Consider the following 56,447-nt stretch of genomic DNA (forward strand, 5'->3'; position numbering starts at 1 on the left):
CCCATCGAACTCAGCGGCGAAAACATGCGCACGATCGGCGAATTCACCGTGAGCGAGGGTGAGCGCGTCCCCTTCTCGCTCGTTTATTCGCAATCGCACTTGCGCCTGCCGCGCGCGCTCGATCCCCATACGCAGTTCGCGCGCACCGAAAATTTCTGGCTGGAATGGTCCGGGCGCAGCAATCTCGATGGCCGCTGGGGTCCGGCCATCCGCCGCTCGCTGATCACGCTCAAGGCGCTGGCCTACGAACCGACTGGCGGGATTGTCGCGGCGCCGACCACGTCGTTGCCGGAGCAACTGGGCGGCACGCGCAACTGGGATTATCGATACTGCTGGCTACGCGACGCCACCATCACCCTCCTCGCGATGATGCGCAGCGGGTACTACGACGAAGCCCGCGCCTGGCGCGCATGGCTGGGCCGCGTGATGGCCGGATCGCCGGATCAGGTGCAGATCATGTACGGCATTGCGGGCGAGCGGCGCTTGCCTGAGTGGGAGGTCGACTGGCTGCCGGGTTATGAGAACTCGAAGCCGGTGCGCATTGGCAACGGCGCGGTCAACCAATTGCAACTCGATGTCTACGGCGAAGTCATGAACGCGCTGCATCTCGCGCGCGTGGGCGGCCTGCAAGCCGATGACACCGTCTGGTCAATCCAGCGCGCAATGCTCAATCATCTCGACACGGTTTGGCAGGAACCCGACGAAGGAATTTGGGAGACGCGCGGCGGGCGTCAGCAATTCACCTTTTCGAAGGTCATGGCGTGGGTGGCTTACGACCGCGCGATCAAATCGGCGGAACAGTTCGGCCTGGAAGGTCCGCTCGACCATTGGCGCAACCTGCGCGCCACCATTCACGCGGACGTGTGCGAGAAAAGCTGGAATCCGTCGATGAACTCGTTCGTGCAGACATACGGCGGCGATGCTCTCGATGCCAGCTTGCTATTGATTCCGCTGCTCGGTTTCCTCCCGCCGGAAGATCCTCGCGTGATTGGCACGCTCCACGCCATCGAGCGCGATCTCACCCACGACGGGCTGGTCAAGCGCTATCACACCACGGAAGTGGAGGATGGCCTGCCGCCCGGGGAAGGCACGTTTCTGGCGTGTAGTTTCTGGCTGGTCGACAACCTGGCGCTGCAGTGCCGCCACGATGAAGCGTACGCAATGTTCGAGCGATTGCTTGGTCTCGCCAATGACGTTGGCCTTCTGGCCGAGGAATACGACACGGTCGCGAAACGTCAGGTGGGTAACTTCCCACAGGCGTTTTCGCATGTTGCGCTCGTGCATACCGGCATGAACCTGATGCGTCATGAGCAAGGTATGGCGAAGGCGACGGGCCAACCTGCGTCGCGTCCGGACAAACCCTCGGACGCAGCACTCGAGAAAGAAAGTGAATCGTAATGTTATTCGAATGATTGACGAAATTTGACGACTTCGACGCAAAATTCCTGCTGAATAGCAGTAAAGAGCACGTATGTTGCATTGCACAAAAGCCTGTTCTTAGCTATTATCCAAGAGGCTTTCCGACCGGTCGTTCGGCAAATGAAAAGGTTTATTGGGGTCCCATTGCGGTCTGTTTCGACGGCTTAGCCGCACGTGTTTCGTGTGCTGTTTCAAGTTCAGCCCAGAAGAGGCGCAACGCCGGCTTACCCCGATCCCTGCCCCGTTTCCCCCACGATCCCTCGTTGAGCAAACAAGCAATAAACGAAGCAACCCACGAAGCATTGAATAACTGCCAGCGCCAGCAATACGGTGCAATCGACGAACTGCACGCCGGGCCGGAACCAGCGAAAACCTGACCGGCATGACGCTACCGCCGATAGAGGCCAACCGCCGGACATGCGCCCGAACACGGGCATAACCGGTTTTTTACAGGTCAGACATGCTCTATCAATTGCACGAATTTCAGCGGGCCATGTTGAGTCCCCTCACGGCATGGGCGGAAGCGGCATCGAAGTCGTTCACTAATCCTTCCAGCCCGCTCGCGTACGTGCCCGGTTCCACGCGCCTCGCAGCCGGCTACGAATTGTTGTATCGCCTGGGCAAGGACTACGAAAAGCCAGAGTTCGAATTGCATCAGATCGAGAAGAACGGTCATGCCATTCCTATCGTCGAGCAGATCGTGATGGAAAAGCCCTTCTGCCGGCTGATCCGTTTCAAGCGTTTCTCGGACGACAGCGCGACCGTCACCGAACTCAAGACCGAGCCCATCGTGTTGGTTTGCGCTCCGTTGTCAGGTCACCACTCCACGCTGTTGCGCGACACCGTGAAGACCCTGCTGCAGGATCATAAGGTCTACCTGACCGACTGGCTCGATGCCCGCATGGTGCCACTCGAAGACGGCGCGTTCCATCTCGACGACTACGTGGAATACATCCAGGAATTCATCCGCCACATTGGCGCGAAAGATCTGCATGTGATTTCGGTATGTCAGCCGACCGTGCCGGTGCTCGCCGCGATCTCGCTGATGGCCAGCCGCGGCGAAGACACGCCGCGCACCATGACCATGATGGGAGGCCCGATTGACGCGCGTCGCAGCCCCACGTCGGTCAACTCGCTGGCGAGCGAACATTCATACGAATGGTTTGAGAACAACGTGATCTACACGGTGCCGGCGAACTATCCGGGTGTGGGCCGCAAGGTGTATCCGGGCTTTCTGCAGCATGCCGGTTTTGTCGCGATGAACCCGGAGCGGCACGTGACGGCGCATTGGGATTTCTATCAGAACCTGATGCGTGGTGACGACGAAGATGCGGAGCAACATCGCCGTTTCTACGATGAATACAACGCCGTGCTCGACATGGACGCCGACTACTATCTCGACACCATTCGTATTGTGTTCCAGGAGTATCGACTCGCTGAAGGCACGTGGGATGTCAATGGCGAGCTGGTACGTCCGGAGGACATCAAGAACACGGCATTGCTGACCATCGAAGGTGAACTCGACGACATTTCCGGCAGCGGCCAGACCCGTGCGGCACATGATTTGTGCACCGGCATTCCGGCGAAGAACAAACGCCATTACATGGCAGAGAAAGCCGGCCATTACGGTATTTTCTCTGGACGCCGCTGGCGCACGATGGTGTATCCGCAACTGCGCGAATTTATTCTCGCGCACGACAAGGCGCCGAAAAAGGAAGCTGTCCCGGCTTGATCGACGTCCGATGCAGATAGCAGTCTGAAATTAATTGGCATGTCAAAACACGCTGCGTTTTACGCGGCGTGTTTTGTTTTGCGGCCTCTCTTCGGTGAGAAGGCGGCAATGAGGCTGATGTGTCAGCGTCGCAGCAAATACGCGAGCAACAACTCCGTGTTCATCTTGATGATTTCATCGCGTTCGGCGTCGCGGCTGAAGTCGAGTCCGAACGTGGCTTCGAGCGTGAATCGATTCGATACGATGTAATAGCCCAGACCCGACAAGGTCACGTAAAAGCGCAGAGGGTCGACGTTATTGCGGAATAGTCCCGCGTGCTGACCGCGTTCGAGAATCTTCGCAAGCGTGGCGACCACCGGTGATATCAATTCTCGAATCCGGGTAGAGCCCTTTATATAGCGGGCTTCGTGCAGATTTTCGTTATTGATGAGCCGCAAGAGTTCGGGATGCTCACGATAATAATTCCAGATGAAATGCGCCAGTTGCGTGATGGCTTCGACGGGTGCGATTCCATCCAGATCCAGCGTCTTTTCAGCGTCGGTGAGTGCGGCGAATGCATGTTCGAGCACGGCCGTGAACAACTGCTCCTTGCTGCCGAAATAGTAGTAGAGCATTCGCTCGTTGGTTTCGGCACGGCGTGCAATCTGGTCGACACGCGCGCCGAACAAGCCACCGGCCGCGAATTCCTCTGCGGCGGCGAGCAGGATGCGACGGCGTGTACCCTCGGGATCTCTTTTGATTTTTGGCTGGTTCATGGTGGCTTTGTGATCGACAAACCGCGTTATCGGGATATCGTCACGCTTCCCGTGTCCACAAGAAGCATGCGATGGATCGGCTACGCCAACGTGAGTGGGGAATACCGTCCTGCAGTCAATCGAAAGCAATTTGATTATGTGCACATCGTTGGCATGTTGGCAATTGGGAATGATTGGGAACCGCTTGAAATTCAGCGATAATGCGGCTTCCCATGCAACGGCCGGAAACCCTCGACCGTGACGTCAAGGATGAACGCGGACCTGAGCCGTCGACGAGCCGTCGTCATATCCAGCGCGCCTTTTTACCGAAGCTCGCCGATTGCGGATTGGTCAGGTCGAGCGAATGGCCAAACATCTGTTTCGCCGGATCCACAGGCCCGGTGAAAGCCGTAAAGCATGCCCGTTCGCACCGCCCTCCCCACGCTGTAGCAAGCCGTTAATGTGACCGTAGTGACTGCAACCTCTTCCAAGACCCTCGCCGACCAGATCGAAGACCGGCTGCCCCAGACGCAATGCACTAAATGCGGTTATCCCGCGTGCCGCCCGTATGCTGAAGCGATTGCCGCTGGCGAAGCAAAATACAACCAGTGCCCGCCGGGCGGCGAGGAAGGCGTGGCCCGCCTCGCGAGCCTGCTCGGCCTGCCCGTCATTGCGTTGAATCTGGATAACGGCATTGAACGGCCAAGGCCGCTTGCGATCATCGATGAAAATCTTTGCATCGGATGCACGCTATGCCTCCAGGCATGTCCAGTAGATGCAATCATCGGCGCTGCCAAGCAGATGCACACGATCATCCCCGAGCTCTGCACGGGTTGCGACTTGTGCGTACCGCCCTGCCCGGTCGATTGCATCGCCATGGTCCCGGTCACGGGTGAGAAGACCGGCTGGGACGCATGGAGCCAGCAGGAAGCCGACGCGGCACGCGAGCGGCACAATCAGCGGCTCGCACGCCTCGCCCGTGAACGCGACGCGGCCGAAGCGCGCAAGGCGGCACGCATGGCCGGGGCAGCGGGTATCGCACCGCATAGCGAGCCGAACGTTGAGTTACACGGTCAATCCGATGTCCAGCAGGATGCATCGCCTGATTCAACAAAGGCGCAATCCACCGCCACTGCCGACGATGACGCGCAGGCGAAAAAGCGCGCCATCATCCAGGCGGCGATGGACCGTGCGCGCCAGAAGAAAGAAGAAATGGCCAGGCTCGGCGCGGGACCGAAAAATACCGATGCGGTCAGCCCGGAGGTTCAGGCGCAGATCGATGCAGCGGAAGCCCGGCGTCGCCGGCTCGGTATGATTCGCGCAGACGACGACAAAAGCTCGACACCCGCCATCGACGCTGACAATTCTGGCAGCCCAAGCAGCGACAATAAAACCTGAACGCGATGAACCCCACAAAACGCCGTGCGATCTTTGAAACGCTGCAAAGCCTGAATCCGCATCCGACCACCGAACTTGAGCACGAGTCGCCGTTCGAATTGCTGATCTCGGTGATGCTGTCGGCGCAGGCCACCGACGTCTCCGTGAACAAGGCAATGCGACGCATGTATCCGGTCGCCAACACGCCGGCCAAGGTGCTGGCGCTCGGCGAAGAAGGCGTGACGGAGTACATCAAGACCATCGGCTTGTATCGGACGAAGGCGAAGAACGTGATCGCCACGTGCAAGATACTGATCGAGCAATACGGCGGCGAGGTGCCGGATAATCGCGAGGCGCTCGAAGCACTGCCGGGTGTCGGACGCAAGACGGCCAACGTGATCCTGAACACGGCGTTCGGCCATCCGACTATCGCGGTTGATACGCATATCTTCCGGGTATCGAATCGGACCGGGCTCGCGCCGGGCAAAGACGTGAAAGCGGTCGAAGCGGCGCTTGAGAAATTCGTCCCCGATGAATTCAAGCAGGACGCCCACCACTGGCTTATCCTGCACGGTCGTTATGTATGCCGGGCACGCGTGCCGGAATGCTGGCATTGCGCGATCGAGCCGCTGTGCGAATACCGGCCGAAGACGCCGGCGCCTGTCGAGTAAGCAAAGTTAGCGGATTAAGCGCGGCGGCCCGAAGCGGGCGAAAGGTGGTGATGCAGATTAAAATGACCCTCTGAAAACGATACCCGCAAGCAGCCCCACAACCATGTTCAACCCCAGCCGCGACGAAGTTCGCCAATTTTTCACCGACACCTGGCGCAAGCAGCGCGAAGGTGGCGTCCTGACACCGCTTGAGAGCATTGCCGCGGACTGGATCGGTGAACATCCTGAATATCAGCAAGAACTCGCCGATCCCGACGTGGCCCACGCCGACTACTCTCCGGATCAGGGCAAGAGCAACCCGTTCCTGCATTTATCGATGCACCTTGCGATCACCGAGCAACTGTCGATCGATCAGCCGCCCGGCATCCGGCGCGCGCATGAGCGGCTCGTCAGCCGGATGGGCTCGACGCACGACGCTCAGCACGCAATCATGGAATGCCTCGGGCAGATCATCTGGGAATCACAGCGCAACAACACGCCGCCGGACACCGACGCGTATCTTGCGCTGATCGAACAGCGCGCGTCGCGAGACTGACTGAGACTGAAGAATCGAGCGCTGGACCAAAAACGAAAACACCCCGCGGGTCACTGACCGGCGGGGTGTTTTTTTGCGTCCGATAAAACAACAACAGCGAACAACAACAGCGCGCGTGCGACGCTTACTTCTTCACGACCAGATCGCCATCCAGCGATTCGATATACGCCGAGATGTCTTTCAGATCGCTTTGCGACAAGCTCTGAACCTGCGCCGACATGATCGGGTTGTTACGCCCGAAATTCGGATTGCCGTTGCCCATCTGGTACTGGCGCAGCGCCCAGTAGAGATAGTCGGCGTGCTGACCTGCGAGCTTCGGATACTCCGCGCTCACCGGCTTGTTCAGGTTCGGGCCGTGGCAGGCCGCGCAATTGTGGGCCTCGGTGAGCACCTTGCCATTGCTTGCATCGGCTGCATGCGCCGGCTGCATGGCAAGAGCGCCGAGCGCGCCGATCAGCGCGGCTGCCGTGCATGTTGTCTTCAACACTGTGTCGAGTGCCTTCATGAATTCTCCTGTCCGCGATTAGTGATTACCGGGTGACGGGCGCCCTGGATCTGACATTTCAGATAGGGACGCAACGCGGATCACTTGTCGGGATTGTTCTTTGAAGAGGGGGTTTGCGCGGCGTAATACGCAGCGATGTCGGCTATATCCTGATCGGAGAGCGTGGTTGCTATGCCATGCATCGTTTCAAAATGGCGATCGCCCTTCTTGTAGGCATGCAGCGCGTTCTCAATGTAGCGGGCGCTCTGGCCGCCGAGCATGGGGACCCGGTACACCTCGGGATACGCGGTGCGATAACCGGGAATGCCGTGGCACCCGATACACATCGCAACTTTGCCCTGGGCTGCTTTCGCGTTGCCCACGACATCGGCGGATGCCTGTGTCGCGAAGCCGGCAAGCCCCGACAGCGCTGCGATCACGGCACATTTGCCGACGAATTTATTCATAGCTTCTAACCTGGCATGAGGGGAAATCCGGCACCTTGGACGCCTGGCGTTCCGGGACTTTCTCGGGACTGGTCAAACGGTCGCGCGCGGCAATGATGGCATTGAATGGCCGCATTCAATCGCGCCTTGAAGCGCATTTCCACGAATTTCCGCGCATTTCCGTTTTTCCAGCCACGCGGGCCAAAAAAATCGCGCTAATTGTACCGCGCGACCTACCCTGCGTCCACCGGCCGCAGCGGGGTCGTCCCCGTCGCGCAAGCCCGTGGGGATTGGGGTCCGGGGAGACTGCGACAATCTGTCCGATGGACATTTGCTTCTCGCTCGGAAGTCACGCGGCGTTTGAGACCCGTTTCAGGCGCCGGCTGCGCCCGGCCGGACGTCCCGGGCGCGGCGCCCCCAAAACCCTTCTGACTTATACTGCAATTTTTCCTTCTCCGAGGGACGCGTCATGCGTTTTGAAGGTTCATCGCAATACGTCGCCACCGACGATCTCAAGCTCGCCGTCAACGCCGCCATCACCCTGCAGCGCCCGCTTTTGATCAAGGGCGAGCCCGGCACCGGCAAGACGATGCTGGCCGAGGAAGTCGCCGCCGCGCTCGGCATGCCGCTCCTTCAATGGCACATCAAGTCGACCACCAAAGCCCAGCAAGGCCTTTACGAGTACGACGCGGTGTCGCGCCTGCGCGATTCCCAGCTTGGCGACGAACGCGTGAAGGACATCCGCAATTACATCGTCAAGGGTGTGCTGTGGCAGGCATTCGATGCCGACGAACCCGGCGTGCTGCTGATCGATGAAATCGATAAAGCGGACATCGAATTCCCGAACGACCTGCTGCGCGAACTCGACCGGATGGAATTCTATGTATACGAGACTCACGAGCTGGTGAAAGCGAAACACCGGCCGCTGGTGATCATTACGTCGAACAACGAAAAAGAGCTGCCCGACGCGTTCCTGCGCCGCTGCTTTTTCCACTACATCAAGTTCCCCGAACCGACGACGATGAAAGAGATCGTCGAGGTGCATTTCCCCGGCATCAAGCAGGAACTGCTCGCCGCCGCGATGCAAAGTTTCTTCGAGTTGCGCAATGTATCCGGGTTGAAGAAGAAACCGTCGACATCGGAATTGCTCGACTGGCTGAAGCTGCTGCTGGCTGAAGACATTGGCCCGGAAGCGCTGCGCTCGACCGACCAGAAACAGATCATCCCGCCGTTGCATGGCGCATTGCTCAAGAACGAACAGGACCTGAGCCTGTTCGAGCGCCTGTTGTTCATGAACCGCAACAATCGTTGAAGGGCTGCGCGCATGAGCCGCTGGATCGATCCGGTTACGCTGGAAGGCAAGTTCGTGAGACTCGTGCCGCTTGAGCGCGAGCATCAGGACGCGCTTGCCAGCGCCACGGCGGACGGCGAGTTGTGGAAGCTCTGGTACACGAGCGTCCCCTCGCCCGGCACAATCACCACGTGGATGGACGCGGCGCTCGCCCAGCGCGATTCGGACGGCGCGCAACCATTCACCGTGATCGACGCGAGGACAGGCGACGTAGTGGGCAGCACGCGGTATATGAACGTTGAGGCGGCGCATCGGCGGCTTGAGATTGGCAGCACGTGGTACGCAAAACGCGTGCAGCGCACGGCGATCAACACCGAAGTCAAGCTGCTCCTGCTCTCGCACGCGTTCGATACGCTGAAGACGATTGCCGTCGAGTTCCGGACGCATTTCATGAACCGTCAGTCGCGCACGGCAATTGCGCGGTTGGGCGCGAAGGAAGACGGAATCCTGCGCAATCACCAGATCGGCCGGGACGGCATTTACCGCGATACGGTGGTATTTTCGATCATCGAGTCCGAGTGGCCGGCCGTGCGTGCAAACCTGCGCGCCAAACTGGAAACGCGGCTCGACTTGCAGCTCGATTCATAGCCGTACTGCGATAGATTGGGGCAAGGAGCCCGGCATGCTGATCGACTTTTTCTATACTCTGCGCGGCGCCAAGCTACCGGTTTCGGTGAAGGAATACCTGACTTTGCTTGAAGCGTTGAAGGCTCAGGTCATTGGCCCTTCTATCGATGAGTTTTACTTTCTCGCGCGCATGACGCTGATCAAGGACGAGAAATACTTCGATAAATTCGACCAGGCGTTCGGCACCTATTTCAAGGGTATTGCCGCACTCGATGAAGACGCATTCGATGTCCCGCTCGACTGGCTCAAGAAGCGCCTGGAACGGGATTTCACGCCCGAGGAAAAACGTCAGATAGAAGCGCTTGGCGGTATCGACAAGTTGATGGAACGGTTGAAAGAACTTCTCGAAGAGCAGAACGAACGGCACGAAGGTGGCAGCAAGTGGATTGGTTCGGGCGGGACGTCGCCATTCGGCAATGGTGGATATAACCCTGAAGGGATTCGGATTGGCGGGGATTCCGCAGGGAATCGAACGGCCATCAAGGTCTGGGATGAACGCGCGTACAAGGATTACGACGATCAGGTCGAGATCGGGACGCGCAATATCAAGGTGGCGTTGCGGCGCTTGCGGCGGTTCGCGCGCGAAGGCGCCGCCGATGAACTCGATCTCCCCGACACCATTCGCAGTACTGCCGCGAATGCCGGCTGGCTCGACCTGAAGATGGTGCCGGAGCGCCACAATAACGTGAAAGTCCTGATGCTGCTGGATGTCGGCGGATCGATGGACGACCATATCAAGCGCGTTGAAGAACTCTTTTCGGCGGCGAAGTCGGAGTTTAAACATCTGGAGTTTTATTACTTCCACAACTGCGTGTATGACTATCTCTGGAAAAATAACCGGAGACGGCATGGTGAGCGCACCGCGACGTTTGATGTACTGCACAAGTTTTCGCCCGACACCAAGTTGATTTTTGTCGGCGATGCAACCATGAGCCCGTATGAAGTCGTTCAACCCGGCGGTTCGGTCGAGTACAACAATGCCGAAGCCGGCGCAGTCTGGTTAAGACGCCTTGCCGATCAATTCCCGCGTTTTGCGTGGCTCAATCCGGAGCCGGAAAGACTTTGGGAATATCGGCAGTCGGTATCGATTATTCGGCAAATATTAGGCGGCCGAATGTATGGCCTGACGCTTGGCGGACTTGAAAGCGCAATGCGCGCGCTTTCTAAATAAACCGCGTTCGGCAAGCCGCTTTTTAAAGTGGCACGGCAAAATTTTTCCGGACTGTCACTGCCCTTAATCCCTTCTGGCCGGTACGATCTGCGATCGTCTCTCCAAGGCTTCGCATGAATCCGCCCGCCACGACCTTCAGCCCTTTCGCCGATTCCTCCATTTCTGCGCTCGTCGCGGGATTCGTCGCGATGATGACGGGCTATACCAGCGCGCTCGTCCTCATGTTCCAGGCAGGACGCGCCGCCCATCTCTCCGACGCACAGATTTCCTCCTGGATCTGGGCCCTCTCCATTGGCATGGCGCTATGCACGATCGGCCTTTCGCTCAAGTTCCGCGCGCCCATCGTTATCGCCTGGTCGACGCCGGGCGCGGCGCTCCTCGTGACATCGCTTCCGAACGTGGCGTATCCGGACGCGATCGGCGCTTTCGTCGTCTGCGCAGTTTTGCTCGTTATCGTGGGCCTCACGGGCTGGTTTGATACGCTCATGCGGAAAATCCCCGTCAGCATCGCCGCCGCGCTGCTGGCCGGCATCCTGTTCGAGATCGGCATCGAGATATTCAAGGCCGCCCAGTTCCAGACCGCCCTCGTCCTGGCGATGTTCTTCACCTATCTGGTCGTGAAACGCCTCGCTCCCCGCTACGCCATCCTCACGACGCTCGTGGTCGGCATCGTCGCCGCAGGGTCGCTCGGTCTGCTCGACTTCAGCCAGTTCCACGTCGCGCTCGCGCACCCCGTTTTCACCTTGCCTCACTTCTCGCTCGCGTCGGTCATCAGTATCGGCATCCCGCTGTTCGTGGTCGCGGTGGCCTCCCAGAACGTGCCCGGCATCGCCGTGCTGCGGGCGGACGGCTACGACACGCCGTCCGCGCCGCTGATCGCGACTACCGGCCTGGCATCGCTCGTTCTCGCGCCGTTCGGCTCCCACGGCATCAACCTGGCCGCCATCACCGCCGCCATCTGCACCGGACCCGAAGCTAACCAGGACCCGGCGAAGCGCTACATGGCCGCCGTCTGGTGCGGGATTTTCTACCTTCTGGCCGGCATTTTTGGCGCGACCATTTCTGCGTTATTCGCATCGATGCCCAAAGCGCTGGTGGTGTCAGTCGCCGCGCTGGCCCTGTTCGGCTCGATCATGAGCGGCCTCACCAACGCGATGAGCGACCCGCGCCAGCGCGAAGCCGCGCTCGTCACGTTCATGGTCACCGCGTCGGGACTGACGCTGCTGTCGATCGGGTCGGCGTTCTGGGGCCTGGTGGCGGGTGTCGTCACGCAGATTGTGCTCAGCGCGCGGCGGGCGTAGATTGTTTGTTTCGACGCGAAATGATCACGCGAACCACGTGTAATGGGGCGTGGCGACCCAGATGCGGAGCGCTGGCATCGCGATTGCGCAGCACATTGAAGTGCCCGTCGTAAAACGCGAATCGGACTCGCAGTCAGCAATCGCAGCGCGTGAACTCTCGAAGCCACCCGCCGTCGAAAAAAGAGTGGGGCATCGCAAGCAATTCCGTAGCTCAGCGGCCCAAGTCAGGAAGCACGGCCGCGAACTACCGTGTTCTCTGCGCCAAATGGCGCAGCAGGAATAGAATGGCATTTGAATAGCAATTTGGGGCGAGCCGCTCGCCAACAGCTTGTGGCGCAGTACATCAGCACCAGCGGCCTCGCAAAACCCTTTCACCCGCGGGCATTCCGCATCTTTGACAACGGCACAACGCGCCGAAGACCAGACATGACCACCGCTCTCGATCAGCTTAAGCAATACACCACCGTTGTCGCCGATACCGGCAACTTCCAGCAACTCGGCGAATTCAAGCCGCAAGACGCGACCACGAACCCGTCGCTGATCCTCAAGGCCGTCCAGAACGACGCTTACAAGCCGCTGCTCGAGAAGACCGTCAAGGACCACGCCAGCAAGCCGATGGGCCAGATCATCGACCAGTTGCTGATTGCTTTCGGCAAGGAAATCCTGAAGATCGTCCCGGGCCGTGTGTCGACAGAAGTCGACGCCCGCCTGTCGTTCGACATCAAGGGGTCCATCGCCAAGGGTCACGAGCTCATCAAGCTGTACGAAGATTCGGGCATCGACCGCAAGCGCATCCTGATCAAGCTGGCGTCCACTTGGGAAGGCATCCGCGCGATGGAAACGCTGCAGAAGGATGGCATTCACTGCAACATGACCCTGCTGTTCTCGACCGCGCAAGCCGCGGCTGCGGCGGACGCCGGCGCGCAACTGATTTCGCCGTTTGTTGGCCGTATCTACGACTGGTACAAGAAGTCGGCAGGCGCGGATTGGGATCCGGTCAAGATGGGCGGCGCAAACGATCCGGGCGTGCAATCCGTGCGCAAGATCTACGCGTACTACAAGAAGTTCGGCTACAAGACTGAAGTGATGGGCGCGAGCTTCCGTACCGTCAGCCAGATCACCGAACTGGCCGGCTGCGACCTGCTGACCATCAGCCCGGACCTGCTGCAAAAGCTCGCCGACAGCACCGAAAAGGTCGAACGCAAGCTGTCGCCGGAAGCGGTCGCGAATGATGTGGTGAGCAAGATTGAAGTCGATGAATCGAGCTTCCGCTTCCTCGTCAACGACGACGCCATGGCAACTGAAAAGCTCGCCGAAGGCATCCGCGCGTTCGCGGCTGACGCAGTCAAGCTCGAAAAACTGATCGAAGCGCTGAAATAATTTCGCGGTTGCAACAGCTGTATTTCGCGTCTGAAAACGGGCGTCGGCGCTATTACGCCGACGCCTTTTTTTATGCGTATCGAGCCTGTGGAGTGCGTTTTTAGCCCTTGGGCGTGGGCTAGACTTTTGGCACGGGCGGCGAGGCTGCCCGATAAATCCAGGAGTTGCCAATGCGTCTCGAACCCTACTTGTTCTTCAACGGCCGCACGGAAGAAGCGCTTAAGTTCTATCAAAAGGCGATCGGCGCCGAAACCTTGTCGGTCCTGCATTTCAAGGATTCCCCCGAAGGCGTGACCGCCACGCCCGAATGGCTGGACAAGGTCATGCATGCCACTTTCCGGATAGGGCAAAGCGTCATCATGGCGTCGGATGGCGTGAACCCTGCTCCGCAGGTTTTCTCGGGCTTCAGTATCTCGATCGTTGCCGATGACGCCGCTTCGGGCCAAAAAATGTTTGACGCATTGAGCGTTGGCGGCGATGTACGGATGGCCTGGCAACCCACCTTCTGGAGCAGCGGTTTTGGCATGGTCTCCGATAAATTCGGCATGCCGTGGATGGTGAACGTGATGGAAGACATGGAGGGCTGACGCTGCGGGTCGTCTGCGTCGCTTCTTCAGTTTTCATCGATGAAACGGCTGCGCTCCCTCGATGTTCCACTGCCGCTCGATCTCGATCAGCCGCAAGCGCAGCCGGTCGACCTGTTCCGCCAGCCGTTGTGAGAGCCAGTACGGTCCCTGCAATTCGGGTGCGAGGCACGCAGCAACATTTGCTGTCTGTTCCAGCCGCGCCGCCGCTGCGGCAGACCCGGTTGCGGCGTGCAGCAACCCCACGCGCCCAAAGCGCAACGCGCGGGCTAACAGCAGCAACGTGTGCCGCACCGCGCGCTCGTCCGAGTAAGGGCTCTCGGCAAATCCCGGCTTATCAGCCGACGCAACCGGCATCGCCGTCGCCATCATTTCAAGCGCGCTGAGAATTGATCGATGCTGGCGCTGGATATCGTCGAGCACGGCGGCCGGCACGCCGATCTCCTTCGCCACCGACGGCAGCAAGGAGCGCGACGTGACCAGCCGTGAATTCATCGTGAGGAAATGCTTGGTCAGGACGTCGGCGGGCATCGGCTGGCCTTCCATGATTGCGCCGTAGATCCGCGCGCTTTCGCGCATGTTATCGGCGAGCCGGTAGCGCCATGAATACGTCGCGTATTGCGGCAGCACGAACGAAAACGCGAGCGCGATCACAATCCCGATCAGCACCGTCAGGGTGCGCCACAGCCCCACTTCGATGGACAAATCGCCGTGTCCCGCGACGATGATCGTCGTAATCGCCGTCAGCAACGCGATGTATCCCGGCTTGCCGATGGCGTGATACGCGCAGACGCCGGAGATAGCTGCCAGCAGTACGTACGTGATCATGGTCGAGTGGGTGGCCGATTGCAGCAGAATCAGCCCCAATCCTAGCGACGCACCCAGCAACGTCCCCAGCGCGCGTTCCGCGGCCTTCTTGCGGATATTGCCGTGATGCTGCAAGCCGCCGATCACCACCAGCAAGGTCACCGACGACCATTCGCCGTGCGGGATATCGATACCTGAAGTCAGTGCAATCGATGCAAGCAGCGCCAGCGCCACGCGCGCCGCATGCAGGTATTTGGCGTATCGATAACGAAAATACGGCGAACCCAGCACATGCAATAAACGCCGTGCCTGGCTGCGATGAGGCCTGGTCGTATCGGTCGAGGACATGCGGTTCCCGATGAATTGAGCGGGGCAAAAGGCTGATGAAACCGGGCGCACAAGACAAAACGCCCGCAACATCCGTTACGGGCGTTTTACCAGCTTTCGAGTCAGAACGGGGTTGGAAGCCCGTTTTTCTCATCTTCAAACGGATCAGGTTTCCGCGACGTCGTAATAATCCTCGGGACTCGTGCGGTCATCCGAGCGCTTGAGGCCGATCACGCGCACGGCGATGCTCACCACGATCGATACCACCAGGTTCACGACCAGCGCCCACACCGCGGCGTAGCCAGGAATCGCATAACCGAACAGGTGGATCGTGAAGATCGAGCCCGCCAGTTTCAGCGATATCGCCATCCACGTACCCGTTGCAATACCGGCAGCCCAGCCGAGCAGCAGGCCACGGTGATCCAGGACGCGCGTGTACAGCCCGAGCACCAGCGCCGGCAGCGTCTGGATGATCCAGATCCCGCCGAGCAGTTGCAACTGGATGGCATAAGTCAGCGGCAGCGCAAGAATAAACACGACCGCGCCGACCTTCACCAGCAGCGACACCAGCTTGGCGACGTTCGTCTCCTGCTCCGGCGTCATGTTGGTGTTCACGAACTCCTTATGCACGTTGCGCGTGTACAGGTTGGCCGCTGCGATTGACATGATGGCCGCCGGAACCAGCGCGCCAATACCGATGGCTGCAAACGCCACGCCCACGAACCACGACGGGAAGAAGTGCAGGAACAGTGCCGGGACGGCGAAGTTCGAACCGTACGCCTTGAAGTACGGAGCGAATTCCGGCATGTCCTTCACGCCCGACGCCAGCGCCATGTAACCCAGCAACGCGAGCAAACCGAGCACCAGCGAGTATGCCGGCAGCAGCGCCATGTTGCGGCGGATCGTGTTGCCCGATTTCGACGACAACACCGCCGTCACCGAGTGCGGATACAGGAACAGCGCAAGCGCCGACCCGACCGCCAGCGTGGCATACGCGCTATAACCATTCAGGCTCGACGCGTCCGGTGCCTTCAACAGGATCTTCGCCGGATCGACATGGCTGAAGATCGCGCCGAAACCACCTAGTTGCGCCGGGATAATGATCATGGCCGCGATGATCGTGATGTAGATCAGCACGTCCTTCACGACCGCGATCATGGCCGGCGCGCGCAGGCCTGACGTGTACGTGTAGGCTGCCAAAATTGCGAACGCGATGATCAGCGGCAGGTCGCCGACGAAGCCCGTTGTATCGAAACCGAGCGCGCCGATCACCACTTCAATACCCACGAGCTGCAGCGCGATGTACGGCATCGTCGCGATAATCCCCGTCACGGCAATGGCCAACGCGAGCATCCGGCTGTTGTAGCGAGCGTGCACGAAGTCGGCAGCGGTGACGTAGCCGAACTTCTTCGAGATCGCCCAGAGCTTCGGAAACACGACGAAAGCGAACGGATAGATCAGGATGGTGTACGGCAACGCGAAGAAGCCAGTCGCGCCCGCGCCGAACACGAGCGCCGGAACCGCGACAAACGTGTACGCCGTATAAAGGTCGCCGCCAAGCAGGAACCACGTGACGATCGTGCCGAAGCGACGGCCGCCGAGGCCCCATTCATCGAGTTGTCCGAGATCGGCCTTGCGCCAGTGAGCAGCGACAAAACCCAGGATCGTCACGCCGATAAAAAACAGGACGAAGACGAAGGTTGCGGTGGAATTCATCATCGCGGGCTCCCCGGCGTGAGCTTGGGAACATCGTGGATAGGCTTGGTCTTCACATAGACCAATGCCGTAATCACCGCGCTGATCAGCACCCAGAGCAACTGGTACCAGTAGAAAAATGGAAAGCCCATGAGCACGGGCTCAATCTTGTTGTAGAACGGCACCCATACCACGCCGATCCACGGAAGAACCAGCAGCCAGAGCCACTTCTTGTTGCGGACTTGACCACTGGCGGTCACCGCCTCTTGAGCCATGACGCTCTCCTCTTTCTTTTGAAATATGCTGCTTGACTGGGTCTTACGCAGGCTTTGCGCGGGTCTCGCGGTCAACCTTCAGTCTTATAGCGCCCCGAAATAACACGTGGAGTATATGGACGCAGAAAAGCGGGTCAAGCAGGGCGAACCCGAACCGTAATAACGAAGAACAGCCAGTTGTAATGTCTGGCTGTCTTCATTTTTTTCAGGTAGCGGGTTCGTCGACGGGTCGCGCCTTGGGTGCTTGGGTCCCTTAGCTGGGCACCTAAGCGATCAGATGGAGAAGCGGGTTGCGTCGTCCGCGCCGGCGCTGATCGCCAGCCCCTTTACCCATTGACGGGCCGGGAGCTTCAATTCCTTTTCGATCAGCTTCGCGCGTTTTTCAAGCTGCGCGTACGGCACATCGATTTCCGGGCCCGCAAACGCAATCGCAATGCGATTGCCGTCGTGGACTTCAGGCAGCGCGATCACGCGGCCATCGAAAGCTTCGTTCAGGCGCTTCATGTTGCGCACGAAGCTCGGATGATCGCCGAACAAATTGACCGTGACCACGCCCGCCGGCGCCGTCAGGCAAGCCCGGCACGCACGATAGAACGACGTGCTGTCGAGCACGGGGCCGCGCGCGGTGGCATCGTAGACATCGATCTGCAATGCGCCGATGGTCCCGTGATTCTCACGGTCATTGACGAAGTCCCACGCGTCCTGCTCGTGGACGGTCAGCCGTGCGTCGTCGTTCGGCAGTTCGAACATCGTGCGCGCTGCTATCACGACGGACGGGTTCAACTCGACCGCTTCCACCTTCGCGCGCTTGAGGAACGCATGCGCGAACTTCGTCAGCGCGGCCGAGCCAAGTCCCAATTGCACGATGCGCTTCGGCGTTTCGATGAACAACAACCACGCCATCATCTGCTGTGCGTATTCAAGCTCGATGTGATTCGGCTTCTTCAGGCGCATTGCGCCCTGCACCCATTCGGTGCCGAAATGCAGGAAACGCACACCGTCCTCTTCCGAGAACGTCACGGGCGCGAAACGCGGTTTGCGCGGGACATCGATGCGAGGCGCGTCGTCAAGATCCTCGTCGCGCTCGCGCTTCGCGCGCTTGTTCTGCTTCTTGTCGAGTTTGTCTTGACGCTTGCTGCCGAACGCACGAGCTTCCGCCGACGCGCGTTTGATTAATTGGGTCATTTAAGGATGTCGCGCCAGATGCGCAATTTTTGATCGAACGAGAGGATAGCATTCGCCGGACTCGACGAAGGCAGGACGAGGGTTTCAAAGCCAGCCGCGCGGATCACAGGCTCGAAACGGCCGGAGGTTTTACCGTTGAAGCAAAGCTTTTTCAGCTGCGGCGCGTGAACGCGGAATGAGGCGAAATCGTTGGGGTTGGCGTTGCGGATCGCGGTGTCCAGACTGCCTTCGCGCTCGCAGGCGGCAAGCACATCCCATAAACCGATGCCGTGATTCAGTAGCCTGAGCACGCGTTCACCGTAGGGAAGCTCGTGCAAAGGCTCGTCGATCACTGTTCCCACCAGCCGCCAAAACTGGTTACGCGGATGCGCGTAATACTGCGTCGCCACCAGCGACGCCACGCCGGGAAAGCTGCCGAGAATCAGCGTATGCGTGTTTTCATCGGCGATGGGGGGGAAGCCTTTCAGCATTTTTCGCGATGCTCAAGGAAGGACCAGAGCGCCGGCAGCAAGCATTCCGTGACCATCAACGGCGCGTCTTTGCGCAGAAATACCGAACGGCGGGCAACGAACGCATGCGGTGTTTCATGAGCCGTTTGTCTCGCGGCGAGCTTATAGAGCGGATCGCGTGCATCGATCCGCTTGCTCGTCAGCGGCGAGCGCCACACGCTGCTATCGCTATATAGCAACTCTGCAAGCGGGCGCGTCCTCAATCGACGGATGGCTTGCCACACGCCCGAACTGGCATAGAGCGGCACAACGCTATGCGCCGCGACGAACGGCACGCGGTTCACGTGCAGCACGACTTCGCGGATCCATACAGGCGTGCGCGGCGCGATGTCCAGCGCCGCGGCTTCGTCCCGCCATGGCTGCCCGACCGTCTCACGCGTGACCTCGACGGTGACATCGCCCAGTTTGCGCAAATGCGCGGTCAGCGAACCGCCGCGCGTGAGCCAGTCCTTCTGATCGGCGGTGAAAGTGGGAAGGGGACGGTCGCGCCAGGCATGAGTACCGGCAAGAGGAGCTTTTGGCATGCGCGAGATTATAAAACCAGACACGTATATAGGAGGATTCGTATAGATGTCGGTGATCGCTCACGGGAGACTGGCGAACCGGTCGGGAGATGTCCGGCGCTCGCGGCAATCGTGTTGCGAGCCATCTATAAAGCATGAGAGGAAAGACATGTCGGTCAACACAAAACAAACGTCGAAGGTCGTTGCCACGCTGGCGTCGCATACGTTGCATGACCCGAAGGCGTCGGTGATTGCCAAGAGCCTCGCGGCTTCAGCGTTATCGCAATCGCATACGAAGAATCAAACGGGCGCCGAGATGGAACACAAAGCCGGGCAGGTTCTTCACAGCAACAAATATTCGAAGGACACCAAGACGCTCGCGGCGTCGGTCGTCGCGCAGGCCAACAAGGAACGCAAGGCGAAGTAAGCCCTCACGCCGCCATGAAAAAACGCGCTGCCAGTTTCCCGGCAGCGCGTTTTCCTCGCTCCTTGCGAGCGCTAAATCAACGCGCCAGCAATAACGCGTTAGTCCGCTTCACAAAGCTCGCCGGATCTTCCAGCGATCCACCTTCGGCCAGCATCGCCTGGTCGAAAAGCAAATGGCACCAGTCGCTGAAGTTAGCGTCATCGGCGTGAAGCTGCTTCACCAGCGGATGCTCGGGATTCACTTCAAGAATCGGCTGCATCTGCGGCGCTTCCTGACCCGCCTGCTTCAACATGCGTTGCAAGTACCCGCTCATGTCGCCGTCATCGGCGACCAGACATGTCGGCGAATCGGTCAGGCGGAATGTCAGGCGCACGTCCTTCGCCTTGCCTTCCAGCGCAGCCTTCATGCTTTCGACCAACGGCTTCAACTCTTCGCCGACCTTCTCCTGCGCCTGCTTTTCCTCGTCGTTCAGCGCGCCGAGATCCAGGTCGCCGCGCGCCACGCTTTGCAGCGGCTTGCCATCGAATTCATTGAAGAACGACAGCATCCATTCATCGACACGATCCGTCAGCAACAGCACTTCCACGCCCTTCTTGCGGAACACTTCCAGATGCGGGCTGTTCTTCGCGGCCTGCCACGTGTCAGCCGTGACGTAATAGATCTTCGTCTGCTCGGGCTTCATGCGCGACACGTAGTCGGCGAGCGCCACGGTCTGCTCCGACGAATCCGTATGCGTCGATGCAAACCGAACAAGCTTCGCAATACGTTCGCGATTGCCGTAGTCCTCGCCAATACCTTCCTTGAACACCTGTCCGAACTCTTTCCAGAAGGTGTTGTACCTGGCTTTCTCGACGTCATCCGCGGCTTCTGCCGACGACGATGCCACTTCCTCCAGCATCGATAAAACGCGCTTCGTCACGCCTTCACGGATCGCCTTTACGTCGCGGCTTTCCTGCAGGATTTCACGCGATACATTCAGCGGCAAATCAGCCGAATCGACCACGCCCTTCACGAAGCGCAAATACGTGGGAACGAGTTGTTCCGCGTCGTCCATGATGAACACGCGCTTTACATACAGCTTCAATCCGCCTTTGTGGTCGCGGTTCCACATATCGAACGGCGCGTGCTTCGGCACATACAGCAACTGCGTGTATTCGCTCCGGCCTTCAACGCGGTTGTGAGTCCAGGCGAGCGGATCGTCGTGATCGTGGGAAAGATGCTGATAGAACAGCTTGTATTGCTCGTCGGTGATATCGCTCTTCGGACGCGTCCAGAGCGCACTCGCCTGATTCACCGTCTCGTCTTCGTCCTTGGTGACCATCTCGGACTTCTCTGCATCCCACTCTTCCTTCTTCATCAGGATGGGCAATGCGACGTGATCCGAGTACTTCTGGATAATCGACTTCAGCTTGTGCGTGGAGAGAAATTCGTCTTCTTCCGGACGCAGATGCAACGTGATGCTCGAACCGCGTTGCGCGCGCTCGATCTGCTCAACGACGAAATCGCCTTCGCCCGCGCTTTCCCAGCGCACGCCTTCGCTCGCCGGCAATCCGGCGCGACGCGTTTCAACCGTGATCTTGTCCGCGACGATAAAACCCGAGTAAAAGCCCACGCCAAACTGGCCAATCAGCGCAGCATCCTTTTGCTGATCGCCGGAGAGTTTCGAGAAAAACTCCTTCGTACCCGAGCGCGCGATCGTACCGAGATTCGAGATCGCTTCGTCGCGGCTCATGCCAATGCCGTTATCGTCGATCGTCACGGTGCGCGCAGCCTTGTCGTACGAGATGCGGATGCGCAGATCCGGATCGTTCTCATACAGCGCACTATTTTCGATACCTTCAAAACGCAGCTTGTCCGCCGCGTCCGATGCGTTCGAAATCAGCTCGCGCAGGAAAATTTCCTTGTTGCTGTAAAGCGAATGAATCATCAGGTGCAGAAGTTGTTTAACTTCTGCCTGAAAGCTCATGGTTTCTTGTGCCATGGTCGGCTCCTCTGGTTGTGTCTGGTGTTGACGGATTTTCAAAGCGAAAAGCGAAGCGGCTGGCTGAGTGCGACCGGGCATACCGGACATAACGGTAAATGCCTTGGCGCATTGCCGGAAAAGCATCGCGCGAATTCTGCGACAAATGAGGTCGCCCCGCGATAATTTCAAGGGGCAAGTCGTGGGCGCGTGATCTGGCTCAAGCCGAAACTTCAGTGGCCTTATCCCACACGGTCCGAATAGGCGGAAAGCATCGCGGGCAGGCCCGGGTCGCCGCAATTCGCGATGTTGAAGCGCATCCACGTGCTGGGCAGCTGATGCGGGGAAAACAAGCTGCCGGGCGTCAGCAAAAACCCGGCTTCATGTCCGGCCGCAGCGAGCCCCTCGGAATCCACGCCGGTATCGGCCCATAAAAACATACCCGCCGATGGCACCAGATACGGCTTGTAGCCAACTTTTTCGAACATCCGGACGGTTTTCTCCCGGACTCCGTCCAGCTTTGCACGCAGCCGTTCGACGTGACGCCGGTAGTGGCCGTCGGTGAGCACTTTGTACAGCACGCGCTCATTCAGTTCGGGGCTCGTCATGCCAACCAGCATTTTCTGATCGGCAATAGCGTTCGCCACTTCAGGCGCCGCGGCGATATACCCCACCCGCAAGTTCGGCGCGAGCGTCTTCGAATAACTGTTGAGGAAAATCACCCGCTTTAGCTGGTCAAGGCTCGCAAGCCGCGTTGCGGGGAAATTGGTCGGGCAGAGGTCGCCGTAGATATCGTCTTCCACGACGATGAAATCGTAGGTCTGCGCGAGTTGCAAAATGCGAAACGCCTGCGCCGCGGTCAACGACGTGCCGGTCGGATTTTGCAGCACGGAATTGATCACGAGCATTTTCGGGCGCCAGGTCTGGACCATGGCTTCGAGCGCGTCGAGATCGGGCCCGTCCGGGGTGTACGGCATGCCGACCAGCCGCGCGCCCTGGGCGACGAAGCGGCCGAACATCTGGAACCAGGCGGGGTCGCCGACTATGACCGTATCGCCGGGTTTGACGAAAACCCGCGCGATCAGGTCGATGGCCTGCGTCACGCCGGACACCATCACGATCTGCTCCGTCGATGCGCCAATCTCCAGCTCTTCCAGCCGCGTCTGGATTTGCTGGCGCAGCGGCAGGAAACCTTGCGGCGTGCCAAAACCGAGCATTTGCGCGCCGCTTTGCCGGCTCATGGAGCGCAGCGCGCCGGTCAGCAATTCGCCGTTCAGCCAACTGGACGGCAGATAACCGATGCCCGGCCCTTTCGCCGGACTCGACGTGTGCAGCATGTTGCGCAGCAGCCAGACCACGTCGATAGAGCTGGGCACCGGCGCGCGCTCGGTGGCCAGCGTTGGGTGGACGTGGGAATCGTTGGAACTGGTCCGGTCGCGCACGAAAAACCCGGAGCCGCGCCGCGAGTCGAGATAACCGTGCGCGACCAGCCGTTCGTATGCCTCGACCACCGTGAAACGCGACACGCCTTTGTCGATGGCAAGTTTGCGGATGGACGGCATGCGCATGCCCGGACGGAACACCCGCTCGTCAATCCGGCGCCGGCCCCATTGGACCAACTGGTCGACGAGCGTCAGCTGCGGCGCGCCGTGCGGCGCGGGAATCTGGTCGAGCGGGACTGACATGTCAGGTTCCATCGGAGATTAAATGCGTTCGATGACTGTACCGTAGAGTATCGGATCGATTGTACCGTTACTGTTACGGTCGTTGCCGATACATTTAAGTCAGGGACGATAGGTAAACTTGGCGGTTTCTGTAGGCGTTTGGTGCGCTTTTCAGTTACTTCGAGCGTTGCGCCAAACATTCGGCCAGATGGCTAACGCAGAGCTGCTGCAGCGGCACAGCCGGGCGGAACGGGTATGCTGACGAGCTCAGCCGGCGTTGTCCGGGCAATTTTCCTTCAAGCTATTCGCGCACTATGACCGCTCATCCGCTGCAACTCGACCACCTCGTTATCGCTGCCCGCACGCTGGAAGAAGGCGCGGACTTTATCGCCGCGAAACTGGGCGTCGCGATGACCGGAGGCGGTGCACATCCGCTGATGCGCACGCATAACCGCCTGCTGAACCTGTGGGGCGGTACATATCTGGAAGTGATCGCGGTTGACCCGAACGCGGAGCCCGTCCAAACACCGCGCCCTCGCCTCTTCGCACTCGACGACCCGGCGCAGATCAAGCGCCTTGAGGCCGGCCCGCAACTGGTGCATTGGGTCGCGCGGGTGAACCGGCCGAAGCGGCTGACGCGTTGGCAAGCGCAATACCCGGAGCGTATCCCGCCTGTGGTACCGCTGACTCGCGGCGGGAACGCTTGGGATCTGACCGTTCCCGCCGATGGCACTTTCCCAGCGTGGCAAGGCGCCGGCGACGGGCTCCTGCCGTCGCTGATCCAGTGGGACACGCCGCAGCATCCGAGCGAAACGCTGCCGGAAACGGGGATTGCATTGAAGTCGCTGACGGGTTTCCATCCACGGGCGCATCTAATCTCCGAGCAACTGGCATGGCTTGGCGTATCGCAGTTACTGCAGGTCGAGGTGACAGCAGGTACGCCTGTACTCGTCGCGGAATTCGAGTTGGCGGATGGCTCGATCGTTACGCTGGGGGAATCGGCCGAATCGATTGAAGCGGCAAAGCAGCCAGAGGCCGCGCCGGCCAAGACGGTCCGCAAGCGTGCCAAGAGCAGGAAGACCGAGGACGCAGACGCCGTCAATGACGCGGATACGCCCGAGGACACGGCAGAACCGGTGCAGGAAGACGAACAATAGAACGCCGGCGCGGTTCGTAGTCGTATTGGGTTTTGATGAACATCGACGCCGACCGTCCGCGCACCGGGCACGCCATAATGAGCGTCCACCGTCGTTAGCCGACCGCGTTGAATGCAGTACGCAAGACCTTATTCGAAGCACCGTGCAGCATTCCACTAACCCGCATGCGCATTAGAACCGCTCACCGAGACCAACTGAGGACCCCATGAATCAAGCCGACCTTCAAGCCCAGCCGTGGCAACTTTCCGAACGTGCGAGAAAGCTCACCAGTTCGGCGATTCGCGAAATCCTGAAGGTCACTGAGCGGCCTGAGGTAATTTCGTTCGCGGGCGGATTGCCGTCGCCGGCTACGTTTCCGGTCGAGGAAATGCGCGTGGCGTGCGACCGCATCCTGCGCGACAGCCCCGCCGCCGCGCTGCAATACAGCGCCACCGAAGGCTATCTGCCGCTGCGCGAATGGGTCGCGCAACGCTACTCGGTGAACGGCGCGTCGATCCGTCCTTCGCAAGTGCTGATCACAACTGGCTCGCAACAAGCGCTCGACCTGCTCGGCAAGGTGTTGATCGACCCCGCCAGCCGCGTACTCGTCGAAACACCGACGTATCTCGGCGCGCTGCAGTCGTTTTCCATGTATGAGCCGAAATACGTGCAAGTCCCGACCGACGAACACGGCTTGATCCCGTCCTCGCTCGACGCCACGCTGACGGCGGGTGCACGCCTCCTGTACGCGCAGCCGAATTTCCAGAACCCGACCGGCCGCCGCCTGTCGCTGGAACGCCGCACCGCGCTGGCTGCGTTTGCGCAACGCGCCGGCTTTCCGGTGATCGAGGACGATCCGTACGGTGCGCTCGACTACGCGGGCGCGCCGCTTCCGACCATGCTGTCGATGGCGCCCGATCACATCGTGCATCTGGGTTCATTCTCGAAGGTCCTGTCGCCCGGCATGCGCGTGGGGTACATCATTGCGCCGGAAGAATTGCACTTCAAGCTGGTGCAAGCGAAGCAGGCAACCGACTTGCATACACCGAGCCTCACGCAGCGCATCGTGCACGAAGTCGTGAAGGACGGTTTCCTCGAGACGCATATCCCGAAGATCCGCGCCTTGTATCGCGACCAATGCGCGGCGATGCTGGCGTCGCTCGAACAGCACATGCCGCCAGGCGTTGAATGGAATCGTCCGGAAGGCGGCATGTTCGTGTGGGTGACGCTGCCGAAACACGGCGGTAAGCACATCGATACAATGAAACTGCTCGAGCAGGCAATCGAGCAGCACGTCGCGTTCGTGCCCGGTGGCCCGTTCTTCGCGAACGAAGCAGAGCACAACACGCTACGGCTGTCGTTCGTGACCGTGCCCCCGGCGAAGATCGACGAAGGTGTCGCCAAACTCGGTGCACTGATTCGCGCGCTGGTCTGACCGCATTGCATTGCAAGCGTGCCGCGGCGGGACGACCGCCTGGGCACGCTCCCGCTTCATCCTTTCCATTTTCAGGGAGTACCCCATGGCCCAACTGAACGTCTACGACAAGCTGAAGGAACTCGGCATCGAGCTGCCGACGGCCGGCGCCCCCGCCGCCGCCTACGTGATGAGCGCACAAAGCGGCAACCTGGTTTATCTGTCCGGGCACATTGCGAAGAAGGACGGCAAGGTATGGGCGGGCAAGCTGGGCGCTACGCTCACAACCGAGGAAGGCCGTGCGGCTGCGCGCTCCATCGCCATCGACCTGATCGCCACGCTGCACGCGCACGTCGGCGACCTGAACAAGGTAACGCGGATCGTAAAGGTGATGAGCCTCGTCAACTCCACGTTCGAGTTCACCGAGCAGCATCTGGTGACCAACGGCGCGTCCGAATTGATCGCCGATATCTTCGGCGAGGCCGGCAAACATGCGCGCTCGGCATTTGGCGTAGCGCAGATTCCGCTGGGCGCGTGCGTCGAAATCGAATTGATTGCCGAAGTCGGCTGAAAGCCCTGCTTTAAACGCTTAAGAAGCATAAATCGCTGCAACGAATTTTAGTCTTGTTCTTAATCCCGATGCCGCCCGGCATCGGGATTCAAATTACCGCACTTCGTTCGCTTAAATTCACATTGGCGAAACGCGCATCGCCTCACTCAAAGCCGTTTCAGATAAGCGTTTCAGCCTATCCGTGTATACCTCGATACTTCGCTTCGCCGCCGCGCTTCCTTAAATGAGTTGCCTTCAGTAATATCTAAGCCGGTTGTCATTGGTATTATTCGACTTAGCTGCCTTTAGGGAAATCAGTCTCACGCGGGAGAGACTGGATAACCAGCGGCTATCGGTCAACCCACGTCAACGTTGGACGGAGTTCTAAAATACAGTATTGCCAAAATCATCGTAAGCAAAATGCAAGCGCGCTTAACGCGCACGCGGGTCCTCGTCGAAAAGATTCGCATAAATCCCGAACGATGGTCCGGATTCATCGGAAAAACGGCAATAACACCCGACTCACCGGCATTGGACGCGCTGCAGCAATGCCGACATTCATTTTTGTTGTTCCGGACGCAGTATCGGCGCAACCCGTCACAGGGTCCATGGACTGACCAAACCCATGAATCGATCACGGCCCAAAGCGCCACGCGACATGAAACAAGCGGATTTTCCGCGACGGCGCCGCGCATTGTTCGCCATTCCGGCACTAGGCGGGCTCGTGCTCGTCCTGCTGTGGACGGTGATCTTTGCACGCCTGTCGGTCGAACGCGACGCCGCCACGCACGCGTCAATGGCCTCAGCGGCCATTCTCTCGTCCGCGCTCGAGCAGCACACGATCAAGGCTATCCATCAGGTCGACCAGATCACCCGGTTCGTCAAATACGAGTTCGAGAAAACACCGGGGCAGTTCAACCTTGCCAGCACGGTTGAAAAAGGCGTGGTCCAGAGCGACACGCTGGTGCAAGTCTCGCTGATCGATGAACACGGCATGCTGATCGGGTCTACCTCCGGCGCCATCCCCAAACCCGTCGATCTTTCCGACCGGGAACATTTCCGGATTCACCAGCTTTCCAACGACGACCTGCTCTATATCAGCAAGCCGGTCCTCGGCCGGGTATCCCGGCAATGGACGCTGCAGATCACGCGCCGCCTGAATCATCCCGACGGTTCGTTCGCGGGCGTCGTGGTGGTATCGGAGGATCCCAGCTACTTCACGAGCGACTTCTACAACGTGGCGTCGATCGGACGCGACGGCGTGGTCGCCGTGATTTCCGACAACGGTTCAGTGCTCGCCCGCAGCACCGGTGTAGGCGCAGGCACGGCATCCGTCCATCCGGACGGCCGCTTGACGAAAAAGGTGGACGGTACCGGTAACGGCGACGCGCGCGGTGGGTTCACAGCGAGCGGTGTGTACCCAACCTCCGAGCACGCATCCGGCATCTATGTCGATCCCATCGACAACGTCACGCGCATAGTTTCGTATCGGCACATAGATGGTTATCCGCTCGGCGTGCTCGTCGGCCTGTCGCAGGCGGAGGAATTCACCGACTTCAATCACACGCGGCGGGTTTATCTGCTGATGGCGACGTTCATCTCGCTCGCCATGCTCGGCTTCTTCGCGGTAGCGACCGGGCTGATCGGCAAACTGCTCGGGCGTGAGCGCGAGATGACGCATCTGGTTGAATACGATTTGCTGACCGGTTTGCGAAACCGCTATTCCACGCTGCAAATGCTTCGTCACGATGTTGCCAAGCCGGAGAACGTAGGCCATCTTGCGCTGCTGTTCATCGATCTCGACAACTTCAAGACCGTGAACGATACCCTCGGCCACAACGCCGGCGACATCGTGCTGCAAATGACGGCGTCGCGGCTGGCGGAAACGATCAGCGACAACGGCATGCTGTCGCGCATTGGCGGCGATGAATTCGTCGTGGTGGTCAAGGGCGCCGACGTCGAACGGCAAGCGGTTGAACTGGCGGAAGCGGTTTCGCATATGTTCGCGACGCCTTTCGATGTGCGCGGCAGCGCCTTCGTGTTGCACGCGAGCATTGGCATTGCGTTGTATTCCGTGTCGAGCGAAAGCGAAATCGACTTGCTGAAGAAGGCCGATCTCGCCATGTACAGCGCGAAGGACGCGGGCAAGAACTGCTATCAGTTTTATTCGCCGCAGTTGTCCCATCGCGCCGATCATTTGATGAAATGGGAACAGCAATTACGGGTCGCGCTCGCCCAGGATCAATTGTTCCTCGCTTATCAGCCGAAGATCGATCTGACTCGGCGATGTATCACCGGCTTTGAAGCGCTGGCGCGATGGAATCATCCTCAGCACGGTCTGATTCCGGCTAATGAGTTCATTCCGGTTGCGGAATCGACTGGACTGATCGTGCCTATTGGCGACTTCGTGATTCATACGGCGTGCCGGCAATTAGCCGTATGGCAACGTCACGGGTATGACGGGTTATCGCTAGCGGTCAATATCTCGGCGGTGCAGTTCTGGCGCGGGGATTTGCTTGAGACCGTAGCGGCTGCCATTCGCGAAAGCGGTATTGCGCCGGGGAAACTCGAACTCGAAATTACTGAAACCGTGATGATGGAGTTTCCGGACATTGTCGCGGAGAAAATTTCTGCGTTGAAGCGGCTTGGCGTCAGGATCGCGCTGGACGATTTCGGCACCGGATATTCGTCACTGTCTTATCTGAACCGCTTTGCCGTCGATACCCTCAAGGTCGACCGATCATTTATCCAGGCTATTCCACACGATCGCAGCGTCTGCGTGATGGTCTCCGCCATTGTTAATCTCGCCCGGTCGCTGGGTTTGACCGTCGTGGTTGAAGGGACCGAAACCGAGGAGCAAGTGGCATGGTTATCGCGGCTTGGACCGGTCGAGGCGCAGGGGTTTCTCTTTTCTCGTGCGGTTCCGGCGGACGGTGTGCAGGCGTTACTCGACCGCTTTGGGGTGTGCGGCCTGGCGCTCATGGCTGACGTAGCGGCGCTGCCGCTAGGGGAAGCGCCGTCCAATGCCGTTGACTGATCCCGCAGGTCGATTAGTTAGCTCGCGAAGATGGGCCGGGCCGCGTTTGGAGTCGAAATCATTTCAAGTGTGCGCGGCGCAAAGCGCGCTCGAGCGCGTTGAATCAGATTCCCGCCGTCACCACCGGTAATCGACACCGGCGCTTCCCGTATGCGAGTGACCACCGCCGCCGAATTCACCGTCGTAGCGCAAAAACGCGTGGGTTTGACGGCCTAATTCCACTCGGGCGCCAACACCGACTTGCGCCATATCTCGTGCTGGTCCGCTGCCGTGCACCGTAAAATCACTTTCTGCTGCGCCTTCGAAGCGCGCGTTAGCGGCTTGAGTCTGCGTGCCATATTGATGAGCCCAGGCCAACTGCCCATTCAAGCTAGAGGCGCGGCCGAGCCAGTCGACCTCTTTACGCCATTGCGCACCCAGCAGCGACCGCATTGAAGTCGTCGTATTGCCGGAGACTGCAAGATTCACAGAATCTGCTCCGGTTTCAGTGAATCCCGGACTCTCCACGCTCTGCATTTCAAGCGCCACAAACGGTGTAAGAACGCCGAGTTTCGCTATTGGCAGATCCACGCCGTTACGTAACGATGCGAAGTATTGGTTTCCATCGACGCTTCCAATTGCCGTGCGCGGGGCATCGGTGAAAAAGAGCGAGCGTTGCATTTTATCGTCATTGCGTGCGTAGCCAATCGTGGCCTGAAGCCAATACGCACCCGGCACGTAACTGCCGTAAAGCGCGGCTTGGTAGCTATCGAATTGGCCGTGAACAGGCAGCGTGTCCGTTGACGTATTACCGTGGAGAGCAACCAAGGCAGCGCCCACTGTAAACTGCGGCGCGATACGATAATCGACACCGGATATCACGCCAGCAAGACTTGTTTGCTGGCCAAGCCACGTGTCGTATCCCGCTGTCCTGCCAGTGCTGCCGAGCACGCTGATCCACGAACAGGCCCGCGCTCCACTGGCAGACAACGCTGCCGCCTCGCCTGCAGCACATGCGCCCGTGGTACGCGCCACGGTCAATCTTGAATCGATTGCGTCCATGCCCAGCCGTGCAGCTTCGACATGCGCGTTCGGGAAAGCCGTATAGGCTTCCGCACTCAGTTGGTCGAGTGCCGCGTAAGCCGGTGCACCTTCGAGGTTGAGCAGGTCGCCTGCGACGGACAGGAAATCGCGAGTAGGCAGGGCGTCCGCGCCCATGCCTGCAACGCCGTGATCGAGCGCCGCCTCGACCGCTATCTGGTTCGGTGTACCGCCGGCGAACTGGAAGCCGCGTTGTACGTGGATGTATGCATTGTTCGCGTCGTAGACTAACGTCGGCAAGACGAATGGGTTAGACGCCGTGACACCCGAGAATTCCCCGTTTAGGCCAGAAGTTGTACTAACTATCTTGTACGTGTCGCTTGGCGTGAACAATCCGGTGCGCATTCGCGCTTGTACTGTGCCGCCTTGCAGCGTTGCGGTGCCGTCGACGCTGATGAGGTCGATTCCTTGCGGCGAGACGTTAGCCTCGTAGCGGCTGCCGGCTGTTTGCGTGTATGAACCGGCGACTGACAGCGTGCCGATCGCCAAAGGTTGAGGACCCGATGTTGCTGCGGTACTCGTCACGCCCGGTGCAATGACGCCTTGCAACGTGAGCGCACCGTTCAAGTTTCCTGTTCCGGTCAAGGTGGCGCCCGGAGCGACAGTAATCAGCGGGCTGGTCAAGATGCCTGTGCCTGTCAGCCTCAACGTGCCACTTTCAATTGCGCTGGAAGAAGCGACCTGGATGGAACTGGACAGGGTCCAGTCAATGCCCCGCATCGCGAGCGTGGAAAAACCGTAGGTGCGGCTGGACAGCGTTCCGGATCCTTGCAAGACCAATGCATTCGCCGAACCGGTTCCGCCATCAAGGTCGCCGGATACCTGACTGCCGGTGTCGAGCGTCAGGCGATTACCCGACCCTGTAAAACGAACCGCGGCGCCATTTCCGATCAAGGTTCCGGCGTTGTAGATCGAGACGTTCGATCCGGCTTGTATGGCTGCATCTCCTGCGCTTGAAATCGATCCGCCTTGCGCATTCGTCAGACTGGCTGAGCCTGCTAACGCATCAATCTCGACGCCCATTCCGTTTGCACCTCCCGCCGCGATCGACCCCGCGTTGGTGATCGAGACATTCGATCCAACCTGTACGGCATCGCCCGCCGCGCTCTTGATCGATCCGCCTTGGTTGTTCGACAGCGTCGTAAGGCCCGTTGGTGCATCCAACGTCATGCCGGCTCCGATCGCGCCCGTCGCTACAATTGTCCCTGCGTTGACTATTGAGACATTTGAGCTACCCCGAACGGCCACGCCCGCCGCGCTCGAAATGGATGCGCCCTGCTCGTTCGTCAAGCTCGCGGCACCGGATGACGCGTCGATCACAACACCAATCCCGTTTTGTCCTTGTGCCGCGATCGACCCCGCGTTGGTGATCGAGACATTCGATCCAACCTGTACGGCATCGCCCGCCGCGCTCTTGATCGAACCACTTTGTTTGTTCAGAAGGGTCGTGGGCAGCGTGGGCGCATCGATAGCAATCCCGGCTGCGTTCAATGCCGTCGTTGCGATGGAACCCGCGTTTGTGATCGAGACGTTCGAACCCGCCTGTACCGCGGCGGCGCCTGCGCTTGTGATCGATCCGCCTTGTTCGTTCAGAAGCGTGGTTAAGCCCGTGGCCGCATTGATCGTCAACCCGGCTCCGCTTCCGCCCGTCGCCGCAATTGACCCTGCGTTGATAATCGATACGTTCGAGCCAGCCTGAATGGCAACACCCGCCGCGCTCGAAATGGATCCGCCTTGCGCATTCGTCAAGCTCGCCGCGCCCGTTGGCGCATCGATCGTAATCCCGGCTGCATGTCCACCGGTCGCTGTAATAGACCCCGTGTTGACGACGCTTGTCCCTGCACCGGTCGCAATCACCGTGGCGACGCCATCTGCAGTGCTGCTTATTAATCCGCTATTCACTATACGGCTTGAATCATTCACCGACACGGCGCTTCCCGACGAAGCGACAATCGCGCCGCCGGACAATACGTCGATATCAATCCCCGTTGCTCCCGGCATTGCCATGAGACTGCCGCTCAAGCGTCCCGCCATCGTAATGCCGCCGCCGCTCACGAGCCATGTCTGCGGGGCGCCATTGGTGCCGGTGAAAGTCCAGATGCCCGGATCGCTCTTTTGCAGGATGTCGAAGCCGCGATATTGTCCGGCCGCGCCAAGGCTCGACACATTGAATGTTCCCGCACTGGTCCCGCCAAGAATCAGCGTATTGGTTGTGGATACGCCATGCGCACTCGCATCGACAATTCCGGCAATCGACGAGGTCCCCGCCAGAAACAAGGTGTTGTCCTCCGGGCCGAAGAGTATCGCCGTGCCCCCATGTCCTGTGATGGTGCCGCTGTTGGAAACCACGCTGCCTACGCCCGTTGTTCCCGCAGTCAGATCGATTGCCGTCCCGTTGATCGAAATAATGAGCCCGGCGTTCTGAACGATAGTGGCCGAGTCGCCTATCACGCCGGGACCGTAGGCAGCAATTTTTCCGCTGGAAAGATTCGTGACAGTCCCGCCATACGGCAAATGAATCCCTGATTGAGCTTTAGTCAGATCCGGTGCCGAGCCGCCGATATCGCCTGCATTAGTGACCGAACTGCTTGCGCTATCGGCAAACACACCGTCTAACCGGCCCACGATCAAGGCGCCAGCGGAATTGGTCACGTTACCGCCGTCATACAAGGCTACGGCGGTTGTCGCTTGGCTGATTAATGATCCGTTATTAACGATAACAACAGGGCTATTGAACTGGACCGCAAAATAACCACCGTTAACAGCCCCGTTATTGGTCAGCGCCCATGTGGCTGACTTATTGGTTTCCCCTTCAATCCCGACGCTGCCCTGCGCAGTTGTATCGATGTCCGCACCGGCTATGACGGTGTACGGATTGCCCGCCGGAGTCAATATATAGCCGGTCTGAGAACTGTCGAGATCGGTTGCCTGCGCTTTCCCGGCAATGCAAGTGACAAGGATCGAAATGCTTATTCGAAGGATTGGAATGCGCAGCCAGTTGTGCCACGCGTTGGACCCCGATGAAGAAGAACCGGGGCATCCCTTTGCTGACACGATCGAAGCACGCATTGCCTGTATCCCAGACGATTAAATCCCAGCACTCTCGACCGTCGGAAAGGTATTGACCATGGCCGGAATACCTTCAAACATGGAATGAAATGCTGGGACTGACCGCTGCAACCCGTCATTCGTTTCGGCGACGGATTGTGCAATAACGCGCTACATTCCCCGCGACAAAACCGCTGCGCCCACCGTCACCACACCCAGCACGATATTGACCAGCACGAGCCGTCTGATCGTACCCACCGCTCTCGCGCCATCGGGCCAGTTTTGCGATTGGACAGCGCGGCGGATTTTCGGGAATACGCCAAAGCGGATATGACCGAAAATCAGCATCATCACAATGCCGAGACCCGCCATGGCATGTAACGGCAATGCCGCGCGAGCGCCGCCGAATTGCGTCAGCAAGAAGCCGCCAGTCAGCAATATCACCAGCACTGATGCGGCCACCCAGTTGAAAAATCGAGTGAATACCGACTCCCATAACGGCAACCTCAATTGCGGCGATAAATCCGCTATGGCTGGCCGCAGACAGAAGTGAGCAAAAATCATCCCGCCAATCCAGACCGCTACGCCCAACAAATGCAGGAACAGCGCCACTTCAATCGCTTTATTCATTAACGTCCCTAAATGCAGGTGAATCACCGGTTTCCACTGCCGAGCCAAGCACTTACTCACCCAAGCACTTATCCGCCACCTTCGTTTCAAATTTGTACATGGTTCGGGCGTTCGACTCATGCGGACGAAACCAGTTCAAGTATTTTCGAGATAAACAAACGCCCCGGGCCGGCGAAGCCGGCCCGGGGCGCGTTAATACCGCATAAGCACGCGTGAGTGCGCTTCGGTTATCAGCCTTCGAACACGGGCCGCAACTCTGTCACCTTGATTGTGGACTCCGGCGCGCGGCCCTTGCGCGCCCGCTTGCCTACGTGCGCTTCCAGGGCTGCACCCGCGAGCTTCTCGTCACGCACCTTGCCGCCGCGGCCCGTGCCGATCAGCACCAGACCACGTGCGTCGATAGCCAGCGCTTGCCGCAACGTCTCCTTCGGATCGAGCGCCATCAAGATGACACCGCGGCCGCCACCCGACAGGGTCTTCATTTCGTCGACATCAAATACCAGCAAGCGCCCGTTACTCGACAAGCACACAACTCGCGTGGCGCCCGGCAGGACCGGCATGGGCGTAAGCGGTGCCGCGCCTTCGTCGATGGTCATGAACGACTTGCCCGCCTTCACGCGGCTTACCATGTCGCCGAGCTTGGCCATGAAACCAAAGCCGTTACTCGATGCCAGCAGCAACGGCTGGTCAACCGAAGCAGCAAAATAATGCAACAGATGCGACCCCGACTCGAGCTCGATCAGCGACGTGACCGGCACACCGTCGCCCCGGCCGCCCGGCAGGATTGCAACGGGCACGGAATACACGCGGCCGTTGCTGCCCCACGCGATCAGCATGTCCGGCGTACGTGCCTGGAACGCCGCGTAGATGCCGTCACCGGCCTTGAACTGGAAGCTGGCCGGATCGAGGCCGTGCCCCTTCAACGCCCGCACCCAGCCCTTCTGCGACACCACCACCGTCACCGGATCGTCGACCACGCGCGCCTCGAACGTCGCCCGCTTTTCCGGCTGGATCAACGTGCGGCGGTCGTCGCCATATTGCTTGGCGTCGGCTTCGATCTCCTTGATCAGCAGCCGTTTCATGGCGGCATCGCTGTTGAGCAACTCTTCGAGCTTTTCCTTTTCGCCGCGCAATTCCTTCAGTTCCTGCTCGATCTTGATTGCTTCGAGCCGCGCCAGTTGCCGCAAACGGATTTCAAGAATGTCGTCGGCCTGACGCTCGCTGAGGCTGAACCTGTCCATTAGCGCCTGCTTCGGATCATCGGCTTCGCGGATAACACGGATCACTTCATCGATATTCAGGAAGACGATCATCCGCCCTTCAAGAATATGAATCCGGTCGTTCACTTTCCCCAACCGATGCTGCGTGCGGCGCGTGACCGTCGTGAACCGGAAGCCGACCCACTCGTGCAGGATCTCGCCGATACTTTTCTGACGCGGCCGGCCGTCCGCGCCGATCATCACCAGGTTGATCGATGCGTTCGACTCCAGGCTCGTGTGCGCGAGCAACGAATTCACGAACTCAGTCTGGTCGATACGGCTAGACTTCGGCTCGAACACCAGCCGCACCGGCGCGTCGCGGCCGGATTCGTCGCGGACCGTGTCGAGCAAGGCAAGCAGTGTCTGCTTCGTCTGCAACTGATCGGGACTGAGCGCCTTCTTGCCGAGTTTGATCTTCGGGTTCGTCAGTTCCTCGATTTCCTCGAGCACCCTCTGGCCCGACGTGCTCGGCGGCAATTCCGTGATGACCAGTTGCCACTGACCGCGCGCCATTTCTTCGATCTTCCAGCGCGCCCGCACTTTCAGGCTGCCGCGACCGGTTTCATAAGCCGCCGCGATCTCAGCCTGGCTCGAAATGATCTGCCCGCCGCCTGGGAAATCCGGACCGGGAATCAGCTCGACCAGCCGCGCGTGATCGATCTTAGGATCGCGGATCATTGCAACCGCGGCCGCCGCGACTTCGCGCAGATTGTGCGAAGGAACCTCGGTCGCCATCCCCACGGCAATGCCCGACGCGCCGTTCAGCAGCACGAACGGCAGGCGCGCGGGTAAAAGCTTCGGCTCCTGGAACGAACCGTCGTAGTTCGGCATGAAATCGACGGTGCCCATGTCGATTTCATCCAACAGCAATTTCGCGATCGGGGTGAGGCGCGCTTCCGTGTACCGCATGGCCGCCGCGCCGTCGCCGTCGCGCGAGCCGAAGTTGCCCTGTCCGTCGATCAACGGATAGCGCATCGAAAACGCCTGCGCGAGACGCACGAGTGCGTCGTAGGCCGACTGGTCGCCATGCGGATGATATTTACCCAGCACGTCACCCACCACGCGCGCCGACTTGACCGGCTTCGCGGTGTTGGCCAGACCCATCTCGTTCATCGCGAACAGGATGCGGCGTTGCACGGGTTTCTGGCCGTCGGAAACGTCGGGCAGCGCCCGGCCTTTGACCACGCTCACCGCATAGTCGAGATACGCGCGCTCGGCGTAATCGCCAAGGGTCAGTTTTTCGCCTTCGGGCGCGGCTTCTTGGTCCGCGAAGAGATCGTCCATCAGATTTCCAGTGTTATGCGTTGACGAAGTTCAAGGGGTGCATGCGGCGTCGAGTGTCGTCAAATGCCATCAAATGTCGGCTTCGACTTCGTTGCCCTTCTCCTCAAGCCAGCTGCGCCGTGACGCCGCTTCGCCCTTGCCCATCAGCATCGTCATGCGTGTGACCGTGTCGTCAAACCCGAGATCGCCGACTTGAACCGGCAGCAGGCGGCGCGTGTCCGGGTTCATCGTGGTGTCCCACAACTGCTCCGCGCTCATTTCGCCCAGCCCTTTGAAACGGCTGATCGACCATTGCGTCTCGCGCACGCCATCCTTCCTCAGCTTGTCCAGAATCGCCTCGAGCTCACCTTCGTCGAGTGCGTAGAGCTTTTGCGCCGGCTTCTTGCCGCGCGCGGGGGCATCGACACGAAACAGCGGCGGCCGCGCGATACATACATTGCCCTGCTCGATCAGTTGCGGGAAGTGCTTGAAGAACAGCGTGAGCAGCAAGACCTGGATGTGCGAGCCGTCCACGTCCGCGTCCGACAGGATGCAGATCTTGCCGTAACGCAGATTCGAGAGATCGGCCTTCTGGTCGAGGCTGTCCGGACCATGCGGATCCACGCCGATCGCCACTGCGATGTCGTGCACTTCGTTGTTCGCGAACAGCCGGTCGCGCTCGGTTTCCCACGTGTTCAACACCTTGCCGCGCAACGGCAAAATGGCCTGGAACTCCTTGTCGCGGCCCATCTTTGCCGAGCCGCCCGCCGAATCGCCCTCGACCAGGAAGAGTTCGTTACGCGAGACATCCGTCGATTCGCAATCGGTCAGCTTGCCAGGCAGCACAGCCACGCCCGAGCTCTTGCGCTTTTCGATCTTCTGCCCGGCGCGCGTACGCGCCTGGGCTTGCCGGATCACCAGTTCCGCGAGTTTCTTGCCGTACTCGACGTGCTGGTTCAACCACAGTTCGAGCGCGGGACGTGTAAACGACGACACGAGTTTCACCGCGTCGCGGCTATTGAGGCGCTCCTTGATCTGCCCTTGAAACTGCGGATCCAGCACCTTCGCGGACAACACAAACGACACGCGGGCGAACACGTCTTCCGCGAGCAGTTTCACGCCCTTGGGCTGCAGGTTATGCAATTCGACAAAGCTCTTGACCGCCTGGAACAGTCCGTCGCGCAAGCCCGATTCATGCGTACCGCCAGCAGGCGTTGGGATCAGGTTGACGTACGACTCGCGCAACAACGGACCTTCGTCGCTCCACGCAACAACCCACGTTGCGCCCTCGCCTTCGGCGAAGGTTTCTTCACTCAACTTCGCATTGCCCGCGAACCGCTCGCCTTCGAACAACGGGATCAGCAAGTCGCTGCCGCCCATGCCTTCGAGCAGGTAACCGCGTAACCCATCTTCGTATTTCCAGGTTTGGCGTTCGCCGGTTTTTTCGTTGATGAGCACAACTTCAACGCCTGGCAGCAGGACTGCCTTCGAGCGCAAGAGCCGCTGCAACTCGCCAACCGGCAAGTTGGGCGAATCGAAATATTTCGGATTGGCCCAGGCGGTGACACGCGTGCCTGACTTTTTCTCGCCGCGATTCATGGCACGGGTTTCGAGCGGCTTCACTACGTCGCCATTCGAAAAACCGAGATCGGCGACCTTGCCGTCGCGCCACACGGTCACGTCCATGCGCGTGGATAACGCGTTCGTCACCGACACACCCACGCCGTGCAGGCCGCCCGAAAACGTGTACGCGCCGCCGGCGGCTTTATCGAACTTGCCGCCCGCGTGCAGGCGCGTGAACACGATCTCGACGACCGGCACGCCTTCTTCCGGATGCATGCCGAATGGAATGCCGCGTCCATCGTCTTCGACAGACACCGAATGATCGGCATGCAGCGTGACCGTGATCTGCTTGCCGTAGCCGCCGAGCGCCTCGTCGGAGGCGTTGTCGATGACTTCCTGAATGATGTGCAGCGGATTTTCAGTGCGGGTGTACATGCCGGGCCGTTGCTTGACCGGCTCGAGACCCTTGAGCACCTTGATCGATGCTTCGCTGTATCCGCTGTTCTTGCCGCTGTCGGCGCTGGGTTTTTTCGTGGACATGTCTGGACGTGGGTCCGGCGGTCCGGGTGGCCCAAGCTTGAATTCGATAGCGGAATTCAGCAAGCGGCCACGCCGGACAACCGGCGAATGCGTGAACATAGCGGGCCAACCCGGCCGCGCCGGATTGCGCGTTATTAACTCGAAACCGCGACGGCCTCTCGCCTGACTATAGCGTTCCACTACAAGGTGTCACCCCCGTGTAACCGCGATGACACCTTGCTCGCTCGGCCGTGCGCCCGAAAACGCGACGTATTTTACTGTTTCCGACAAATTTTTCGATATGGACAAGACGCCGGGCCCAAAGGCCGCTTACTCGCGACCTGTTTGCGCCTTATTTGCGCTTCGCTTCCAGCTCTTCCCAGCGTTCGAGCGCGACCAGCAATTCCTCGTCGATAGCCGCATGCCGGGCGCTCAGCCGCGCGCCTTCTTTCGGATCTGTCGCGTACACCGAACCGTCTTCGAGCTTAGCCGCAATCGACTTTTGCTCGGCTTCAAGCGCGGCGATTTGCGCAGGCAGCGCTTCCAGCTCGCGCACTTCCTTGTACGGCAGTTTGGTCGAGCGCTGCGCATTTCGACCGGCGCCGCTGTCTTTCGGGCCGTCTTCCTTCTTCGCCTGCTTGGCCGTGTCACGGGCGGCATCCAGAGCCATTCTCTCCGAACGTTCGCGCTGGATCTGCCAGTCGGTGAAGCCGCCGACGTACTCGCGCCACTTGCCTTCACCCTCCGACGCAAACACCGACGTCACGACGTTGTCCAGGAACTGACGGTCGTGGCTCACCAGCAGCACGGTGCCGTCGTAGTCAGTCAGCAGTTCTTCGAGCAATTCGAGCGTCTGGATATCCAGGTCGTTGGTCGGCTCATCCAGCACCAGCACGTTCGCGGGCCGCGCGAACAGGCGTGCGAGCAGCAGCCGGTTGCGTTCCCCGCCCGACAATGAGCGCACCGGCGAACGCGCGCGCTCCGGTGCGAACAGGAAGTCGCCGAGATAACTCATGACGTGTTTCTTCACGCCGTTCACTTCGACCCATTCGCTACCCGGACTGATGGTGTCGGCGAGTGTCTTGTCCAGATCAAGCTGCGCGCGCATCTGGTCGAAATACGCTACCTGCGTGTTCGTGCCAGTGCGCACCGTGCCGTCGTCCGGCGCGAGTTCGCCCAGGATCATCTTGAGCAGCGTGGTCTTGCCCGCGCCGTTCGGACCGATGAAGCCAAACTTGTCGCCGCGCATGACGGTGGCGCTGAAGTTATCGACAATCGTTCGATCGCCGTATTTCTTCGTCACGTCGGTCAGTTCCGAAACGATCTTGCCCGAGCGCTCGCCTTGGCCCACATCAAGCTTCACGTTGCCTTGCACGTTGCGGCGTTCGGCGCGCTCGTTACGCATTTCCACCAGCCGCGCGATACGCCCGACGCTGCGCGTACGCCGCGCCTCCACGCCCTTGCGAATCCACACTTCTTCCTGCGCCAGCAGTTTGTCGAACTTGGCCGCTTCGACCTGTTCGATCTCAAGCTGCTGCGCCTTGCGGGTCTGGTACGCAGTGTAGTTGCCCGGATAGGACAGCAAGCGCCCACGATCCAGATCCACGATGCGGGTAGCGACCTTGTCAAGGAAAGCCCGGTCATGGGTGATGAACAGCAAACCGGTGCGCAGCGTGACCAGCATTTCTTCCAGCCAGCGAATGCCGTCGAAGTCGAGGTGGTTGGTCGGTTCGTCCAGCAGCAGCACGTCCGGTTGCACCACCAGCGCGCGCGCCAGCGCCACGCGCTTTTTCATGCCGCCCGAGAGCGCGCCCGAACGGATGTCGCCGTCCAGCCCGATCTGTTGCAGCGTGGTCGCCACGCGGGTTTGCCAACTCCAGGCGTCGTGCAGGTCGAGCGAGGATTGCAGCGCGTTCATGTTGTGCAGCAGCTCGTCGTGCTCGGGACCTTCGGGGGTATCGGCGAGTTTGTGCGCCACGACGTCATATTGGTCGAGCAGCTCCCGCTCGTGGGACAAGCCGGACGCGACGACGTCAAACACCGACGCCTCCAGGTCAAACTCGGGTTCCTGCGGCACGTAGACGGTCGTGAGTTCGTTTTGCCGCGTGATAAGGCCATCGTCCGGCTTGGTCAGCCCGGCGATGATCTTCAGCAGCGACGACTTGCCCGCGCCGTTACGGCCGATCAGGCCGACGCGTTCGCCCGCTTCAAGTGAAAAGTCAGCGTGATCGAGCAACGCAACGTGGCCGAACGCGAGTTGCGCGTTCGAAATTGAATAAAGCGACATGGGGAGGCAGCCGGAAATGTGCAAATACTGGAAGCGGCCATTGTACCGGTCTTGACCGGCGCGCCTGGACGCCACTTACAGGACCTATGCCATCAGGACAAGGCGAGGCGCCCGATAAGGCGTCAAAAAAGGCACCCAAAAAAACGCGGCCACGCCGCGTTTTTTGAGATGAGCGCCAAGCCCAGAGCGGCCCGGCGCCAATCAGTGGAACGATGAAATCCGTTATTTCACGTGGATCTTGATTGTCTGGCTCATTTCCGGGCCAAACGACTGGTGCGCGCCGTCGCCGAACTGCAGGGTCAGCGTGTGATCGCCCGGCGGCAGCTTCACGTCCGCTTCCGTCTGCGCCTTGCCGAAATGCAGCGATTTATCGTTCATTGGGATCACGAGGCCCTTTTGCATCGGGCCTGCGTCGATCAGCACATGGTGGTGGCCTTTCTGCGGATCCGTATCGCCGGCCGGCGCGAGCCCCATGCCTTCCAGGCCGAAGACCATATGCACCGGGCTTGTGACGGTTGCACCGTCTTTCGGCTCGATGAAAAATACCTTGGCCGATTGCGCGTGCACCGCAACGGCCACAAGGAAAACGCTCGACAACACCGCTCCCGACAACAGTTTCTTGAACATCATTTTTTTTGCTCCCAGAGAAATGCGGCTGCCGGATCAACTATCCGGACAGGCCAAAACGGTTTCGTGCTTTCGTGCGCTCGTCCGATAACCATGTCGAATAGACACAGCGACTGGCTGGCCTATACCAGCCGATAGCAGCCAATACCAGCCATTACGCAAGGGACTCAAAAACCGCCGGGGAGAGGATACACCGAGCATAAGAATTCACTCAGATCCGTGCTTGCGCCCGCCCCGGAGGCCGCCTGGCATCGATGAACCCATTCTGACATTCCGGTACTATTCGGGTCGCCGACTATTTTGGCGGCCGTGTGCGGCTCCGCCCGAAGGACGAACTTTCGGGCATTGAGCGCCGGGTCGAATATTTAATGATGTTTTGTCGAACGAGATAAAAGAGTCTGTCGTGAGTGAAGTTTTAGAATATAAAAGCTGGGTTTGCCTGATTTGTGGCTGGATATACAACGAAGAAGACGGTTTGCCGGAAGAAGGCATTGCCGCCGGAACCCGTTTCGCCGAGATCCCGGACACGTGGCGTTGCCCGTTGTGTGATGTCGGCAAAGACGATTTCGTAGCTGTGGAATTCTGATCCGGCGGCGAATGGCCGGTTGCATTCGTCGGTTGCATTCAGTTGTTTCAGCGCGCGACCACAATCAGTTCGCGACCTTCGGCCGATACCGCCGACCCGTCCCAGTCGCCCTGCCAGGCGAGATCGCTGAACCCCGCGGCCCCGAGCTGCGCGGCGAGTTCGTCCTGAGTGCGAAAGCGCAGTTCACTCGCGGACGTCAACGTCTCGCCTGTCGCCTTGAATCGATAAACCGTGCTGAAGCGAATGCCCGGCTCCGGGCTGACGCTCACATCGTCCTGCCACACCTCCACCTCGCCGACTCCATCCACGTTGATTAGCCGGTGCGGCTGCGCGGGCGTCCAGGATTCCCACGGCCGCGTGGCCGGATTGCGGCTCTCGAAGGCCAGGGTGCCGCCGTCGCGCAGCGCATAGCGGGCTGCTTTGAGGGTATTGAGGAACGCGGTGTCGTCGAGGAAAACCTGTGCGACGTGGCCCGTCATCACCAGCAGGTCAGCGGGCGGTAACAAGGCGAGCGCCCGGGCATCGCCTTCAATCCACTGAACCCGGTCACCGTTCGGTCTATGCCGCGCCACGCGCAGCATCTCGGGCGCGGGATCGATGGCAATCACGCGATGCCCCCGCGACGCCAGTTCACACGCAAGCAAACCCGTTCCGCAACCGAGATCGATGACGCGCTGCTTGCCCGCGGCCAGCGCGAGGTAGAAGTCGGTATCGGCGGCGAAGGGGTTCAGGGTGTCGTACAGCGCGACGAGGCGCGGGTCAGTGTAGAGGGTGGATGGCATCGAAGATGTTGGGCGGGTTTGGTTAAGCCTGAGGCCTTCAGTGGTTGAGGTAAGCAAGCGCATCGCGCATGGACTGGCTCGGCACTAGGATGGTGCCAGTAAACGGCGTGTCGAGATCAAGGATCACGAGCACCGTGGACGCTATCGATAACGCCCCGAGCATGATCAAAACCAGCGCCAAAGCGTTACGTGGCGCGATCAGTCCGAAGCAAAGAAAGATGACGAGCAGCCAGAAGACGAGAATCTTGTCGAACGGCGACGAAGCCGAACCGCGCGCTTCCTCCACGATCTTCCAGCGTTGCTGGATCAGCCGGTCGAACTGGCCAAGCGCTTGATCGGCAAGCTCTTGGTGAAACTGATCGGCTGGCTTCAACGCGCGGGCGTCTTGTTGCGCCTGTTCAAGCATGGCGCCCAGCGTGCGGCTATCGAGATTGTCGGTACCGGAACCCGGCGCTAACCATTTTTGATAATAGTCGCCGGGCGGCGGCGCTTCGTGTGCCCAGGTCGACGCGATCGCGGCCGCCGTGTAGGCACGCAGGATCTGGCGGACCGCGTCGGCATCCGGGCCGTACTCGCGCAAGCTGTCGTCGAGCTGGATCAGCGCGGCGGCGTAGGTACGAATGTCGGTAGTGGTGGTGTCGAATACGGTTTTCGACGATGCCGTCAGCAGACCCAGCACGAGCGCCGCAAACGTGACCAGCATGCCGACGACCAGCTTGAGCAATTGCACCGTTTCATGCGCCTTGTGCTCCTCGGGCAGCAACGGGCCCACGAACGCGCCAAGTCCCGAGGCCGCGAGCAGGCAAAAGAACACGACGACTGAGGTTTCGAGTTCGGTCATGGCGAGGGTCGGAAGGCGTTCGTATTATCGGAGGAAGTGGCGGGTTATTCCAGATGAATGGGTTAAGGCGGGTTATTGCGGCTGAATATGGCGTCGCGAGGTTGACCGTGTCATGAAGTGGCAACCATGATCGGCAGTTGTGCTTGTCAATTGGCCGCCGAGCTAAAACATGAAACAGAAGGAATACTGGGCTGCTGCTTTTGCTTTGGTAGCCAGCGGGGGCACGTTCGCAAACGTCGCGCCCGACAACGTCATCCGCAGCGCAGCGCCGCCAAGTGAGCCCATCATGGGCAACGAGTGCACGAACAAGACGATCAACCCCTTCGCGTGGCCAAAAGACAGCACGATGTCGGACGACATATTGCGAACGGCAGTGACGTTGATCTCGGGTTTTGCGCACAGCAGCAATCCCGTGACCGCGACTCGCGTGTGCGGCGACAAGTCGGCGCTTTAGGCTCCCGCTTCAGGTTGGCGCTCTACCGCTCACGGCCCTTAACGTCAAGCACGCCATCCCCGCCTTGTTCGGGCACGTCCGGGACCGCTACACATTTATATAAAGATTGAGTGCCAGAGCGTATTATCTCTGCCGCGGGCGTCGTCGTTCAGCACCTTCGTGCAACGTGAAAACGAGAGGTCAGGCGCTCAACCTATTCGGCCTATTCGAGTTGTTCGACTCGCGCGAATCTTTTCAGTCACATTTCTCACTGAAAACCTATGTTCAGTCCTGTCGCTCTTTACGTTGTCGGAATCATGTCCGGCGTGATCAGCGCGGTCGTATTCGGCTCGCTCCTGCGCTCCCGGATACCCGGATTGTTTCGCTGGATAGGTGCAAACCTCCTGATCGTGGCCGCGCTCGTTGCACTGGCTTTCAGCGACAGTTCACCGCCACCGCTCGTAGTCGTAGCCGCAAGTTCCCTGTTCGCCGGTTCCGCATTCCTTGTGCTGCAAGGTTGCCGATTGTTCTTCGGCCTTCAACCTTCGCGGCATTATGAGGTTGTGGCATTCGTGCTGCTCGCGGTCGGCATTGTCCATTGGACCTATTTTTCGCCGAATGCGGGTGCCCGGATTGTCGTGATGTCCGGCTTTCTCGCCTATGTGCGCCTGATGGTGGCCTGGATCACCTATACCAAGAGGCCGCCGCATCGACCGGGATACAGCTACCAGTTCGTCGCGATAATCGCCGCGCTCGGCGGCTTCGTCCATATTGCTCGCGGGCTTGCCGCCGGCCTCGGCTGGGAACATCACACGCGGTTTCTCGAGCCGACGCCCATGACCATTGCGTTTCTCGCGCTTGGCATTGTCACCCTGCCCTGTCTGTCGATCGGCGCGCTCATGCTCGCCTATGACCGCATGGCGGAGCGCATGGAACGCCTGGCGGCTATCGATGAATTGACCGGTGCGCTCGTGCGGCGCGAGTTCATGGCCCAGGCTGAGTCGCAGTTGGAGCGTGCCAACCGCACGAAAATCCGGCTCACGGTTGCGATCCTCGACATCGATAACTTCAAGGCAGTCAACGACGCTCACGGCCACGCAGCCGGAGATCGCGCGCTTGCTCATTTTTCATCGATTGTGTCGCAGGGAATCCGGCGAGGAGACATTTTTGGGCGGCTTGGCGGCGAAGAGTTCGCCATCCTGTTCCCTGAAACGCCCAAGGCGGACGCCCTGACGCTTGTGAACAGTTTGCGTCTGCATCTGGCCGCGTCCACGGTACCCGTGCCTCAGGGAGAACTGAGCTGCACCTTCAGTGCCGGCGTGGATGAATATCAAGCGGATGAAATGCTCGCAAACCTGATGGCACGAGCCGACGCAGCGCTCTACTCAGCCAAGGCCATGGGACGAAATCGCGTCGTCTCCGCGGTCTCTTTCGGTGACGAAACAGCCGGGGCCACGAAGGACGCACCGGAACCGACTTGACGGCCATGCAGATTGTTGCAAATCGGACGCTCACGAAGCAAGACGTTTCGCAGCAGCGCAGCTACCGGGGCCTTTAAGGTTACTATCAAGCATTCGGTCGCCTTGCCGCGACTTCAAGGCTGATAGCGTGCGCCGTTTTTGCGACGCAGCACCCTTTGATTACAGTTCCACTAACACACGTGGATCTAAAAAAATGAAATCTGAAGAGTGCAGAAACATCCGGGATCTGAGCGAGGAACAGCGCTTCCAATTGCTTGTTTCGGGTATCACCGATTACGCCATCTACATGCTGGACCCCGACGGGTATGTCAGCAGCTGGAACGCCGGCGCGGAACGGTTCAAGGGGTATGCCGCGCATGAAATCATCGGCCAGCATTTTTCCATGTTCTACAGCGAAGAAGACCGGCGCTCAGGCAAGCCTGCAAGGGCATTACAAACCGCCCGCGAACAGGGAAAATTCGAAGACGAAGGCTGGCGAGTGCGAAGGGATGGCACCCGGTTCTGGGCGAGCGTCGTGGTCGATCCGATCTGGGGCCCTTCGGGCGAACTGATCGGCTTCGCCAAGATCACGCGCGATATTACCGAGCGCAAAGCGGCCGAGGACGCGTTGCGTGAAAGCGAGGACAGGTTCCGCCTGCTCGTTCAGAGCGTGACCGATTACGCGATCTACATGATCTCCCCGACTGGCGTGATTACAAACTGGAACGCCGGCGCCGAACGCATCAAGGGCTACAAGCGAGACGAAATTGTCGGTTCGAATTTCGCCGTCTTTTACACCGAGGAAGACCAGGCGAAAGGCCTGCCCGCCAAGACACTGGCGACGGCCGCCGCCGAAGGCCGTTTTGAACAGGAGAGCTGGCGCGTGCGCCGCGGCGGAAAGCGCTTTTGGGCGCATGTCGTGGTCGATGCGATCCGCGACGAGACGGGCACACTGCTGGGGTTCGCCAAGGTCACGCGGGATATAACGGAGCGTAAGCAGGCCGCGGAAGCCCTTGAACGTGCGAATGCGGCGCTGTTCCAATCGCAGAAGATGGAAGCGATCGGCCAGCTCACGGGAGGCGTTGCCCACGACTTCAATAACCTGCTGTCGGTCATCTCAAGCAGCGTGGATGTGCTGGCCACGCGAATACAGAATTACGCCGACAAGAAGGTGCTCGACGCGGTGCGGCGCGCCGTCGAGCGCGGTGCGCTCATGACTCAGCAACTACTCTCGTTCGCCCGTCAGCAACCGCTCATGGTGGAAAATTACGACCTGAATGCGGTGATCAGCGGTTTCGAACCTGTGCTGCGCCGCGCGGCACATTCCAGTATCGAGATGGAGATACGCTCAGCACCGGACTCCGCAACCGTTTTGCTGGATGCCGCTCGCTTCGAAGCTGCGCTGCTGAACCTGGTTGTCAACGCTCGCGATGCAATGCCCGAGGGCGGAAAGCTGGAGGTCGCGGTCGAGAACGTTCATCTGGGTGCAGGGCAAGTCGGAAATCTGAGCGCCGGGTCTTACGTCCGCGTTTCAGTCGCGGATACGGGCGCCGGTATGCCGCCGGCGGTCGTGGCCCGCGCGTTCGAGCCGTTCTTTACGACCAAGGAAATTGGCAAGGGCACGGGGCTGGGGCTGAGTCAGGTCTATGGATTCATCGCGCAGTCTGGCGGCGACGTCGTGATAGATAGCGAAGAAGGCGCGGGTACGACCATCAGCATGTACTTGCCCGTGGTTGAGGGCGAACCGGATGAACGGAGTGCTACGGCCGACGAACGTGTGGATACGGTTCTTATCGTGGAAGATGAGCCCGATGTGCTGGACGCGGCGGCGCAGCTTTTCCGCAGCATAGGCTACGAGGTTGTCACAGCGACTAACGGCGTTGAGGCAATGACGATCCTTGAGCGCCGTTTCGATATCGATATTCTGTTCACTGATGTAGTCATGCCGAAGGGCATGACCGGTATCCAATTGGCGCGCCAGGCACGTGACGTTCGTCCCGATCTCAAGGTAATACTGGCGTCGGGGTTTCCGCTTCCCGCTTTACGCGAGCAGTACGGGCGCATTGATGATTTCGCCTTCGTCGTCAAGCCGTACTCCTTGGCTGAACTCGCCAAGGCGCTCAGGGCTGCGAACTAAGCAGGTTGACTTCATGCGACCCGGTTGGCCACACGCTATAGCCATTTTCGCAGCAGACGGCATTCGAGGAATCACACAAGCGCCCTTCTTTCGATGAACTGGCGCTCCGGTTTCGCGAAGATAGTTCGATTGCCTGCCGCTTGCCTTAATGCGTAGCCATTTAAGGTGCCAGTAGAATACGCAACGATCCAGGCGCGGCATCGGATTCAACAAAATACCTTATAAGATTTTTTCCGATACTCGGGGGCAACATGCGATTGGCCGACTTCATCTTGCGTGACATGGAAACAATTCTCGGGCAGTGGGAAGCGTTCGCCATTACCCTGTTGCCCTTTGCAACCGACATGAAATCGTTGGCGTTGCGAGATCACGCGCAGCAGATTCTGGAGGCTGTCGCGAAGGATTTGTCGACTTCCCAGACCAAGGAAGCCCAACTCGAAAAATCGATGGGGCGAGCCCCTCGACTGATTGGCGTTCCGGAAACAGCCGCGCAAACGCGCGCCGTTTTGCGAGCGCGAGGCGGCTTCGATATCAACCAGCTCGCCGCCGAGTATCGTGCGCTTCGTGCCAGTGTTCTTCGCCTGTGGGTACATGCATGTCAGCCTGAGTCTCCTCATGCCGATGACATCATCCGGTTTAACGAGGCCATTGATCAAGCGCTCGCGGAATCGATCAGCTTTTTCAGTGTCCAGGTGGACCAGGCTCGCAATCTTTTGCTTGGAATGCTTGGGCATGACATGCGCAGTCCGCTTCAGACCATTCAAATGACAGCCCTGTATCTGGCGAACTTGAATGCCGGGGACAAGGTATCGGGAGCTGCTTCGCGTTTGATCAGAAGCGGCGCTCGCATGCAGGCGCTTCTGGGCGATATGCTGGATTTCAATCGGACGAATTTGGGCTTGGGCATCAATATCGTTGCAACCGATGTAGACCTTGCAAATCTATTAGCCGATGAACTCGACCAGTTGCGAGCAGCCCATCCGGAACGCCGGGTAGAACTGGAGGTGGTGGGCGACGCCCGAGGTGTTTGGGACGGCCGGCGATTGCAACAGCTACTCGGCAATCTGGTGACCAATGCGATCAAGTACGGAGCACCGGACGCACCGGTGCGAGTGGTGATGACGTGCGGAGAGACGGATGTTAGCTTCGAAGTCAGGAACCGAGGGCCGGCTATTGAAGAATCGAGTCTGGACCGGATCTTTGACCCTCTCCACCGTGGATTGAATCAAATAAAAACGTACGACACCGACGGTAACCTCGGGCTGGGTTTGTACATTGCGCGTGAGATTGCCAAGGCTCACGGCGGTGAGATTGCAGCGAGTTCCGATGAGACGGAAACCGTGTTTACTGTGCGTCTGCCGCGGCGCAAGCATGACGCTCCTGGGCTCGGTCAATGAAGGAAGCTCATGACCAGAGCGACCAACTTGCTTGGCGGCTGTCCTTTCTGGCTATAGCCGTCAAACGAGTGATCGACGAGATGTTTGCGCACGTCACCGTCATCGTCTAACGCTGTGAAAGCCACGATGACCGTTCCACTCGTACGTCGATCCTGCCGCAAGGCAAAGGTAGCCTCGTAGCCGTTGCACTCGGGCATGGAGATGTCCATGAGGATGACGTGGGGTGCCCAATTTGTGCCGATCTCGATGGCGTCCAGTCCGCCGAACGCGACCCGACAGTCCATGCTCTCGAACGACAGGTAGCTCGCCATTGCTGCGGCTGCATTCTGGTTGTCATCGACCACTAAGAGGCGTAACGGCATTCCGTCGAGGTTGAAACTGCGCCTGATCCATGGATGAGCTGCTGCTTTGATCACATTTGATGGCATAAGGTCTCCGGGATAGAGACAACGACGCACCTTGCGTGCCGCGTCGGGTTTTTGTCGAACATCTATTGAGATATAGCGCTCGTATGTGGCTTGTAGAGATTAATACTCGCGTTGTTTTGATGGGGTTTTGGTGATTTCGACTCGTCAGATGAAATTGAAAGCGTCAATCGACTTGAATCGGTCGATTGGTTCAGGGATGGGATGGCGTGCTGTGGTTGGGGAAAGCTACGCACACCATCGTTCTGTGGCAATTGTGAGGTAAAGCCGGTTCGATCTATTGCGCAAGCGTCCGCGTGGATTTCTCCGTAGTCCGTAGCGATGCATTCGCCCGCTAAAGCGCGCTGATCGTCAAGTAGTACCCGTCCAGGTCTCGGAGCGAGAACTCCATAATTCCAGTGCTTGGATTGAGGTGAGGTGAGGTTCCTCTTCGAGCCCAGTGACGAGCGCACGTGCCCTTGTCAAAGCCATGGCGAGATCGTCCACACGGAAAACAAGAGAAGCCCGTTGCCCGGCGTCGCGTGATCAGGACCAGCCAAGGAAGGATGCTCGTTGGCGCCCCACTCATGAAGGCAAAGCAAGACCGTGCCGTCCGAGTCGAGGATTTGCCCGAAGTAATTGTGCGCGGGAGATGATGCAGGCTGGCCGAAGAGCGATTGGTACCAATTGAAGCTGGCTGCTACATCGCCTACTCCGATAATCGTCCATGTGCGCTTCATTTGTGGGTCCTCCTTTGCGGTCTGCACAATGTGGCTGTTTTTTATTAAGGATTTATAGCGACGGGCGGCTTCTTCGGCGTGGTGTCGAATCAAAGAAAGGTTGTGGTCTTTCAGATCAGTTTGGTCATTTTCGGCGCCGCTAGACTTTCCCGGCCTCTCCCCTTTGGAATTGTCCTTACATGATGGAATGCTCAACGAACTGTTGCCACTCCGGAATTGACCGGGCGAATCGGCGACATCACCAATGTTGAATGAACGCGATGGAAGCGTGTGCAGCCGCCCCAGAACGCAGGCCTCGTTACATGTCTTCCGGACCGGCTGCCTCGCTCTTCGTACACTTCTCAGCATTTCTGCCAGCGGACCAATGGCGACTATTTCCACGTCGACGGCATTCCGGCGCTCGTCGAAAGCGCTTTTTTTCACGCGCACATGGCGCCAGGCCGCGCCGTCTGCCTTAAACGTCTTTGATATACTCTGCCCGCTGCACCGGATCCATCTCGCCGTCGTTTGGCGTCGGATAAAATCGAAGCATTAGAATCGGGAACCGTTGTGCAGCGAGATCTGGCGCTGCTAAGCATTGATGTAAGTTGCCAAAAATATGCGGCTCATTGCAAAAGTGCAGCCGCAAGATCGAGAAATACCTAGGTTTGCAGTGCGTCACGGCGCTTCGTTTAGGAAGAAGCAAATCAGCCGAAAACGTACTTTGGGCAAGTTCACAGCCGGTATCCACGAGGCTTGGCGCCCGCTGAAATATCCATCTCCCCGTAGTTCAATGGATAGAACAAGTGCCTCCTAAGCGCTAGATGCAGGTTCGATTCCTGCCGGGGGGACCATCGGTTTATCTCACATCGTCTTACCGAATTCCGAGCCCCGTAAGCTTTGCGCTGCGGGGCTTTTCTCTGCCGCCACCGTCCCTAACCCGCCCCCATAAGCGGCCTGCACCACTCTTCCCCGTGCACGAACACCCTGGAAAGCGCTACTCTTAGCGAGCCCTGTTTTGCCTCGCAGGGTGTCGATTTTTTTCCGGGATCCGACCATGGCTACGACCTACACCGTTTTTAGGGCACAACTCAAGATGCTGCTCACCGATCAGCCGCGCGGCGTGACCGCGGACTTGACCGATTTTGCAGTGGCTTACTGGGACGGGCGTCAAGTGGTGGGCGCGTACTTGCGCGACGCCGGCCGTGTCGATGAAGTATTCGACCTGGACGAGAACGCGTTCGAGCAGTGGCATGACGACTTCGTGGCGTGGCTAGCCGATCCGCGTTTCACACGACGGCCGGACTTGCTGGCGTAGAAAAGGAAAAGGCAGAGAAAGGAAACGGAAAACGGAAAAGCCGCCGTACGATGCCGGCGGATATCAATGCGCTCTGCTACTTACCGCGATAAACGGCAATGCTTCGCGATTTACCGCGTGCCGACCCAGAATTCGTCATCGAGTGCCTGGAAGAAAAACGCTTCCAGTGCTTCCTCGGACAAATCGTCGATCGTAATACCGCGCAGGCGGCAAAGCACGTGGAGCGTCTCATCGGCAGCAATGACGAGATTTCTAAACGCGGTGGCGGTGGGGTTGGTCGTGTCCATGTATCGGCTAACGGCCTCTATTGACGAAACTTTAGGCCCGATTGCACGATTTTTTTCGACCAGCCGCCTCACGCTGGATCAAACCGGATCAGAAAACGCCGAGGAAAATCCACAACACAGCCCGCACAATCAATCACCAAGGGCCGATGATCTTATCGCCGAGGGCATTGGAAAAATACTCGCCGAGCTCTTCATCGGAGAGATCTTCTATATCGACCCCGCGCAGGCGGCAGATAAGTTCAAGCGTTTCGCCCGCAGCACGGATGAGGTCGCGGGCGGCTTCGGGGATGGGTTCTTTGGTATCCATGCCAACACTAACGGCGCCGATGCAAGGAACTTTATGCCCGCATCATCCGTGCGTTGAACAGCAATATCAGGCAACGCGCGTGAACAAGCCCAAGCCCACAATTGTCACTCCGGCTCAACCGGAAAGCGTCGGTTCAATTCACGTTTCGCCCAGTGCAGCGCTTCGTTTTCGGCGACATTGCTGGTCGGCGCCATCTCGCCCGCATTCGTCTTCAGGGGCAAACTGCCCGCCTGCACGGACCAGTCCCAGCGGGTGCCGCGTTGTTCGACGAACACATCGATGACATGTTCATTGTGCATATAACGCATGGCTTCTCCCGTTGGCAGGACGCGATCCTAGCATGATGGCGTACTGAGGTTCGCTGCCAAGCTTGCCGTCAGGCTCGCCCCGCGGCTTCGTGCTCGTCGCACCAGTCGAGCGCCCATGCCCGCGCGCATGCGATGGCATCGCCGTCGTTATCGAACGCGTCGATGTCGCCTGACTCGTGCTTTTCCGGATGCGCATCGCCCGCTGTCGGCACGCGGATCATGCGAGCCTGCGCGTAGTACAAGCCATCTTGATCGTGTCGTGAGCGGCAGTCGATGTGAAAACCCTTGTAATCGAAACGCATCGGCTTATTCCTCGCAAATAGTTGAATGGTTAGCTGGTTCAAGCAGGATCGCGCAAGACGCGTTCCGCATAAGCGCGTAACGAGGCATTAATGGCCGTCGCATTGGCCCCATCGGTCCCTACAAACTCGTTAAAATACGCCCACCCTGGACGGACGAACGGACAACCGAATAGGCAAGCGAAGTTCAACCGCTTTAATACTCCGCCCCGTCCCGCCCAAACGAGAGCGCATCTCGTACAAGTTAATACCGTTTGCCCTGCCCAATCTCGTCAGTCACGGATTCCGCTATGAAATTGCTTGCCGCTTTCGCCTTAAGCCTGTGTTTGTCGACTGCTCACGCCTCGCAGGAAACCGATGCTTGCGATGCCCATCGCCAGGCTCTCGAAAGGCAAATGGCTACCGCGCTGAACCAGGACAACGCGGCGCAACTCGACACGCTGCAAGCGGAACTCGACAAGACAAATGCCGAATGCACGCCCGACGCAATCGCGCAAAAACGCGCGGATGCGTTGAAAAGGCACGAGAATGCTGTCGCCGAGGCCAAAAATCGATTGCGTGATTGGGAAGCGGAATTGGCCCGCGCCAGGAAAAAGGGCACGGATCAATTGAATATAGCGGCTTGGGAACGCAAGGTGAACCGGGCGCGCGCGGATCTGGACCGTGCAGTGATGAGACCGGTTCAGTGAGCCGAATAAACCGAATGGACTGCTTGAACGGCTAATTAAACGGTTAAGGGTTTATCCTGATCTAAATACGCTAAAGATTGTTTCGCTAATGCCGTTACGCATTGATGGACTCAATCATTGACGTGAAACAGCAGGGCGCGCCCTCCGCGCTGTTGGCAGACCAGGAACTGACGCACCTCGAACTGGTGCTACGGCGTTCACTGATCGACGACGCGTTGTGCCCCATCATGCCGCCCACCTACTGGCGCGAACGGCTCGCGGTCGTCGCGCGAAGCTCGCATCTTTCGCACACGCAGCTTCAGACGGTTCATCGGCTGTATGCGCAGATCGACGCCTACGAGGCCGGCAACCGGACGCTCGACACAGCGCCCGAACTCACGCCCGACCGAACGCCGTCGATACATCCAATGCCCCGCTTGAGCCCGCACCTGACCCCGACGAATCCGTTCCGAAAAGACCGCTCGTAAACACGTCAAAGCACGTCAAAGCACGTCAACGCGGGCGCGCGGTTGCTCAGTGCCGATGTCGAAGCCACCATTCGCGCAAGCTGCCATAACCGGCGTGACTTCGGCGATGCAGCATGCGACCGCGGAATTCGTCACGCCAGTCGTGCGCAAGCACCGCTATCGCGAGCGCCGCAAGCGCTGCGAGCCCAACGAGGATATTCGCTAAACCCTCCATGGCACCCTCCATTCCGGTCGACTGCCATGATTCAAGCATAGTTCAAACGCCCGGAATTGGGCATGCGCAGTGGATTTAATCCGCTTGTTTCCCGTACTCGACTCAAGCGATGCACTACCGCTGCATGAACCGCATGACAGCGTCGACAATCATCTGGCGATGCCGAACCCGCGATCTCGCGCCGGATGGATCGCGACCGAAAGCAACGGCGAACGTATGCCGGTTCGCGATGCGATGAAAACACAATGAACTGATAAACAGATGCAGATCCACGGGGTCTACATCGTCGCGAAACTGCCGCGCTTTCACGCCGCGCGTGATCAGGTCCGCAATGGTTTTCACCGCACTCGCATTACGCGCCCGGAAGTTTTTCAGCTGGCTGACGTGCTTCGCGCCATGAATATTTTCGATGGTCACAAGGCGCACGAAATCACGATGTTTATCGTGGAAGTCGAACGTGAATTCAACGAGTTCGCGCAAGCCTTCACGCGGGTCCATGGTATCGAGATGGAGCGACTGTTCAAGCGCTCGGATCTTGCCGTACGCCTCCTCGATAACCGCCTCGTACAAACCTTCCTTGCTGCCGAAGTAGTAATACAACATGCGCTTCGTTGTATTGGTGCGCTCCGCGATGGCGTCGACCCGTGCGCCGCTTAAACCCATCGCCGCGAATTCCTCGGTGGCGATGTCGATAATATTGCGTCGGGTTTGTTCCGGGTCGTATTTTCGCTTGATATTGGCTGTCTTCACCGACCGAACTGGCGCCCCGACTTTGCTTGCCGTTTTCATCGTTTATCGTGCAGCGCGCCTTAGGTGAGCAAATAGTTTAGCAGGCGTTCATCGCAAGAAGCTTCCTCACGAAAACCTTTGTTTCAAGGGGTTTCGTCGGGGTTTCGCTATACTTCCGCAAGATTTTGCAGACCCCGGCTGCGCGCCCCCACAAGGAACCGAATGACTCACAAGCAAGCCCTGGCCCGCGTTGCGTCGGCCTTCAATTCAATGCTCAAGCCGACCCTGATCGCGGGCGCTATTGCAGGCGGAGCATGTGTCCTGCCGTTGAATGCCAACGCACAAAATGCGCCGGACCCGCAGCCGTTTCCCGCTCAAACATTGCCGCCAGGCCATCCCGCGGTGCAAGCACCCTCACCGCAAAGTCTCGCGGCCGAAGGCGTGCGCACAAGCGCCAACATTGCGCGCGGCGCCGCGGATATATGCCACATCGATCGCGTGAGAATCGACAAGTTCAAGGTCATGACGCGCAAGAGTTTTCCCGCCGCGCCCGATTTCGACGGCGAGTGGAATCTCGGCTACAAGGAAGCGCAAGCGACCGTCGATCGCTTCGCGGCGATGAAAACGAACAACCCAACTGAGTACGCGAAGGAGACGGGCGAGGCTTGCCCGGCGCTAACCCAAGGTATAGATGAAGTGACGAAGTGAAGAGCCGTTTGAAATGCCCTTAACCGGGCTCGCCGTAATGGGCGCGCTTTTCGGCGTACATGGCGGCATCGGCACGTTGCAGCATGACTTCAAGGCGCTCGCCGTCCTGCGCGGTGGCTGCGCCCATCGCGAAACTCAAGGGCATGCCTGAGTAAAACTGGTTGTTGACCTCGAGCAGTTGCCGGATGCTGTCGATCACTGCAGCGCCACCGCGCTCGTCCATGCCCGGCAGGAGCAGCACGAACTCGTCGCCGCCAATGCGCGCGGCGTGGCTCGGCTTCTCCACCGCCTTGCCGAGCACTTCGCCCGCGCGCCGGAGTAGCGCGTCGCCGGCCGCGTGACCGAGTTGATCGTTGACCGCTTTAAGACCGTTCACGTCGACGGCCACAGCGGTCACCGGGAACGGGCCCTTGCGCTCCAGGCGGTTCATTTCATCGATGTAAAACGAGCGGTTCTTCAGCTTCGTCAGCGCGTCGTGCTTGCCGAGGAACTCCAGGTACGCTTCCGCTTTCTTGCGCGCGGTGATGTCGGTGAGCGCGACGAGGACGAGGTCCCAATTGGCTTCATGCCCAGGGAATACCGAGAACTGCAGATGCACATGCAACTGCTGCCCTTCCAGCGAATAGTTGACCACCTCGCGCTGATGGAACAGGCGGTTTTCCCATAGATCGATGAGCTGCTCCTGGAAATGGCTCACCATCTCGTCGCGGAAAACATCGCCCAGACGCCCGAGCAACTCCGCTTTATCGGTTGCGCCGAACATGGTCAGCGTGTGCTGATTCACA

53 protein-coding genes, 1 tRNA gene and 1 pseudogene (2 of these 55 running past the window's edge) are annotated in these 56,447 nt (G+C 59.3%); 28 read left to right on the forward strand and 27 right to left on the reverse strand.

Going from position 1 to position 56,447, the window contains the following annotated elements:
* From ACSQ83_RS00425 to ACSQ83_RS00435, 3 genes are all read left to right on the forward strand, one after another.
* Positions 1-1,398, forward strand: partial view of a glycoside hydrolase family 15 protein gene (locus ACSQ83_RS00425; RefSeq protein ID WP_436226898.1) — the 3' portion only. It extends 468 nt beyond the left edge of the window; only the last 1,398 of its 1,866 coding nucleotides appear in the window; the start codon falls outside the window, past its left edge; it ends in the stop codon at positions 1,396-1,398.
* 14 nt (positions 1,399-1,412) lie between these two features.
* Positions 1,413-1,796 (forward strand): hypothetical protein, encoded by a 384-nt coding sequence (locus tag ACSQ83_RS00430; RefSeq protein WP_436226899.1) that lies wholly within the window; start codon positions 1,413-1,415, stop codon positions 1,794-1,796.
* A gap of 83 nt (positions 1,797-1,879) precedes the next feature.
* Positions 1,880-3,151 (forward strand): polyhydroxyalkanoate depolymerase, encoded by a 1,272-nt coding sequence (locus tag ACSQ83_RS00435; RefSeq protein ID WP_414948076.1) that lies wholly within the window; start codon positions 1,880-1,882, stop codon positions 3,149-3,151.
* Between the two features lie 122 nt (positions 3,152-3,273).
* On the opposite strand, the gene ACSQ83_RS00440 is transcribed toward ACSQ83_RS00435, so the two are convergent.
* Positions 3,274-3,906 (reverse strand): TetR/AcrR family transcriptional regulator, encoded by a 633-nt coding sequence (locus ACSQ83_RS00440; RefSeq protein ID WP_089160752.1) that lies wholly within the window; start codon positions 3,904-3,906, stop codon positions 3,274-3,276.
* 450 nt (positions 3,907-4,356) lie between these two features.
* On the opposite strand from ACSQ83_RS00440, the gene rsxB reads away from it, so the two are divergent.
* The 3 genes from rsxB to ACSQ83_RS00455 all read left to right on the forward strand — a co-directional run bounded on the left by rsxB (position 4,357) and on the right by ACSQ83_RS00455 (position 6,468).
* The gene (rsxB, locus tag ACSQ83_RS00445) at positions 4,357-5,283 is read left to right on the forward strand and encodes an electron transport complex subunit RsxB (protein ID WP_436226900.1); all 927 of its coding nucleotides are present in this window, start codon (positions 4,357-4,359) and stop codon (positions 5,281-5,283) included.
* 5 nt (positions 5,284-5,288) lie between these two features.
* Positions 5,289-5,933 carry an endonuclease III gene (nth, locus tag ACSQ83_RS00450; protein WP_414948074.1) on the forward strand — a complete coding sequence of 215 codons (645 nt, stop codon included), beginning with the start codon at positions 5,289-5,291 and terminating at the stop codon, positions 5,931-5,933.
* 103 nt (positions 5,934-6,036) lie between these two features.
* Entirely contained in the window at positions 6,037-6,468 is a 432-nt protein-coding gene (locus ACSQ83_RS00455; protein WP_414948073.1) for a DUF1841 family protein, read from the forward strand.
* Between the two features lie 124 nt (positions 6,469-6,592).
* Here ACSQ83_RS00455 and ACSQ83_RS00460 read toward each other — a convergent pair whose 3' ends face one another.
* Together ACSQ83_RS00460 and ACSQ83_RS00465 are read right to left on the reverse strand one after the other, a co-directional pair.
* Positions 6,593-6,973, reverse strand: coding sequence for a c-type cytochrome (locus tag ACSQ83_RS00460; protein ID WP_414948072.1), 381 nt, complete (start codon positions 6,971-6,973; stop codon positions 6,593-6,595).
* Positions 6,974-7,053: 80 nt separating this feature from the next.
* A complete protein-coding gene (locus tag ACSQ83_RS00465; protein WP_097261818.1) occupies positions 7,054-7,419 on the reverse strand; it encodes a c-type cytochrome in 366 nt (121 codons plus the stop codon).
* A 448-nt stretch (positions 7,420-7,867) separates the two neighbouring features.
* Between ACSQ83_RS00465 and ACSQ83_RS00470 the strand changes: the two genes are divergently transcribed.
* The 6 genes from ACSQ83_RS00470 to ACSQ83_RS00495 all read left to right on the forward strand — a co-directional run bounded on the left by ACSQ83_RS00470 (position 7,868) and on the right by ACSQ83_RS00495 (position 13,815).
* The gene (locus ACSQ83_RS00470; protein ID WP_301780162.1) at positions 7,868-8,710 is read left to right on the forward strand and encodes an AAA family ATPase; all 843 of its coding nucleotides are present in this window, start codon (positions 7,868-7,870) and stop codon (positions 8,708-8,710) included.
* Positions 8,711-8,722: 12 nt separating this feature from the next.
* Positions 8,723-9,337, forward strand: a complete 615-nt coding sequence (locus ACSQ83_RS00475; protein ID WP_414948071.1) for a GNAT family N-acetyltransferase — start codon at positions 8,723-8,725, stop codon at positions 9,335-9,337.
* A gap of 34 nt (positions 9,338-9,371) precedes the next feature.
* Entirely contained in the window at positions 9,372-10,547 is a 1,176-nt protein-coding gene (locus tag ACSQ83_RS00480; protein WP_414948070.1) for a vWA domain-containing protein, read from the forward strand.
* Between the two features lie 113 nt (positions 10,548-10,660).
* Entirely contained in the window at positions 10,661-11,848 is a 1,188-nt protein-coding gene (locus ACSQ83_RS00485) for a benzoate/H(+) symporter BenE family transporter (protein ID WP_436226901.1), read from the forward strand.
* Positions 11,849-12,274: 426 nt separating this feature from the next.
* On the forward strand, positions 12,275-13,228 hold the full coding sequence (gene tal, locus ACSQ83_RS00490) for a transaldolase (RefSeq protein WP_414969269.1): 954 nt from the start codon (positions 12,275-12,277) through the stop codon (positions 13,226-13,228).
* Between the two features lie 170 nt (positions 13,229-13,398).
* Entirely contained in the window at positions 13,399-13,815 is a 417-nt protein-coding gene (locus ACSQ83_RS00495) for a VOC family protein (protein WP_414948067.1), read from the forward strand.
* A gap of 33 nt (positions 13,816-13,848) precedes the next feature.
* On the opposite strand, the gene ACSQ83_RS00500 is transcribed toward ACSQ83_RS00495, so the two are convergent.
* The 6 genes and pseudogenes from ACSQ83_RS00500 to ACSQ83_RS00525 form a co-directional block, all read right to left on the reverse strand.
* On the reverse strand, positions 13,849-14,967 hold the full coding sequence (locus ACSQ83_RS00500; protein WP_436226902.1) for an FUSC family protein: 1,119 nt from the start codon (positions 14,965-14,967) through the stop codon (positions 13,849-13,851).
* A 144-nt stretch (positions 14,968-15,111) separates the two neighbouring features.
* Entirely contained in the window at positions 15,112-16,662 is a 1,551-nt protein-coding gene (mctP, locus tag ACSQ83_RS00505; RefSeq protein ID WP_414948300.1) for a monocarboxylate uptake permease MctP, read from the reverse strand.
* A complete protein-coding gene (locus tag ACSQ83_RS00510) occupies positions 16,662-16,916 on the reverse strand; it encodes a DUF3311 domain-containing protein (RefSeq protein ID WP_414948065.1) in 255 nt (84 codons plus the stop codon). The genes mctP and ACSQ83_RS00510 overlap by 1 nt, the downstream gene beginning before the upstream one ends.
* A gap of 273 nt (positions 16,917-17,189) precedes the next feature.
* Positions 17,190-18,101: a spermidine synthase gene (locus ACSQ83_RS00515; protein ID WP_436226903.1), complete on the reverse strand. Its 912-nt coding sequence runs from the start codon at positions 18,099-18,101 to the stop codon at positions 17,190-17,192.
* Positions 18,098-18,571, reverse strand: coding sequence for a DNA-deoxyinosine glycosylase (locus ACSQ83_RS00520; protein WP_414948063.1), 474 nt, complete (start codon positions 18,569-18,571; stop codon positions 18,098-18,100). The genes ACSQ83_RS00515 and ACSQ83_RS00520 overlap by 4 nt, the downstream gene beginning before the upstream one ends.
* A gap of 14 nt (positions 18,572-18,585) precedes the next feature.
* Positions 18,586-19,134: pseudogene (locus tag ACSQ83_RS00525) on the reverse strand (chorismate--pyruvate lyase family protein); the annotation flags it as partial.
* A gap of 148 nt (positions 19,135-19,282) precedes the next feature.
* On the opposite strand from ACSQ83_RS00525, the gene ACSQ83_RS00530 reads away from it, so the two are divergent.
* The gene (locus tag ACSQ83_RS00530; RefSeq protein WP_436226904.1) at positions 19,283-19,540 is read left to right on the forward strand and encodes a hypothetical protein; all 258 of its coding nucleotides are present in this window, start codon (positions 19,283-19,285) and stop codon (positions 19,538-19,540) included.
* Positions 19,541-19,616: 76 nt separating this feature from the next.
* Here ACSQ83_RS00530 and htpG read toward each other — a convergent pair whose 3' ends face one another.
* Together htpG and ACSQ83_RS00540 are read right to left on the reverse strand one after the other, a co-directional pair.
* The gene (htpG, locus tag ACSQ83_RS00535) at positions 19,617-21,521 is read right to left on the reverse strand and encodes a molecular chaperone HtpG (RefSeq protein ID WP_436226905.1); all 1,905 of its coding nucleotides are present in this window, start codon (positions 21,519-21,521) and stop codon (positions 19,617-19,619) included.
* Positions 21,522-21,742: 221 nt separating this feature from the next.
* The gene (locus ACSQ83_RS00540) at positions 21,743-23,185 is read right to left on the reverse strand and encodes a PLP-dependent aminotransferase family protein (protein WP_436226906.1); all 1,443 of its coding nucleotides are present in this window, start codon (positions 23,183-23,185) and stop codon (positions 21,743-21,745) included.
* A gap of 293 nt (positions 23,186-23,478) precedes the next feature.
* Here ACSQ83_RS00540 and ACSQ83_RS00545 point away from each other — a divergent pair, with 293 nt between their 5' ends.
* From ACSQ83_RS00545 to ACSQ83_RS00560, 4 genes are all read left to right on the forward strand, one after another.
* Positions 23,479-24,321 (forward strand): VOC family protein, encoded by an 843-nt coding sequence (locus tag ACSQ83_RS00545; protein ID WP_436226907.1) that lies wholly within the window; start codon positions 23,479-23,481, stop codon positions 24,319-24,321.
* A gap of 205 nt (positions 24,322-24,526) precedes the next feature.
* Entirely contained in the window at positions 24,527-25,735 is a 1,209-nt protein-coding gene (locus ACSQ83_RS00550) for a PLP-dependent aminotransferase family protein (protein ID WP_414969267.1), read from the forward strand.
* 85 nt (positions 25,736-25,820) lie between these two features.
* On the forward strand, positions 25,821-26,285 hold the full coding sequence (locus ACSQ83_RS00555; protein WP_414948057.1) for a RidA family protein: 465 nt from the start codon (positions 25,821-25,823) through the stop codon (positions 26,283-26,285).
* A gap of 604 nt (positions 26,286-26,889) precedes the next feature.
* On the forward strand, positions 26,890-29,301 hold the full coding sequence (locus ACSQ83_RS00560; protein ID WP_436226908.1) for a bifunctional diguanylate cyclase/phosphodiesterase: 2,412 nt from the start codon (positions 26,890-26,892) through the stop codon (positions 29,299-29,301).
* A gap of 117 nt (positions 29,302-29,418) precedes the next feature.
* On the opposite strand, the gene ACSQ83_RS00565 is transcribed toward ACSQ83_RS00560, so the two are convergent.
* The 6 genes from ACSQ83_RS00565 to ACSQ83_RS00590 all read right to left on the reverse strand — a co-directional run bounded on the left by ACSQ83_RS00565 (position 29,419) and on the right by ACSQ83_RS00590 (position 41,580).
* On the reverse strand, positions 29,419-33,033 hold the full coding sequence (locus ACSQ83_RS00565; RefSeq protein WP_436226909.1) for an autotransporter outer membrane beta-barrel domain-containing protein: 3,615 nt from the start codon (positions 33,031-33,033) through the stop codon (positions 29,419-29,421).
* 567 nt (positions 33,034-33,600) lie between these two features.
* The gene (locus ACSQ83_RS00570) at positions 33,601-34,059 is read right to left on the reverse strand and encodes a CopD family protein (RefSeq protein ID WP_414948054.1); all 459 of its coding nucleotides are present in this window, start codon (positions 34,057-34,059) and stop codon (positions 33,601-33,603) included.
* A gap of 230 nt (positions 34,060-34,289) precedes the next feature.
* Positions 34,290-36,602 (reverse strand): DNA topoisomerase IV subunit A, encoded by a 2,313-nt coding sequence (gene parC / locus ACSQ83_RS00575; protein WP_414970270.1) that lies wholly within the window; start codon positions 36,600-36,602, stop codon positions 34,290-34,292.
* A 69-nt stretch (positions 36,603-36,671) separates the two neighbouring features.
* Complete coding sequence (locus ACSQ83_RS00580) at positions 36,672-38,684, reverse strand: DNA topoisomerase IV subunit B (protein WP_436226910.1); 2,013 nt, start codon at positions 38,682-38,684, stop codon at positions 36,672-36,674.
* A 331-nt stretch (positions 38,685-39,015) separates the two neighbouring features.
* Positions 39,016-40,950 (reverse strand): ATP-binding cassette domain-containing protein, encoded by a 1,935-nt coding sequence (locus ACSQ83_RS00585; protein ID WP_436226911.1) that lies wholly within the window; start codon positions 40,948-40,950, stop codon positions 39,016-39,018.
* 222 nt (positions 40,951-41,172) lie between these two features.
* Entirely contained in the window at positions 41,173-41,580 is a 408-nt protein-coding gene (locus tag ACSQ83_RS00590) for a DUF4399 domain-containing protein (RefSeq protein ID WP_414970268.1), read from the reverse strand.
* A gap of 400 nt (positions 41,581-41,980) precedes the next feature.
* Here ACSQ83_RS00590 and ACSQ83_RS00595 point away from each other — a divergent pair, with 400 nt between their 5' ends.
* The gene (locus ACSQ83_RS00595) at positions 41,981-42,163 is read left to right on the forward strand and encodes a rubredoxin (protein ID WP_031361281.1); all 183 of its coding nucleotides are present in this window, start codon (positions 41,981-41,983) and stop codon (positions 42,161-42,163) included.
* 47 nt (positions 42,164-42,210) lie between these two features.
* Here the strand turns inward: ACSQ83_RS00595 and ACSQ83_RS00600 are convergent, their stop codons facing one another.
* Together ACSQ83_RS00600 and ACSQ83_RS00605 are read right to left on the reverse strand one after the other, a co-directional pair.
* Positions 42,211-42,945 carry a class I SAM-dependent methyltransferase gene (locus ACSQ83_RS00600; protein WP_436226912.1) on the reverse strand — a complete coding sequence of 245 codons (735 nt, stop codon included), beginning with the start codon at positions 42,943-42,945 and terminating at the stop codon, positions 42,211-42,213.
* A 37-nt stretch (positions 42,946-42,982) separates the two neighbouring features.
* Positions 42,983-43,786 carry a hypothetical protein gene (locus tag ACSQ83_RS00605; protein WP_436226913.1) on the reverse strand — a complete coding sequence of 268 codons (804 nt, stop codon included), beginning with the start codon at positions 43,784-43,786 and terminating at the stop codon, positions 42,983-42,985.
* A gap of 169 nt (positions 43,787-43,955) precedes the next feature.
* Between ACSQ83_RS00605 and ACSQ83_RS00610 the strand changes: the two genes are divergently transcribed.
* The 4 genes from ACSQ83_RS00610 (at position 43,956) to ACSQ83_RS00625 (ending at position 49,213) form a co-directional block, all read left to right on the forward strand.
* Positions 43,956-44,240, forward strand: coding sequence for a hypothetical protein (locus tag ACSQ83_RS00610; protein ID WP_436226914.1), 285 nt, complete (start codon positions 43,956-43,958; stop codon positions 44,238-44,240).
* A gap of 260 nt (positions 44,241-44,500) precedes the next feature.
* On the forward strand, positions 44,501-45,700 hold the full coding sequence (locus ACSQ83_RS00615; protein ID WP_436226915.1) for a GGDEF domain-containing protein: 1,200 nt from the start codon (positions 44,501-44,503) through the stop codon (positions 45,698-45,700).
* Positions 45,701-45,893: 193 nt separating this feature from the next.
* A complete protein-coding gene (locus ACSQ83_RS00620) occupies positions 45,894-47,816 on the forward strand; it encodes a hybrid sensor histidine kinase/response regulator (protein WP_414970263.1) in 1,923 nt (640 codons plus the stop codon).
* A gap of 251 nt (positions 47,817-48,067) precedes the next feature.
* Positions 48,068-49,213, forward strand: a complete 1,146-nt coding sequence (locus ACSQ83_RS00625) for an ATP-binding protein (protein ID WP_436226916.1) — start codon at positions 48,068-48,070, stop codon at positions 49,211-49,213.
* On the opposite strand, the gene ACSQ83_RS00630 is transcribed toward ACSQ83_RS00625, so the two are convergent.
* Positions 49,207-49,641 (reverse strand): response regulator, encoded by a 435-nt coding sequence (locus ACSQ83_RS00630; protein WP_436226917.1) that lies wholly within the window; start codon positions 49,639-49,641, stop codon positions 49,207-49,209. The genes ACSQ83_RS00625 and ACSQ83_RS00630 overlap by 7 nt on opposite strands.
* Positions 49,642-50,099: 458 nt before the next feature.
* Positions 50,100-50,780 (reverse strand): VOC family protein, encoded by a 681-nt coding sequence (locus ACSQ83_RS00635; RefSeq protein ID WP_436226918.1) that lies wholly within the window; start codon positions 50,778-50,780, stop codon positions 50,100-50,102.
* Positions 50,781-51,115: 335 nt separating this feature from the next.
* Between ACSQ83_RS00635 and ACSQ83_RS00640 the strand changes: the two genes are divergently transcribed.
* Positions 51,116-51,190 (forward strand) — tRNA-Arg (locus ACSQ83_RS00640).
* 203 nt (positions 51,191-51,393) lie between these two features.
* Positions 51,394-51,654: a hypothetical protein gene (locus tag ACSQ83_RS00645; RefSeq protein ID WP_414948042.1), complete on the forward strand. Its 261-nt coding sequence runs from the start codon at positions 51,394-51,396 to the stop codon at positions 51,652-51,654.
* Positions 51,655-51,764: 110 nt separating this feature from the next.
* Here the strand turns inward: ACSQ83_RS00645 and ACSQ83_RS00650 are convergent, their stop codons facing one another.
* Positions 51,765-51,941 (reverse strand): hypothetical protein, encoded by a 177-nt coding sequence (locus ACSQ83_RS00650; RefSeq protein WP_299708681.1) that lies wholly within the window; start codon positions 51,939-51,941, stop codon positions 51,765-51,767.
* Between ACSQ83_RS00650 and ACSQ83_RS00655 the strand changes: the two genes are divergently transcribed.
* The gene (locus ACSQ83_RS00655; RefSeq protein WP_436226919.1) at positions 51,940-52,305 is read left to right on the forward strand and encodes a hypothetical protein; all 366 of its coding nucleotides are present in this window, start codon (positions 51,940-51,942) and stop codon (positions 52,303-52,305) included. The genes ACSQ83_RS00650 and ACSQ83_RS00655 overlap by 2 nt on opposite strands.
* A 47-nt stretch (positions 52,306-52,352) precedes the next feature.
* Here ACSQ83_RS00655 and ACSQ83_RS00660 read toward each other — a convergent pair whose 3' ends face one another.
* Together ACSQ83_RS00660 and ACSQ83_RS00665 are read right to left on the reverse strand one after the other, a co-directional pair.
* Positions 52,353-52,556, reverse strand: a complete 204-nt coding sequence (locus tag ACSQ83_RS00660; protein ID WP_031361269.1) for a hypothetical protein — start codon at positions 52,554-52,556, stop codon at positions 52,353-52,355.
* A gap of 68 nt (positions 52,557-52,624) precedes the next feature.
* Positions 52,625-52,858 (reverse strand): hypothetical protein, encoded by a 234-nt coding sequence (locus ACSQ83_RS00665; RefSeq protein ID WP_414968149.1) that lies wholly within the window; start codon positions 52,856-52,858, stop codon positions 52,625-52,627.
* A 287-nt stretch (positions 52,859-53,145) separates the two neighbouring features.
* Here ACSQ83_RS00665 and ACSQ83_RS00670 point away from each other — a divergent pair, with 287 nt between their 5' ends.
* Both ACSQ83_RS00670 and ACSQ83_RS00675 read left to right on the forward strand, forming a co-directional pair.
* A complete protein-coding gene (locus ACSQ83_RS00670) occupies positions 53,146-53,544 on the forward strand; it encodes a DUF1090 family protein (protein ID WP_414968150.1) in 399 nt (132 codons plus the stop codon).
* Positions 53,545-53,648: 104 nt separating this feature from the next.
* Positions 53,649-54,011 (forward strand): hypothetical protein, encoded by a 363-nt coding sequence (locus tag ACSQ83_RS00675; protein WP_436226920.1) that lies wholly within the window; start codon positions 53,649-53,651, stop codon positions 54,009-54,011.
* 46 nt (positions 54,012-54,057) lie between these two features.
* On the opposite strand, the gene ACSQ83_RS00680 is transcribed toward ACSQ83_RS00675, so the two are convergent.
* A complete protein-coding gene (locus tag ACSQ83_RS00680; protein WP_436226921.1) occupies positions 54,058-54,225 on the reverse strand; it encodes a hypothetical protein in 168 nt (55 codons plus the stop codon).
* Positions 54,226-54,339: 114 nt separating this feature from the next.
* The gene (locus ACSQ83_RS00685; RefSeq protein ID WP_414948036.1) at positions 54,340-55,014 is read right to left on the reverse strand and encodes a TetR/AcrR family transcriptional regulator; all 675 of its coding nucleotides are present in this window, start codon (positions 55,012-55,014) and stop codon (positions 54,340-54,342) included.
* Positions 55,015-55,176: 162 nt separating this feature from the next.
* Between ACSQ83_RS00685 and ACSQ83_RS00690 the strand changes: the two genes are divergently transcribed.
* Positions 55,177-55,662 carry a hypothetical protein gene (locus tag ACSQ83_RS00690; protein ID WP_414948035.1) on the forward strand — a complete coding sequence of 162 codons (486 nt, stop codon included), beginning with the start codon at positions 55,177-55,179 and terminating at the stop codon, positions 55,660-55,662.
* Between the two features lie 19 nt (positions 55,663-55,681).
* On the opposite strand, the gene ACSQ83_RS00695 is transcribed toward ACSQ83_RS00690, so the two are convergent.
* A protein-coding gene (locus tag ACSQ83_RS00695; RefSeq protein ID WP_436226922.1) for a diguanylate cyclase domain-containing protein crosses the window boundary here: on the reverse strand, positions 55,682-56,447 show its 3' portion. The gene runs 731 nt beyond the window's last position; the window shows 766 of its 1,497 coding nt (coding positions 732-1,497); the start codon falls outside the window, past its right edge; its stop codon occupies positions 55,682-55,684.

Origin of the sequence: Caballeronia sp. LjRoot29 (genome assembly GCF_964252755.1) — a bacterium.
In the GTDB taxonomy this organism is placed as follows: Bacteria; Pseudomonadota; Gammaproteobacteria; order Burkholderiales; family Burkholderiaceae; genus Caballeronia.

Bases quoted from the DNA above. Each gene is read 5' to 3' on its own strand.
- ACSQ83_RS00435 (WP_414948076.1), top strand. From the start codon at position 1,880: ATGCTCTATCAATTGCACGAATTTCAGCGGGCCATGTTGAGTCCCCTC.
- ACSQ83_RS00440 (WP_089160752.1), bottom strand. From the start codon at position 3,906: ATGAACCAGCCAAAAATCAAAAGAGATCCCGAGGGTACACGCCGTCGC.
- nth (WP_414948074.1), top strand. From the start codon at position 5,289: ATGAACCCCACAAAACGCCGTGCGATCTTTGAAACGCTGCAAAGCCTG.
- ACSQ83_RS00455 (WP_414948073.1), top strand. From the start codon at position 6,037: ATGTTCAACCCCAGCCGCGACGAAGTTCGCCAATTTTTCACCGACACC.
- ACSQ83_RS00460 (WP_414948072.1), bottom strand. From the start codon at position 6,973: ATGAAGGCACTCGACACAGTGTTGAAGACAACATGCACGGCAGCCGCG.
- ACSQ83_RS00465 (WP_097261818.1), bottom strand. From the start codon at position 7,419: ATGAATAAATTCGTCGGCAAATGTGCCGTGATCGCAGCGCTGTCGGGG.
- ACSQ83_RS00470 (WP_301780162.1), top strand. From the start codon at position 7,868: ATGCGTTTTGAAGGTTCATCGCAATACGTCGCCACCGACGATCTCAAG.
- ACSQ83_RS00475 (WP_414948071.1), top strand. From the start codon at position 8,723: ATGAGCCGCTGGATCGATCCGGTTACGCTGGAAGGCAAGTTCGTGAGA.
- ACSQ83_RS00480 (WP_414948070.1), top strand. From the start codon at position 9,372: ATGCTGATCGACTTTTTCTATACTCTGCGCGGCGCCAAGCTACCGGTT.
- ACSQ83_RS00485 (WP_436226901.1), top strand. From the start codon at position 10,661: ATGAATCCGCCCGCCACGACCTTCAGCCCTTTCGCCGATTCCTCCATT.
- tal (WP_414969269.1), top strand. From the start codon at position 12,275: ATGACCACCGCTCTCGATCAGCTTAAGCAATACACCACCGTTGTCGCC.
- ACSQ83_RS00495 (WP_414948067.1), top strand. From the start codon at position 13,399: ATGCGTCTCGAACCCTACTTGTTCTTCAACGGCCGCACGGAAGAAGCG.
- ACSQ83_RS00500 (WP_436226902.1), bottom strand. From the start codon at position 14,967: ATGTCCTCGACCGATACGACCAGGCCTCATCGCAGCCAGGCACGGCGT.
- mctP (WP_414948300.1), bottom strand. From the start codon at position 16,662: ATGAATTCCACCGCAACCTTCGTCTTCGTCCTGTTTTTTATCGGCGTG.
- ACSQ83_RS00510 (WP_414948065.1), bottom strand. From the start codon at position 16,916: ATGGCTCAAGAGGCGGTGACCGCCAGTGGTCAAGTCCGCAACAAGAAG.
- ACSQ83_RS00515 (WP_436226903.1), bottom strand. From the start codon at position 18,101: ATGACCCAATTAATCAAACGCGCGTCGGCGGAAGCTCGTGCGTTCGGC.
- ACSQ83_RS00520 (WP_414948063.1), bottom strand. From the start codon at position 18,571: ATGCTGAAAGGCTTCCCCCCCATCGCCGATGAAAACACGCATACGCTG.
- ACSQ83_RS00530 (WP_436226904.1), top strand. From the start codon at position 19,283: ATGTCGGTCAACACAAAACAAACGTCGAAGGTCGTTGCCACGCTGGCG.
- htpG (WP_436226905.1), bottom strand. From the start codon at position 21,521: ATGGCACAAGAAACCATGAGCTTTCAGGCAGAAGTTAAACAACTTCTG.
- ACSQ83_RS00540 (WP_436226906.1), bottom strand. From the start codon at position 23,185: ATGTCAGTCCCGCTCGACCAGATTCCCGCGCCGCACGGCGCGCCGCAG.
- ACSQ83_RS00545 (WP_436226907.1), top strand. From the start codon at position 23,479: ATGACCGCTCATCCGCTGCAACTCGACCACCTCGTTATCGCTGCCCGC.
- ACSQ83_RS00550 (WP_414969267.1), top strand. From the start codon at position 24,527: ATGAATCAAGCCGACCTTCAAGCCCAGCCGTGGCAACTTTCCGAACGT.
- ACSQ83_RS00555 (WP_414948057.1), top strand. From the start codon at position 25,821: ATGGCCCAACTGAACGTCTACGACAAGCTGAAGGAACTCGGCATCGAG.
- ACSQ83_RS00560 (WP_436226908.1), top strand. From the start codon at position 26,890: ATGAATCGATCACGGCCCAAAGCGCCACGCGACATGAAACAAGCGGAT.
- ACSQ83_RS00570 (WP_414948054.1), bottom strand. From the start codon at position 34,059: ATGAATAAAGCGATTGAAGTGGCGCTGTTCCTGCATTTGTTGGGCGTA.
- parC (WP_414970270.1), bottom strand. From the start codon at position 36,602: ATGGACGATCTCTTCGCGGACCAAGAAGCCGCGCCCGAAGGCGAAAAA.
- ACSQ83_RS00580 (WP_436226910.1), bottom strand. From the start codon at position 38,684: ATGTCCACGAAAAAACCCAGCGCCGACAGCGGCAAGAACAGCGGATAC.
- ACSQ83_RS00585 (WP_436226911.1), bottom strand. From the start codon at position 40,950: ATGTCGCTTTATTCAATTTCGAACGCGCAACTCGCGTTCGGCCACGTT.
- ACSQ83_RS00590 (WP_414970268.1), bottom strand. From the start codon at position 41,580: ATGATGTTCAAGAAACTGTTGTCGGGAGCGGTGTTGTCGAGCGTTTTC.
- ACSQ83_RS00600 (WP_436226912.1), bottom strand. From the start codon at position 42,945: ATGCCATCCACCCTCTACACTGACCCGCGCCTCGTCGCGCTGTACGAC.
- ACSQ83_RS00605 (WP_436226913.1), bottom strand. From the start codon at position 43,786: ATGACCGAACTCGAAACCTCAGTCGTCGTGTTCTTTTGCCTGCTCGCG.
- ACSQ83_RS00610 (WP_436226914.1), top strand. From the start codon at position 43,956: ATGAAACAGAAGGAATACTGGGCTGCTGCTTTTGCTTTGGTAGCCAGC.
- ACSQ83_RS00615 (WP_436226915.1), top strand. From the start codon at position 44,501: ATGTTCAGTCCTGTCGCTCTTTACGTTGTCGGAATCATGTCCGGCGTG.
- ACSQ83_RS00620 (WP_414970263.1), top strand. From the start codon at position 45,894: ATGAAATCTGAAGAGTGCAGAAACATCCGGGATCTGAGCGAGGAACAG.
- ACSQ83_RS00625 (WP_436226916.1), top strand. From the start codon at position 48,068: ATGCGATTGGCCGACTTCATCTTGCGTGACATGGAAACAATTCTCGGG.
- ACSQ83_RS00630 (WP_436226917.1), bottom strand. From the start codon at position 49,641: ATGCCATCAAATGTGATCAAAGCAGCAGCTCATCCATGGATCAGGCGC.
- ACSQ83_RS00645 (WP_414948042.1), top strand. From the start codon at position 51,394: ATGGCTACGACCTACACCGTTTTTAGGGCACAACTCAAGATGCTGCTC.
- ACSQ83_RS00655 (WP_436226919.1), top strand. From the start codon at position 51,940: ATGTATCGGCTAACGGCCTCTATTGACGAAACTTTAGGCCCGATTGCA.
- ACSQ83_RS00650 (WP_299708681.1), bottom strand. From the start codon at position 51,941: ATGGACACGACCAACCCCACCGCCACCGCGTTTAGAAATCTCGTCATT.
- ACSQ83_RS00660 (WP_031361269.1), bottom strand. From the start codon at position 52,556: ATGCGTTATATGCACAATGAACATGTCATCGATGTGTTCGTCGAACAA.
- ACSQ83_RS00665 (WP_414968149.1), bottom strand. From the start codon at position 52,858: ATGCGTTTCGATTACAAGGGTTTTCACATCGACTGCCGCTCACGACAC.
- ACSQ83_RS00670 (WP_414968150.1), top strand. From the start codon at position 53,146: ATGAAATTGCTTGCCGCTTTCGCCTTAAGCCTGTGTTTGTCGACTGCT.
- ACSQ83_RS00675 (WP_436226920.1), top strand. From the start codon at position 53,649: ATGGACTCAATCATTGACGTGAAACAGCAGGGCGCGCCCTCCGCGCTG.
- ACSQ83_RS00680 (WP_436226921.1), bottom strand. From the start codon at position 54,225: ATGGAGGGTTTAGCGAATATCCTCGTTGGGCTCGCAGCGCTTGCGGCG.
- ACSQ83_RS00685 (WP_414948036.1), bottom strand. From the start codon at position 55,014: ATGAAAACGGCAAGCAAAGTCGGGGCGCCAGTTCGGTCGGTGAAGACA.
- ACSQ83_RS00690 (WP_414948035.1), top strand. From the start codon at position 55,177: ATGACTCACAAGCAAGCCCTGGCCCGCGTTGCGTCGGCCTTCAATTCA.